Genomic DNA, 55,263 nt, shown 5'->3' on the forward strand with positions numbered 1-55,263 from the left:
AAATTGTTTTGCTGGCATCATGTTTGATGTCCAAAATTTTGTTTCGTTCACCAACTCAAGGTTAGCTACTAAAAACTTTATTGATTACGTTTTGCATGTTCAGTTTTCAAGGTTCATTTTTCACCGTCGTTCGACGACAGGATTTAATCATATCAAAACATCAATATGTTTGTCAACAACTATTTCAAAACATTTTATTCGTTCGCTGTCGAAGTGACAGGAACTAAAATATACCACAATAACTTTTTATCTGTCAACACTTTCAATCAAATAAGTTTTTTCAATATAGTTGATTAAGCGACAGCTAAATAATACAATCGGATTAAACTCTAATGACATTTCAAATTCCCGACTCAATCGAGGGCTGCCAACACGATATTATCGCTCCTATAAGAGTCATAAGAAAATCATTTTTACATTTCCTTATTAAGCTAATGGGGGCTTTAGGTTTTAAAAATAATCAAACTTTTATATAAATAACTTAATCTATCACATTAAATAAGAGCATGTTTCGATGAATTTTTTCAAAACATGCTCTTTAGATATGTTCCCATATCAAGGTTATATCGTTAGTTTAATCAAACTTAATTACAAAGCTACAACGGGCTACTCGTTTTCTGTGGAAAGCTTTGCTCTGCGACAGGAGCACTAAGTTGTCCTCCGCTACAATGAACTAAAAATGGGGATACAAAAGCAAAATATCAATAAAAAAATCCTTTTACCGGTCTACATTCCCCAGATCATCACACCTACTATTATTTATTCTTCAATATTGTGCAATAAAAAGCTTGTCGCCATTTGGAACTGTAAATCATTTTGACGGTCCTCTTTGTATTTTTTCAACGTTTCGTTCAAGCTGTTAAAGAAGGTAGTGTCTAGATGAATATTACCTTCTGCCTGATTCAATTTCTTATCCTCTCGATAAAGCTTAACAGCCTCCGCTGTCGATTCATCCAAGTAACCGTCTAAACGAGCAATTTTATAGCCTAGCTTTTTTAAAGCATTTTGCGTATAAGCAATTTCCTCACTCATGTCGCCCTCTTTAAACTTCCCTGATAGTGGATGCATTTGGAAAGCGAATAATTCATTTTGTTCAATAACTAAATTAGCCTCAATACCTTGCCCATGAATCCATTCGCGCTTTGGTGTCAGCCATTTATTTGTGGACAGTTTAAGCTCTCCACCATTTTTCAGAGACCAAGACTCCTGTACTGTTCCCTTGCCAAAACTCTTGACACCAACAAGGGAAGCACGTCCCCAGCTTTTTAAAGCGCCACTAAGTACTTCACTAGCAGATGCACTGCCCGCATTCTGTAACACAACAATCGGTATTTTGTACATTGTCTGCAAATATTTTTCATCAAAGCTTTTTGATTCCGTTTTTAATGGTTCCATAGCACCTTCAGCATTTTGCATATAGGCAAAAACTTCGCCTTTCTCCAATACCGTGCTTAGTAGCGCTGCGACGCTATGTAAATAACCACCTGGATTATCCCGCACATCAATTACTAACCCTTTTATATCTTTTCGAAGCAATTTACTCGTTTCGGCAACCCATTCATTGGCCGTTTTCTCACCAAATAGTGAGATTTCCACATAACCTATCGGAGTATTTTCTACGTTCACTACTTCGCTCGTTATTGTTTTATTGGAGATTGCCGCTCGTTCCATCGTCATTTTAATATGCTTATCTTCACTTGGACGATAGACGACAATAGTTACTTTCGTCCCCTTCTCTCCTTGAATTAATTGCATTAGTTCACTCATCTTTTTACCATCTACTCGAACGCCATCAACTTGTACAATTTCATCGAGAGAGCGCATTCCTGCTTTATCTGCTGGGGACGAACGGACTGGAGACACTACAATGAATTTTCCGTTATTTTCAGATAGCTCAATCCCAATACCCACTCTTTCCTCGGCTAACATTTGTCGGTGTTGTTCCGCCTCTTCCTTCGAATAATAGGTGCTGTAAGGGTCCTTAATAGCATCTGCCATACCACGAAGTGCCCCCTCCACTAATGCATCTTTTTTCGTACTGTATACAGATTTTTCCTCAATTAAATTCAACGCTTCATTAATCGAATCAACCTCTGCTACGACCGGCTCCTTTTTATCCCCTAAATTAAACCAGTCAAAATAAAATCCACTACCTAGCAATAGACTACTAGCAAGTACGCCGACACCAGCCATTATTTTGCGCAAACCTTCCCTCCTCCGTCTCTTTTACTGTATGAATTTAATTTTTCAAACATACAAGATTAATCTTCAAAATAATTTGTTGAATTCTATGATTTTTGTTTCGCTAGTATTCTATTTTGTATCGCGGGTATTTATCTTCTTAGCTCGGGTATTCTATTGCGGACAACTGGTATTTGCCTTTCTTGCTCGGGTATTCTATCGCGTATCGCGGGTATTTTCCTTTCTTCCGCGGGTATTCACTCCACATTCGCGGGTATTTTCCTTTCTTCCGCGGGTATTCACTCCACATTCGCGGGTATTTTCCTTCCTTCCGCAGGTATTTGATAAACAAGGGAATATTCACATAAAAAAATCTGCTTCGTTTCTTCCGGAAAACGAGCAGATTCTTTGAAATTTATTATTTGCTTAGTCCATTGCATCTACATAGCTTTTTAACATTTCCACATTCATCGGCCCTGTAATAGCACGTCGAATATATCCATTTGAATCAATAAAATAGGTTGTAGGAATCGTTATTACTTGGTAGGCAAAGCCGGCTGAGTTTTTCTGGTCGAGTAAAATGGGAAATGTTAATTTGAAACTTTCTTTAAATGTCATGACAGAATCTATTTTTGCGTCCTCTGTAACATCTCGTTCAGCCTTTGTTAAATTGACAGCTATTATTTCTACATTATCTTTTTTAGCATTTTGTTCGTAATAATTTTGCATATGTGGCATTTCTGCCTTACATGGTGGACACCATGTTGCCCAAAAGTTTAACACGACTTTTTTTCCACGAAGCTCACTCAATGTCACATCTTTACCATCCAAACTTGTTAAAGTAAAATCCGGTGGCGTATCTCCATTGTTTAAACCAATCTTTCGTTCATCCATTTCTTTCCCTAGAGAAGCTGTTTCAATTTCACGATCCTTATCAATCTGCTGTTTAACATATGTACCAATCATCGCGGCTACTAATAACACGACGATAAGCAGCCCAATATTTTTTTTCATTCCGTACCTCCCAATAATTCCGTACTCTTTTTGAACAGTATCATTTAGATGCGTCCGCAAAACGCTGAATCGCTATACCTAATATCAATATTATGACGCTCACCCCTACAGCCGGTTGCCATAAACCATGTGGCTGAAATAGTGCAACAATCATAAGACCAATCGTATATAAAAATAATGCACGATTGATAGCTGTTATTTTCCATAATATGAGGATTGTTAGTGTACTTAGCACAAGTAAAGTAATCAATTCGCTATATGTTTCATTATCATTTAGTAACACTACAAGCCATTGATAGAGTGATTGCGTTAAAATGATTGCCCAACCGCAAGCAACGATTCCAGTTGCGTCAAAGTGAATTTTTTGTCGCTTCCACCAAAACTGTAGCGATGCTGCCATCACCCCTAAAAAGACACCCATTGTTCCACCATTAAAATAAAGGAGCGCAAATGGTTGAGCGATAACAGCTTTAAAATCAGTGACAATTATGCTAAATTTCCAAACGACAATAAAGGTAAAGACTGCGTCTCCATACACCTCCGCCCATTTCTTCGGAAATTGTACCCGTAAAACTAGCCATACAATGATAAATGCCACAAGAAGAGCGACAGCTGTTGCTGGTAATGTTAGTGTCCGAATAGAGAACCATTCTGTATTATTCACCTAAGAAATCCTCCACAAGAAAAGATAGCTTCAGCATAGCATATAATCTTTATATGAACTGTCATTTCACACCATGTTCAAAAAATCTTCCTGAAACATGCAAAGAATAGGCTATTGATGAACAAAAAAAGCCATACACTAGAAGAATCCTAATGTATAGCTTTCAATATTTTTATACCGGAATATACTTCAATGGATTTACACTACCGACTGCTTGTCCACGCCAAGCGCCAATATGCACTTCAAAGTGTAAGTGCGGTCCTGTTACACGTCCAGTCATACCCATTGTTGCTATTTGCTGACCTTGGGATACCTCTGAACCAACACTAACATTGAAAGAATTTAAGTGTGCATACACAGTCGTATAAATTTGACCGTCGATGGAATGTGTAATGATGACAACATTACCATACGTGCTAAGTGGTGCAGCATAGGCAACAACACCGTCAGCAGCTGCCCAAATTGGAGTACCTGTACTATTTGCAAGATCGACTCCATAGTGGAATTCTGGACCTGCACCAATATTACGCCAGCCATAAGGTGATGTTAAACGACCATTTGTTGGCTTAATCCATGTACCATTCGATTGTGGGGCATCGACTGTCGAAGACCCAGATCCAGACCCACCACCACTATTGCTTGAATTTGATGCCTTGGCTGCGGCAGCGGCTGCAGCTGCCTTACGTTTTGCTTCTTGTTGACGAGCAATTTCAGCTAATCGATTTTGCTCATCAATGATTTTTTGTTGTAATTCCGCACTAACCTCAAGGGCCTCAGAATATTCTTTCTCAAGCAATACTTTTTCTGATTTCAGCTTTTCTTGCTCTTTTTCTAATTGATCAATTAATTTGTTTTTCTCAGCTTTCTGTCCATCCAATGATGATTTTAAACGATCAAGCTCAGCTTTTTTATCTTCGAGCTTTTGACGTTTACTTTCTAAGACTTGCTTTTGTTCCTCTAATTTTTGCTTGTCCTCTTTTTGATCCTGGATAATTTGTCGATCTGCTTCAAGTAATGCATTGACAGCAGAGAATCGATCGATAAAATCTACGAAGCTATTAGAACTAAGTAGTACGTCTAAATAGCTAACAGAACCACCCGCCTGAATGGCACGAGCACGATCCTCTAACAATATATCACGCTCTTCAATTTTTTTCAGAAGCTCTGCTATGCCATCTTCTAAAGACTTTATTTCTGCATTTGTAGATTTAATGTCTGCCTTTACATTTTTGATATTGCTATTCGTTTTATCAATTTCAGCATTTAATGTTTGAATTTGATCTAATAATTTTTGTTGCTTGTTTTCATTTGTAGAAATAGCATTTGTTTTATTATTGATGGATGAATTTAAGCCATTTTTCTTTGATTCAATTTGTTTTTTTTCATCTTTTAAATCCGATAAACTAGTTGCATACGCTGATGGAGTTTGGATAAAAAGAAATAGTGCAGATGCTGCAGCAAGTGTTTTTAATGAGTTTTTCGCCATACTTTTCACCGGTTGAACTCCTTTTCGACTATTATTTTGGTTGATTGTCATTCCGGCTAACACAACTAAGCGTGAAGCCAAACAAAAACTAGATTTTTAAAAACTTACGTACTGACATGAAACTTCCCCAAATACCAATTAGTACACCGATGAGTAATAGTAGACCGCTTACTTGGTACACAAGAGGTGTGAAATCAAGTACTTGAACAAGTTCGCCTTTTAATCGAGGCGCAATAATTTTATATACATTGTGGTAAAGAGTTGCGATGACCGCAATCGGAATAATAGAACCTAAAATTCCGAGCCACATTCCTTCTAATAAAAATGGGATACGCACGAATGAATTCGTTGCTCCGACAAGTTTCATAATTTCTATTTCATCACCGCGTGCAATAATGGTAATTCGAATCGTATTAGAAATTAAGAAAATTGCTGTAAATAATAATCCTAAAATAAGCACTATCCCTACGTTGCGGCTAATATTTAAGAAGTTAAATAGTTTTTCTACTTTGCCTTCACCATACATAACGTCATATGTATACTCAAATTTATCAATTTTTTTAGCAACAGTAGCTGTTTGCTGAGGATCGGAAGCCTTCACATAAATAACATTACGTAATGGATTACTTTGCTCAAATAGTTTAAAATCGTCCCCAAAATCTTTTACTAATTTGGTTAATTCATTTTCCTTTGTCGAATAGGTCATCTCTGCGATATCTGGTAATTTCTTTATTTTTTCCATGAGCGCTTTTTCAGCAGCTTTATCTGCTGTTTCATCGATTAACACTTTAATTTCAACATCGTTCTCTAAATCAGATGCTACTTTATTTAAATTCATCATAATAAGCGCGAATACGCCTACTAATATTAATGTAACTGTTACTGCACTCACTGAGGCAATAGTCATCCAGCTATTACGGCCAAGAGACTTAAAACTTTCTCGGAAGTGACGTTTTACCGTATTAAATTTCATAGCCGTAGTCACCTCCATGCTCATCACGGACAATCATTCCGCCTTCAATTGCAATTACTCGACGACGAATCGTATTTACGATTTCACGGTTATGGGTTGCCATTACAATAGTTGTACCTCTTGCATTAATTTCTTCGAATAAATTCATAATGTCCCAAGATGTCTCAGGATCTAGATTCCCAGTAGGTTCATCCGCAATAACGACCTTCGGCACATTCACAATAGATCGTGCAATCGAAACACGCTGCTGTTCGCCACCTGAAAGTTCATTAGGGAACATTCTTGCCTTTTGCTTCAGTCCCACGAGCTCTAAAACCTCCATTACACGACGGCGAATTTCTATAGGGTCTTCCTCGATTACCTCAAGTGCAAACGCTACATTTTCATAAACGCTCAAACGAGGTAGCAGTTTGAAGTCTTGGAAAACAACACCGATTTGACGACGTAAAAAAGGTACCTTTTTATTTTTCAATTCTGCTAGATTTATGCCATTAACAGTGATTTCACCAGAAGTAGCTCTTTCCTCGCGGTACATTAATTTAATGAATGTAGATTTACCTGCACCACTTGGACCTACAACATAGACAAATTCACCTTGCTTTATGTTAACGGAAAGCCCATTTGTCGCAACAACGCCATTTGGGTACTTCTTTGTCACATTTTTCATTTCTATCATATTTAAACCACCTAAATCTCTTACCATGTAAGAGGTATTTCGTTACCTATTATAGCACTCTATTTCTCCCTTTTTTATTACAGTTTCATTTCATTACGTGGTAGTTCTTGTTATTTCGTTATTTGATTGCCATAAAAATAGCATAAACTCGACATATAAGAAAACAGAAATCGAGCCCAATATAGGAAAGTCGATTTCTGTTTTTCTTATGTTTTTAAGCAGTAAAAAAGCATTCAAGCTATGCTGTTTTGCATAGCCTGAATGCTTTTTGTTATATCAATTATGCCTCGGCATAATTGCGTCCGGAATCGGCTTTGTGCCTGCACAAAGAACTCCTTTCCGATTCCGTGACATCCGCCGGAGGCTTTAGGCCAACACGATGTTGGTCACTCAGTCGTTGCCACAGGACGTGGCGTTCTTAGAATGAGTTCCTCTATTTCAGCAGTGTTTGCACACCCGCTGAAAAGTAGCTTAAACCCGCATTCATCTCACCACCTATAGAGGTGGGAGAATTTTGTACCTGACGCTTCGCTTTCGCTACAGAAAATAATTGCTGAAAGAAGTTAAATTTGCTGCTCGTCAGTTGTTGTATAGCGTACTAAAACTGCACCTGTTTTAGACTCACCTTCGATAAATAGACGATTAGCATTCTCTACTTCTTTATCAAAACGTACTACTTTTGATAAAAATTGATCCTGTGATTCAATTTTTGAAGCATCTTGAATACCAACATCTACTTTACCAAAATTCGTAACAATTTTACCGCTTAACGATATTGTACGCGGCACATACAATTCAACGGCTCCTGCGACTGTTTGTGCTTTGATTTTCGATGAATTAGTAGAGCAAGTTGTGACAACAACATGTCCATTAACCGATTTTGCTTCAACTTCATCCAATGCGCCATCTAAATAGACACGGCCATTCAATGTTTCAGCCTCTAAATCTTTACCACGAACATTTGTAAATTCAATCGAACCATTAGAAGAATCCACTTCTGCCTTTCCAAAGTTAAACTTAGAGCCTTTAATCGCACCGTTTAATGTCTTTACTTTTAATTGCTCGAAATCCGTATCTTGTAATGTAACGCTACCGTTCATTAATCGTACTGATAATTTTTCTAATTTATCCTTTGGAACAAGTACTTTAACATTTACTTGAACAAGCTTTAGTTGACTTAAAATTCGTAGTGAATCTCCATCTTCTTTAACAACGAATTGCTCTAGGAAATTAGCACGTGTTTCTTCTTCACTATCATTAACAAGAGGTGCCTTTACTTTGCAAATGACTTGGAAGCTATCTCCTTCAGCAGTTTCTAATGAAAAATTGCCATTCGGTAATTCAGCAATTATTTTTTCTACATGTTCTGCTGCAACTTCTTCTGTATGTGTAAACTCGAATTTATCACCAAATGGAGAAGTGACATCAAATTCTTTGACCTTTTTTACTGCCGTATTCATCATGTCCATAAAGAGTGAACCGATTTGTGTTAAATCTTTACGGAAATCTCGCATTTCTTCTTGGAAATATTTAGAGAATTCTTCATCTTTTTGCGGTTGTTCATCTTTGTGACTTTCATTTTTAAAGACTGACTCTTTTTCTGTTGGGGAATGCTGGTCCTCATTTGACACATCATTCATAACATTTTGAGTGGACTTGCTAGGTTGCTCTAATGCTTCTAATAATGTAATCGCCTCTTGCGCTGAAATTGTTCCTTTTTCCACAAGTTCTAAAATTCGTTGACGTTCATTTTGCATAATTAAAATAGCCTCCCTCAGTTCGTTATATTATTTATACGAAACATATTGTGAAAAGTTTCACCCAAAAATGAAAAATTGGGAATATATCTTTTTTTAGGCTCATTACCATAACGTGGGGTTGATTTCCGTTCCGGCTGGGCGCTTTTCCTGAGGGCGTCCGATGAGCCGCTGATCCCCAAGGAGTCGAATGTCACCCAACTTTTGATTTTTATCGACATCCACCTGCGTAGTATGCCCCTATCGTAAAAAAGTTCGCAAATCCCCTTAGGAAATTTGCGAACTTTTTTAGAGTCCATGGACTTTATTGAGAGGCCTTGGCTAAAACAGCCTCCATACGCATACGATCTCTTGTCAATATTGGCTTTAAATATTTTCCTGTATAAGAGCCACTTACTTCAGCTACTTCTTCTGGTGTACCTGTTGCAATAATAGTACCACCTTTGTCTCCACCTTCAGGTCCTAAATCGATAATGTAGTCTGCTGTCTTGATGACATCTAAATTATGTTCAATTACTAGCACTGAATCGCCATTTTCTACAAGACGCTGTAAAACAACGAGTAAACGTGCAATATCATGCGCATGTAAGCCCGTTGTCGGCTCGTCTAAAATATAGAATGATTTACCTGTTGAACGACGGTGTAATTCAGAGGCTAATTTTACACGCTGTGCCTCACCACCAGATAACGTTGTGGCAGGTTGTCCTAATTTCATATAGCCTAACCCTACATCCACGATTGTTTGTAGCTTACGCTGGATTTTCGGAATATTTTCGAAGAATACTACTGCGTTTTCAATCGTCATATCTAAAATATCCGCAATGCTCTTATCTTTATATTTCACTTCAAGTGTTTCACGGTTATAACGCTTCCCATGACAAACTTCACATGGCACGTAAACATCTGGTAGGAAATGCATTTCAATTTTTATAATACCGTCACCACGACAAGCCTCACAACGGCCTCCCTTAACGTTGAAGCTAAAGCGACCTTTTTTATAGCCACGTACCTTTGCCTCATTTGTTGTTGCAAAGACATCTCGAATATCATCAAAAACGCCTGTATACGTAGCAGGATTAGAGCGAGGTGTACGACCGATTGGTGATTGGTCAATATCAATAACCTTTTCGAGCTCATCCATCCCCGTTACTTCTTTATGTTCGCCCGGCTTTACCTTTGAACGATTCAGCTTTTGAGCTAATGACTTATATAAAATTTCATTAATAAGCGTTGATTTACCTGACCCTGAAACACCTGTTACGGCAACGAATAAGCCAAGTGGTACATCAACTTTCACATTTTGAAGATTATTTTCCTTGGCACCTTTAATCGATAATTTGCGCCCATTCGGTTTGCGTCGCTCTATTGGCAGTGGAATAAACTTCTTGCCACTTAAGTATTGCCCCGTCAATGACTTTTCATTTTCCATTACTTCCTGCGGTGTTCCTGCCGCTACAATTTGACCACCATGCACACCTGCACCAGGACCAACATCAATAAGATAATCCGCCGCCAGCATCGTATCTTCATCGTGCTCGACAACAATAAGCGTATTGCCGATATCACGCATATTTTGCAGCGTACTAATAAGACGGTCATTATCACGTTGATGCAAGCCGATTGATGGCTCGTCTAAAATATAGAGGACACCCGTTAATCGCGAGCCGATTTGCGTCGCAAGGCGAATTCGTTGAGCTTCTCCCCCAGAAAGTGTCCCTGCTGCTCGGCTTAACGTTAAGTAATCTAACCCTACATTGACAAGGAAGCCCAGTCGCTCTTCAATTTCGCGTAATACAAGTCGAGCAATTTTCATATCCTTTTCTGATAAATCCAGCTCTTTGAAAAATGTATCAGCTTCCTGAATCGAATACTGTGTAACTTCACCAATATGCTTATCTGCTAGTTTTACAGCTAATGTTTCAGGCTTTAAGCGATAACCTTTACAAGAAGGACATGCTTGCTGCGCCATATATTTTTCCATTTGTTCACGTACGTAATCAGACGTTGTCTCCTTAAAACGTCGCTCCACATTATGGACAACACCTTCGAATTCAATCATTTGATCTCGCACATTGCCAAACTCATTTTCATAATGGAAGTGGATTTTATCTTTACCAGAACCATATAAAATTTTATCCATCTGTTCTTTCGGAAGATCCTTTACTGGGACGTCCATCGGAATATTATAATGATCGCATACAGCCTTTAATAACTGTGGATAATATTGAGAGCTTGTTGGTTCCCACGGTGCTATAGCATGCTCTAATAAACTACGATCCCAATCAGGCACTACTAAATCAAGATCTACCTCTTGTGTCGAGCCTAAGCCATCACAGCTTGGACAAGCTCCAAATGGACTATTAAATGAAAACATGCGAGGCTCTAGCTCACCGATTGAAAATCCACATAATGGACAAGCATGATGCTCACTAAATAATAATTCCTCATGCTCCATCACATCGACAAGTACTCGCCCATCTGCCAAACGTAATGCTGTCTCTAAGGAATCACTAAGACGTGCCGCGACACCTTCCTTCATAACAACACGATCGATGACTACTTCTATTGAATGCTTTTTGTTTTTATCAAGTTCAATCGCATCATCTAAATCACGTAGCTCGCCGTCGATACGTACTCGAACAAAACCTTGCTTTTTTAAATCTTCCAGTAGCTTTACGTGCGTTCCCTTACGCCCTGATACCATTGGAGCAAGTAACTGCATTTTCGTTCTTTCTGGATAAGTTAATAAACGATCGACCATTTGCTCAATGGTTTGGGAGGTAATCTTAATACCATGATTTGGACAAATAGGCTTACCGATGCGCGCAAATAGCAAACGTAAATAATCATAGATTTCCGTTACTGTCCCAACTGTAGAACGTGGGTTACGGCTCGTTGTTTTTTGATCGATTGAAATAGCAGGAGATAATCCCTCAATCGCATCGACATCTGGTTTATCCATTTGACCAAGGAATTGACGAGCATAGGCTGAAAGGGATTCTACATAGCGACGTTGTCCCTCTGCATAAATCGTATCAAACGCTAATGACGATTTCCCTGAGCCCGATAAACCTGTTAGTACTACTAATTGATCACGTGGAATTGTGACATTAATATTTTTTAAATTATGTGCTCGTGCACCCTGCACGACTATTTCAGTATTTTTCACAAGCCATTCACCCTTCTGCCTTCAATTCAAATATTGTATCGCGCAGCTCAGCAGCACGTTCGAAATCGAGTGCTTTTGCTGCTTCTTTCATTTCTACTTCTAGAGAAGCAAGTAACTGCTCTCTTTCCGCCTTCGTCAGCTTCTTACCTTTTGTTGCCTTCGTTACATAAGACTCTTCTTCCTCAGCCACCTGTGTCGCACGAATAACATCAGGAATTTTCTTAACAATCGTTTTCGGTGTAATGCCATGCTCTTCGTTATACGCCATTTGCATTGTTCGACGACGCTTCGTTTCTTCAATCGCCTTTTTCATCGAATCTGTCATATTATCTGCGTACATAATGACATGACCATTGGCATTACGTGCAGCACGTCCAATTGTTTGAATTAATGAACGCTCTGAACGTAAAAACCCTTCCTTGTCAGCATCTAAAATCGCCACAAGGGAAACCTCAGGAATATCTAGCCCTTCTCGCAATAAGTTAATGCCGATTAGAACATCATAAGTACCTTTACGCAGCTCGCGAATAATTTCAATTCGCTCTAGCGTCTTAATCTCCGAATGCAAGTACTCCACCTTTAAGCCCATTTCTTTCAAATAAGCTGATAAATCCTCTGACATTTTTTTCGTCAATGTTGTAACGAGCACCCGCTCATTACGAGCAATACGATCTTGAATCTGATCGATTAAATCATCAATTTGTCCTTCAATAGGACGTACTTCAATTTGTGGATCAAGCAGCCCTGTTGGACGAATAATTTGCTGCACCATTTCCGGAGTATGCTCAAGCTCATAAGGGCCAGGTGTTGCTGATACATAAATAGCTTGATGTATATGTTTCTCATATTCTTCAAAACGTAAAGGGCGGTTATCTAGTGCTGATGGCAAACGGAATCCATGCTCAACTAGCACACCTTTACGTGCTTGGTCACCGTTATACATCCCTCGAACTTGTGGCAAAGTAACGTGACTTTCATCGACAACAAGTAAAAAATCATCAGGGAAATAGTCAAGTAGCGTATATGGCGTTGCTCCCGCTTCACGCAAGGTTAAATGACGCGAGTAGTTTTCGATACCTGAGCAAAAGCCCATTTCACCCATCATTTCCAAATCATAACGAGTGCGTTGCTCTAAACGCTGTGCCTCCAATAATCTATCCTCTGCACGTAAAAGAGCTAGACGCTCCTCCAACTCTTTTTCAATATTTTCAATGGCTTTTCGCATTTTTTCTTCTCGTGTAACGAAGTGGGATGCTGGGAAAATAGCTACATGATCACGATCCGCTAGTATTTCACCAGTTAACGCATCCACCTCGCGAATTCGATCGATCTCGTCCCCAAAAAATTCCACGCGGATACATTGTTCGTCACGGGATGCAGGAAAAATTTCTACTACATCACCACGTACCCGAAACGTACCTCGTGTAAAACTCACATCATTACGCTCATACTGTACATCGACCAATTTTCGAAGCAACTGATTACGTTCAATTTCCATTCCAGTCCGTACCGATACGACCATTTCACGATATTCTTCTGGAGAACCTAGACCATATATACAGGACACGGATGCAATAATAATGACATCATCACGCTCGAATAATGAAGATGTTGCAGAGTGACGCAACTTATCAATTTCATCATTAATGCTTGAATCCTTCTCGATATAAGTATCCGTCTGCGGTACATAGGCCTCTGGCTGAAAGTAATCATAGTAGCTAACAAAGTATTCAACTGCATTATTAGGGAAGAACTCTTTAAATTCACTATATAATTGACCCGCTAGTGTTTTATTATGTGCCATAATAAGTGTCGGTTTTTTTACCTGTTTAATGACATTAGAAATCGTAAACGTTTTTCCTGTTCCTGTTGCACCGAGTAATGTTTGATGTCGTTTACCTGCACGTACACCCTCCACTAATTCCGCAATTGCCTGTGGCTGATCTCCATTAGGCGTATATGGCGCTTGTAAATCGAATGTTTGCACACATGTCCCCGTCCTTTCCTACCAATTTGATACATATATTTTAGCATAGCATTATTAAAATTTCGAACATTTAACGAACGAATGTTTGTGAAAAATTTTCCGTTTGCTATATTTAAGAGGATTTCGATAGAACGTATGTACTAAAACATTTAACTTCTTTCAGCAAACATCCGCTGAAAGAAGTTAAAGCCTCAGGCGGATGTCACGGAATCGGAAAGGAGTTCTTTGTGCAAACACAAAGCCGATTCCGGACGCAATTATGCCGAGGCATAATTGATTAACAGCCTATCTATAAATAGATTACCCTTTCCAAATGTTAGTTAATCGAGATAGGAAGATGTAATGCATGACCTTAGAGGGGAGAAACGCTCAGGTGGAGTGAAGAATTTGATCGGGTTGGACATAGAAATGCTCAGGTTGCTTGAAAAACTGATCCGGTTGTTCATAGAACTGCTCAGCTTAAATGTAAAACTAACCCTATGAACGATAGAACTACTCAGTCAGGCTCAAAACTGTTCAGATCCCACTAAGTTTCGATTCCCGCCTCACTACATATCCAATCAGAACCTAAACAAATTCAAGATATTCAATCACCAATCTTGCACATAAAATAGCAAAAAAATCCCGCCAACCAATAACGGTGAGCGGGCTCATCATATTATTCACTTGCTACTTGGTGTAAAGCTTCTAGTTCGGCTGCGTAAAGATGAAATGCCTTTTCATCTTTTTCATCGAGTGCTCTATCTATCAGAACCATGAGCTGCTCTTCACGATGCTTACGCTGGATATGATTTAAAAATAAATCTAAATAAATCTCGTTTAATAATTTCTCTGCCTCATCAACTTTCTTTGACTGACCAACGGCTTTTAGAAAATCTGTATACGAATAATATTTATCCAACGAATCTCACCTCGATCCTTTTCTAAATTATATGAAAATTGAATTTAAAATGCAATGCTTAAGAACTGAAAATCACTTCGATTTACTATTAATCTCTTGCTGTTTCAAGCAATTCCTCTAAGCAATTGCTTGAAACAGCAATGGTTTTCTTCTTTTATCTATATTTTCTGAATTCGAATTTGTGTTTTACACTTCAATAATAAATAGAAAAAGGAGGCTTACAAAGATGTCAACAAACTACGTCAATGCATATTTAATGTCTTTCAACACCTATTTACTTCAGCCAATTCAGTACGACTCTAAAATTTTCACACGGGTAATTGATAAGCATAATGAACTGATCGTCACACGAAAGCCAATGCATATATTACGAAAATCTTGTATTTCACTTGGAACAACCTATGAAGCAGCAAAACATTCCGCCAAACGCTTCTTCGGCAATCAGCATAAGCTTCCAATCGTTGTTGCTTATGATTACGGTTATCCATGTATTTTTTTCCCAACATATTCGCCAAACTCTGTCCACAATATTTGGATTGGACTTCACGCCATTGCGAATATTGTACCGAGTAAAATGGGCTGTATCGTCACACTGAAAAATAATAAACAGATTGAACTGTCTATTCAATATGCTTCGATTAGTAAGCAATTTGTCAATGCGTCGATGCTCTATAAGCATTACATGGATGAGCGTAAGCAGATTAGCCAAGACACTCCGTATCATCCACCTTTTTAAAAAAAGGTATCACCAGAACTAAAAAAACCCTCAAAAGCACAATTTTACTGTGCCTCTGAGGGGCTTTCATTACCCGATTTTTGAACGTAAGTATGCATTAATGAATGGATCTACATCGCCATCCATCACCGCTCCTACATTACCTGTTTCTTCATTTGTACGATGATCCTTCACCATTGAATATGGATGGAATACATATGAACGAATTTGTGAGCCCCAGCCGATTTCCTTCTGTTCACCACGGATTTCATCTAGCTGTGCCTGCTGCTTTTCGATCTCTAATTGATAGAGTTTCCCTTTTAACATCGTCATGGCTTTTTCACGGTTTTTAATTTGTGAACGTTCTGCCTGACATTGTACGACAGTACCAGTTGGAGTGTGCGTAATACGAACAGCTGAATCTGTCGTATTAATATGTTGACCACCTGCACCTGTTGCACGATACGTATCAATTTTTAAATCCTCTGTACGAATATCAATTTCAATATTGTCATCGAATTCAGGCATAACATCACAAGAAACGAAAGATGTATGACGACGACCAGAAGAGTCAAATGGTGAAATACGCACTAAACGATGGACACCTTTTTCTGCTTGCAAATAGCCGTAAGCATTATGACCCTTAATGGACAATGTTACAGATTTAATACCTGCTTCATCGCCTGGAAGATAATCAACGGTTTCGACTTTAAAGCCACGTTTTTCCGCCCAGCGTGTGTACATACGAAGCAGCATTGAGCCCCAATCCTGAGATTCCGTACCACCTGCTCCTGGGTGCAGCTCTAAAATCGCATTATTTTGATCGTATGGACCGCTTAATAGTAATTGCAGCTCAAAATCGCCCATTTTTTGCTGAAATTCTACTAATTCATTGCCTAGCTCTTCATGCAATTCTTCATCAGGCTCTTCTCGCAATAGCTCTAGCGTCATATCTAGGTTCTCATGTGTTTCCAATAAATCTTTATATTCATTAACAATTGCCTTTAAGCCATTGCTTTCATTAATGATTACCTGTGCGCCTTGCTGATCATCCCAGAAGCCTGGCTCAAGCATCATTTCATCTAATTCCTGAATGCGTGCCTCTTTGTTTTCTAAGTCAAAGAGACCCCCTAAAATCCGCCAATTTTCCGGCTGAAGTGTCTAACGCGTTACGTACATCTGCTAATTCAATCATTGTTAAATCCTCCGAACATTATTAATGGGGCCATCTTATCAATTTCGCCTTGGCGTAATTGTTGCTGTCGCTTCGCTTTCGCACAGATAAACAATGCGTCCAGATTTTGAATTGTGCCTTGGCTGCACGATGCAGGTCAGTTAGCCGTTTTCGCAGGATGCGAAGGTTTTAGGCTAACATCCTTTATTTATTCCTCTCAAAATCCGTGACATCCGCCGGAGGCTTTCTTCATTCAGTAGTGTTTGGACAAGGAATCACACCCGCATTCATCTCACCACCTGCAGAGGTGGGAGTCTTCTGCTGAATGAAGATAAAACTTCTATGATAACCACCCAAGCTTTTAGAAAAATCAGTACAAAAAGTGATTTTAAAATACTCATACTTCATTTTTCAAGCCTCGTATCTCTTCATTATAACGTTTTTACGGCGGAAAACATACTTTTTTACAATACAGTATGATTTACAATAGTGTATCAATCTTTTTCAGCTTCATCGTCAAAGATAACGTTGTTCGCAATTCGTTGGAATACTCTACCTTGATCATATTGAACTAGTAAATGCTTCATTCGTTTCTCCAGTTTATATTTTAGTAAAAACGCTCTTTGAATTCTGGATTCGAATGCTCTGACACTTAGATCCACATTAAATTCATAGCCGTTCATAAAAATTACTTTTGTACGCTTATTATCCACAGCTTGATAGTCCTCGATATGATGGACAGCAAACCATGTACATTCAGGTCGTAAATAAGACTTACTTGGAAACCATACAATATTACTTCGTTCATGAACAACTATGGGATTTTTATTCAGCTTTCCAAGTATCATTTTCGAGCCATCGAAAGCCCCTCTTAAGCTTGAACCAAAATAACGTAGATTATAATCCATTAATTTTGTCGGTGCTAATTTTGAAATGTATTCGTTATCCCTTTCTATTACGCGTGTGCACAAGTTTCCATGGGCATCATACTCCGGTATATACAGCATCGTTTCACTACTCATAATGTCATCACAATGCATGTAAATCCTCCTTAAAATAATATTTATTTTTTCTAGTAAAGAGGAGTATACTAATAAATATATTGGTATACTCCAATGTATTTCCTCGAGAAGGTCTTCCTAGGACTCCTATTCTCGAGGATTTTATATCCACACATGAATCACTCCCTTATCCAAAGAAAAGAAGTTCGAATTTCCAAAACTTCCATACTATTCGTATATACTCATAATAAATCAGAAAAAAGTTATAAACATTACCCTTTTTATTGAACTATTTACCTATTGTTGTAGTATTATATATCTTTTTCTGAATTTTCTAATATTTTCGCAGATTTAAGCTCTCTATCAAAACATAGCTTTCCTTTTCCTCTCTCGGGAATGTTATAAAATTGAAAAGTGCAATGTATCGCTTATGCAAATGTTCCGGTAAATGGCCCATACCTTCTACCAACTGACGATTGTTAGCTAACCAATTCCAGCAAGAGTTATCAGTCCTTTTAAAATGTGAAGATTACCTAAAACATAAAAAAAAGACCATTTTAACATTCAGTTAAAATGATCTTTTTCATAATCGTTAACTTATTGAGCTGCACCATGGCAGTTTTTAAATTTCTTACCGCTTCCGCACGGACATAAATCATTACGTCCGACATTTTCTGCCTTACGGACAGGTTGCTTTTTCGGAGCTGAACCGCCATCCTCTTTCGGATTAACAGCTTGACCTTTTGCAACTTCCTCACGCTCTAAATTATTATGGATTTCTGCCTTCATCGCATATTTTGCTACATCTTCGCGAATGGAAGCGACCATATCCTCAAACATAGCAAAGCCCTCTTGTTGATACTCACGAAGTGGGTCATTTTGACCATATGCACGAAGATGGATACCTTGACGTAGCTGATCCATAGCATCAATATGGTCAATCCATTTCGTATCAATTGAACGTAATAAGATAACCTTTTCAAATTCACGCATACGCTCGGGTGTAAGCTGTTCTTCTTTTTCATCATAACGTGCTTGGACAGCGTTTGAAATTAGCTGGTTAATCTCTTCTGCAGATTTACCTTGGAAATCTTCCACCTTCAGAACGCCTTCATCTAATAGGTTTGCTGCGACATAGTCATCAATTGCTTTTATGTGCCAATCCTTTTGCTCACCTTGTGTATACAATGCGACAATGTTGTCGATCGTTTCTTGAATCATAGACTCAACAAGCACACGCATATTTTCTGTTTCTAATACGTCATAACGCTCTTTATAAATAATCTCACGTTGCTGACGTAGCACATCATCATATTGTAATAAACGTTTACGAGCATCGAAGTTATTACCTTCAACACGTTTTTGAGCTGATTCTACTGCTCTTGAAACAACTTTAGATTGTAGTGGCTGTGTATCATCCATCCCTAATTTCATCATCATGGATTTCATATTATCAGAGCCAAAACGACGCATTAATTCATCTTCTAGTGACAGATAGAATTGAGTAATCCCTGGGTTCCCTTGACGACCAGAACGACCACGTAGCTGATTATCGATACGACGAGATTCATGACGCTCCGTACCAATTACCGCTAAACCGCCAAGCTCCATTACACCTTCTCCAGGTTTAATGTCCGTACCACGACCAGCCATGTTCGTAGCAATTGTTACTGCACCCTGCATACCAGCATTCGCAATAATTTCTGCTTCACGCTCATGGTTTTTCGCGTTTAATACGTTATGTGGGATTTTATGTTTATCCAATAAATTCGAAATAATTTCAGATGTTTCAATAGCAACAGTACCGACAAGAACTGGTTGTCCAGCTCTATGGCGCTCTGCAATATCTGCCGCCACCGCTTTATATTTCCCTTCCATCGAAGCAAAAATTAAGTCTGGACGGTCATCACGAGCTATCGGCTTATTCGTTGGGATCGCCACAACACTCATATTATAAATATTACGGAATTCTTCTTCCTCTGTTTTCGCTGTACCTGTCATACCTGAAAGTTTTTGATACATACGGAAGTAGTTTTGGAATGTAATTGTCGCCATCGTCATCGATTCATTTTGAATCTCTACGCCCTCTTTGGCCTCAATTGCCTGATGCAGTCCATCCGAGTAACGACGACCTTTCATTAAACGACCTGTAAAGCCGTCAACAATAATGATTTCGCCTTCTTGTACAACATAATCAACATCATTATGCATACTTACATGTGCCTTTAACGATTGATTAATCGCATGGTTTAAACGTACATGCGTTAAATCAAATAGGTTATCAACGCCAAATGCTTTCTCTGCTTTTTCAACACCAGCATCTGTTAACGTAACACCTTTTGTCGACTCTTCATATGTGTAATCCGTTTCCGCACTTAACATACGAACAAACGCATTAGACTGTTTATAAAGCTGCGCTGATTTCCCAGCCTGACCCGAAATAATTAATGGCGTACGCGCCTCATCAATTAAAATCGAGTCAACCTCATCGATGACCGCAAAATGTAGCGGACGTTGTACACGTTCCTCTTTATAAAGCACCATATTATCACGTAAATAGTCAAAGCCTAGCTCATTGTTTGTAGTATACGTAATATCAGCTTCATAGGCTGCACGTTTTTCTTCTTTTGACAGGCTGTTCAAATTTAAACCAACCGTTAAGCCTAAGAAATTATACAGATGTCCCATTTCCTCAGCATCACGACTAGCTAAATATTCATTGACTGTCACAACATGTACGCCTTTACCAGTAATGGCATTCAGGTAAACAGCCATCGTAGCCGTTAACGTTTTACCTTCACCGGTTTTCATTTCCGAAATATTACCTTCATCTAATGCCGCAGCACCCATAATTTGTACACGGAATGGGTACATCTCTAGTACACGCTTTGACCCTTCTCGACAAACGGCAAAAGCTTCCGCACGGATCGAGTCTAAATGCTCTCCGTCGGCATAACGTTTTTTAAATTCTTCTGTTTTCGCTTGTAATTGATCATCTGAAAGCTGTTCCATTTGAGAAGCGAATGCCTCAACCTGGTCAGCGATTTTTTCTAATTTTTTTAGTTCACGTTTATTGAAATCAAATAATTTATTTAATAGGTTTGCCATGAATTTTTTCACTTCCTATATAGTCTCAGCTTTCATTTTACCATTGTATAACAGATTCATGCAAACAGAGTCCCTAGCATGAAAAGAAATCATATCAATTTGGTGAAAAGATATACCTGCATTCATCCCACCACTTATATAGGTAGTAATTTCCTCTGAATGAAGATAAAAAAGGCTCCCGCTTTTCGCGAGAGCCCTTGTACATAATAAAGTTTAAGTTGTTTCAATTAAGCCGTATTTACCGTCTTTGCGTTTGTAGACAATATTTGTGCCGTTTGATTCTGCATCTGTGAAGATATAGAAATCATGCCCTAGCATATTCATTTGTAAAACAGCTTCTTCTTGATCCATCGGTTTTAGATCAAATTGCTTTGTGCGAACAATAGAGTATTCGTCTTCCTCTGTTGATACATCAGCTGCTGCTTGAGAAGTAGCAAAATAAAGGCCTGTACCTTCGCGCTCACGGAATTTACGGTTTACCTTTGTTTTATGCTTACGGATTTGACGTTCTAATTTATCAACGATTAAGTCAACCGCAGCATACATATCATTATGACGCTCTTCTGCACGAAGAGTTAAGTTCTTCATTGGAATTGTAACTTCCACTTTAGTTTGCTTGTCATTATAAACCTTTAAATTTACGTTAGCGTTGGCGTTAACATCTTCGTTAAAATAACGTTCAACTTTTTCGATTTTGTTTTCAACATACTCTCGAATAGCTGGAGTTACCTCAATATTTTCACCACGAATGTTAAAGTTTAACATGTAAACTCCTCCTTTATAACTGCTATACTATATATTTCTACACAAGTGTGTGAAATTCCTCTAAAATAATTCTTTTTTTCACAAAAAAATTTTTTCCTGCAATAATGGGCAGTATAGGCGAAAGCAAAAGAAGTTAGGTGAGGGATGAACAAAATCCGTCCCCCACTGATGAATGCTTCACTTTATAAATGAATGTTATTTAATTTTGCCTCATCCGCTTCTTTTCTTCGGCGCAGCTTCAACTCTTCGACAATCAAATCTTCAACCAATTCTTGATTATTGAAATTCACGCCATACTGCTTGCCATTTCCAAAAGGACGGCTCCAAATTATTTCACCATAAGCTCGTACCTCTCTTGTATCAAGAACAAAGCGTAAATCCAAAGGATGAGGATTGACACCCAAATCCACCTCAGTAAACATCTTTAAACCGCGTGGACTAATATCAAGCAAGTCAGCCATTGCCATTTGCGCTTGATTGACTCTACCATCCTCATATACTGCAAAAGTCATTTTAACAGGCTCATCGAACTTAAATCGAAAACCTTCTTGGCGTTTAAATATCATCTACCCACCCCAATACTATTCTAAACATCTATTTAGCTTGATTATGACACGATGCATGTTTTTCATCTAGAGGGAATAAGTAACATATTTTGCCGGATAAAGACCTATTTTTTATTAATATGTACTTAATATTCAAAACAGGGATATGGAAACTTCATCAACAATATTGTAAATTTTTACCAAAATATGGCGGTGTTGTAATTTATATACGTACAAAACTTCTCTAATTTAAATTCTGGTGTTATATGTTTTAGAAGCAAACACAAAACCAGGAACTCATTTATAAAGAGTCCTGGTTTTGATGAATATAAGATCCTTAAAAGTATAAGTATCTTTTAACTTATTTTTTCCCGTCGTAATACATACCATCCATTACACGGACAGAGCTATACGGATTTAAATATTGCTGCTCAGTTTTTTTAGATTGTTGAAGAGTTTTCATATCTGTTTTAATCGCTGCCATAACCTTTTGTAATCGTTCCTGTATCCCTCGATCAAGTTCCTGTAAATGCTTATATAATTGATGCCCATCTAAAGATTTTCCAGATTGCTTCAATTCCTCGATTATTGCACCGCGCTCGTCAAGCAAGTCATTTATTTTTTCGATAAATTCTTCTCGATCGTCTCCTTGAGGAATGGTCGACAAATGCTCGTAAAGTCTAGCTGAAATAGAGAGCAATCGTTCAACTGGTCCCATCATATTCTGTCTCCATTGCCGTATTGTTGCTGACGATTAATACGAATAACTTCCTTCCAAGTATCACGGAATTCCAAAACAAGTCCTTCAACCTCTTCAATTATAGAAATGTCATTTCGAATATTTGCTTCTACTAATCGATGATTCATATATTCATAGAGTGCCATCATATTTTTAGATACTTCAATATCCATATTCAGTGTCGCCATAAGCTCACTTATGATTGCCTGTGCTTTTTGAAGGTTAGTATTTTTTTCTTGAATCTTTTTATCTTGAATCGCCAATTTTGCCTTATACAGAAATTTTAAGCATCCATTATACAACATTAGTGTTAAATCTCCTGGAGAGGCAGTTGTAACACTATTTTGTTTATATGCATTATGAGCAGATGTTTGTGCTGTCAATCAAAGACAACTCCTTTATATTACCTTTTAACTAAATTATACTAAAACTTTTATCCCTGTCCACCAAATTGCGCAAACATACCTGATTGTGAGTTTGCTTTGTTAATAGCTTTCTCCATTGCACTGAATTGCTTCCAATAACGGGCCTCGATGTTTTCTAATTTTGTTTTCCACGTATCAATCCGTTTATCCATATCAACTAAATTTTTACCGATTGAGTACTCTTGCTCTGTCGATGTAGCACGACCAGCCTTTTTCTCAATATCTTGTGTGAAAGAGTTCATAGACCCTTGTAGCTTTTGGAGGAAACCACGAGTATCCACAGTTTTTTCGACACCGTCGACAACAACTGTACCTTTTTCATTACCTCTATTTGTAAATAGCGCTGTCACTGCATCAGGGTCATCTTCTAATGCCTTACGTAATTTTTCTTCATCAATTTCCAATGTACCGCCGTCATTATATGATTTCGAAGTCGTAATCCCGATTTTAAATAACGTATTATATTCTGAATTTTCTACAGCAGGATTAGATTCGTAAATCAACCCACGCATACTAGACAATCCACTTCTTAAAATCGAGTCACTTCGCAATAAACCACTCTTTGCTTTTTCTTCCCATAGTTTAATTTCGTTTTCAGACATCTCTTTTTTTTGCTCGTCTGTTAAAGGTAAATAATCTCGATATTTTGTTTCTTTTGTTTGATCGTTCATTTCCTTAACAAGACCGTTATATGTAGTGACGAACTCTTTAATTTTGTTCATCATCTCATCTACATCTGTTGAAGATGTCATTGTTACTGGAGGAATATTTGGTGCCGTTGATGGCTTACTGGATTCAGCATCTGCAGCAGCTTGAGCTGCATCTAAAGTTGCTTGTGCCTGTGTTAAACGATTTTCACCAGCTTTGAAATTGTTTTCTGCTTGCACTTTTAAAGCTAATTTTTCATCATAAGGAATTTGAACTGTCGCAACTTCTTGATAATTTTTCAAGTCTTCTTCACTTAAATTTTTTAACGATTGCTTCTGTGTATCACTTAACTTTAATAATTTTGTTTTTAATGCTTCGTCTTGTAAGTTATTAATTGATTCATTTAATGTTTCATTACTTGTAAAATCTAACCCTGTGATACTAGTAATATCTGTAGCGGATAAGCCACTTAGGAATTGTTTATCTAAAGATTTATAAATATTCAGTGAAGTTTCTTTCTGAGCCGCATCTTTAAAATTAGTTAACTGGGTCTCATCTAGAGTTTCCACTAACAATAAATCATCTTTACTTAGACTCATTAGCTTTGATTTCAAATCTGGCGAAAAAGATGAACTAGCATTAATAGCATCTTTGATAGTTTGTTCATCCGCATTTTCATCAACTACTAAACTTTGCAATTCAAACATCTCTGCATCAGTAAGTGAACTGAAGAAAGAGTTTTTGTTGATTTTGTTGTATGCTTCTTGCTCAGTAGCATTCAAACTATTTTTAAAAACTGGGTCATACCTATTTGTATATGCCGAATTAGCAGTATCAAAATTAGCAATAGCAGTATCTAATAATTCCTGTAATTTATCTTTACTTAACTGAGCATTTTTGAGTTCTTCTTTTGCTGCTGTTAAATTATTTTCAATTGTAGTGGCAGCATTGAATGTATCTTTTAATGTTACCGTATATCCTGAAATAGAAAATGTATTAGATGATCTTTCCGTCGGAATTCCATTCACTTGAAATACTGCGTTTTTACCACCACTTGCTAAATCTCCTGAAGTCGCACCTAATAACGAATCAAAACCAAGTTTTCCAAATACATCTGCTCCTGAAATAACTTGTACCTCAGCACCATTTTTATTGTCTCCTGTATTTTTTGCTGTGATTGAAAGAGTTCCATTTTCAAATATAGCGCTTACGCCCGCATTACTATTATTTATTTTTTCAACTAACTCAGATACAGTTGTTTTATTTGGATCAAATTCAATTTTAGTCCCTGTTGCAGCCATACTACCATCCGCTTTGATTGAGCTTAACTCAATTACTCCATCAGAAATACCAAGATCGCTTAATTTTGTATTCCCTGTCGCATTTATTTGCTTACCAAGACCGCGAGCAGCTGAAGCCAATTGAGAAACACCCTCAATTGATAATGTTCCAGAAGCATTTGCGCCTGCCTTTGCTGTAACATAATTTGAGTTTGAAGATGTAACTGTTTTAGTCATGAAACTTTTATTTAAAAGATTATCCTGAATATATCTATCAAATGTTTTTAATTTTGTATTGACACCCCTATATGCATCACGCATCCATTCAGTGGTTTGTTTCTTTTGCTGCAATTTGATAAGAGGAGACTTTTCTGCTGCCATTAACTTTGCTACTAATGCATCGATATCCATTCCCGACGCTAATCCACCAATTCTGTTTACCATAGTAATACCCTCCTAAAAATCTTATATTTTTTCATCTACAATCATACCTAAAAGTTTTTGCATCTCGTAGAAAGCATCCAATAACTTTCTCGGTGGAATTTCTTTCACGACTTCTTCTGTTTGTGCGTCTACGACTTGTACAAAATAACGCTCTAAACCATCGTGAAGTACGAATTTCGAAGAACTATGATTGATTTGTAAAAATTCGTTCACTGTTTCTACAGCTTGTTGTAGTTTTTCTTTTGTTATTTCTTCTTCATCTATTACAATATTTTGCTTTTCTACTATTGGCTGTAGAGCTGCTTGAGTAGATACAGTAGGCTTTGTTGCCTCTTCAGTACCTGTAGTATTACTTGAAACAGCCAATGCTTCTACTGATTGTCCTTTCGGTACAATACGCATCTCACCTGACCTCCTATGCTTTTCTATTACTTGTGTTTAATATCGGATATATTTTGAAATATTTCACTTTAAAGTAAAGCTAATTAAAATAATTAGGAATGATTATGCCTACTAGAAGTTTATAATTTAACTAATAAACATAAAAAAAGATGAATTTCCTTATTCTACAAAACGAAAATTCACCTTAAAATATTTTTATTAATTCGAAACAATGGTTGTAGAAGTACAAGTAGAATTATTAGCTGATGACCATAACATTACTAAAACTAATACTAAATATCCCTTATTTCTCCGAGACCATTATTGTCTTTTGGCTTTATCTATTACAGCTAACAAGGACAAATTAAACATATTCCCCTAATTAGTGCATTTCTACATCATTAAAAATATCAATAATCGTCTGTGCTCGTTCTTCAAAAGTATGTCCACCTTTAATAGCCTGCCACGCTGCTTCAGACATTTTTTCACGTTGCTCATCATCTTTTAAAATCGCCTTAACAGACTCCACCATTGCGCCTAAATCATTAAAGTTATAGAACATTAATTCTTTTTCTGTAAAAAGCTCTCTCAAATAAGGTGTTTCATTTGTCACTACCACTGAGCGTGCCGCCATCCCAGCAAAAACTCTCTCATGAGTACCATCACGAAGCAATGCTTGAAAACTCATAATAACCTTTGCTTGTCGCATCAACTCTTGAGTTTCCCAATAATTTACTGATTCATGAATAATCACATTAGAATAATCCACAAGAGGTGAATCCTTCCATCCTTTACCATAAATACTAATCGGCAAGCCTGCATCCGCAAGTGCTTTTACAACACTTAAACGATTCACAGAATATATATATCTACCAATATCACGTACTAACTTTATAATCTCCGGATTCTCATTTAGACGTAAATCTATTGATACACCTCGTTTCGCGAAAGCTTGTAAAAATTCATCTATGTAGTACTTTCTTGAATCTTCAAGACAATTATCTATAACTTCTTTACAAATTGCAAAAATAGCAGGTGACTGGCTCTCAATGTACTTTGTATACATTGTCATATCTGAATAAGATCCACTCACTAAAATATCAATAGTTTTTTCCACTTTTTCCACTGACAATTCAATTGCAGCATGGGGTAACATATATGTATTGGAAATATTCAGGCCAAAATGCTCTAAATTATTTACATCATTTCGATCCATCACAGTCAAAATATCTTGTGGTCGTAAATTTTCAAGGCGACCTAAATGATCTATCGGATGATCGATAAGTAAATAAATATAAGGAGCTCTAATAACTTTCTCTATAATCTCTTTATTTTCTAAAAACAAACCGTTAAATGAAATTACAGCATCTACATCTAAGCCTAATAATGCAATCACTTGATCATTAACTGAATATTTCCCATCTAAAACAATTGTTTCTATCCCCTTCTTCTCAAGTCCCCTTGCTAAAGCATCCATCCAATAACGTAATACATTATAATTAGATTGCCCTTTTATCAAAACTACTTTTTTCATACAATTCACTCCAACTTTATTTATATTCAAAATAATACTCTAATACATTTTAAGCAACCTACTCATCAAAAGATAAGTAGGTTCAGCATAATAACAAAAACTATATTCTAAAATTAAAATTTTTTATTATTCTTTAATTCAGAAAAACTCTACACAAATTGAGATAAAGATAATGTAGAGAAATCCTTTAGCTTTATGTTAGTTAGTAGAATCAAAAATTAGTTAGAAAAAGGATGAAATATAAAGTAAGACTTTTAATAATGGCGATTTAACTTAAATAATTCTGGGTATAATAGCATGTTAACACTAATTATTTGCTTCTTCGTTTTTTTTCGGCACAAAAGTCGGTTGGACTTCTAAATTTTATTTTTATTAATTATTTTTTAATACCAAATGTATTTCAGAAGAAAATTCAGATTTATCAAAAATCAATTGTAAATCATCTATTATATCTAAATATTTTTCATTAAAAAACTCCTGTATTCTAACACTAGCTTTTTTATTAGTAAGACTCATTAAAGTAAATCGATACCAATCCATAGCATCGCTCCAAATTGCCATTTACCTATTTTTGAAAAATTAAATTCATTACAAAAATATTCAATAGACTCTTTAGTATATAAGTGTGTATGCCCACCCGATAAATGTCGATTAAATTCACTTTCATTCATTAACTCCCAGAACACAGAAAATGAAAACAACGGGATTGATATGTAAAAATATTCAATATTTTTATTATTGGAAATAGCATCTAGTATTTCGCGAGGATTTGTTAAATGCTCTAAAACACCTATCATTGAAATAATTTCTGCATCTGTATTATTTATGATTGTCACTAAATCGTTTATATTTGATTGTTTAACAAATTCTCCAGCTAACATTTTATTCGCCTATTTTACTTGATTAGATGAGACGTCATGACCTATTACATTAAAAAAACCATTTTGCTGTAGTGCTTTCAAAAAATACCCTGAACCAGCCCCTAAATCTAAAACTTTTAGAGTTTTAGGATTTACCTTATCACCGATTACCTCTTTTAAGAATTTTGCTTTAGGATAATATATTTTTTGAACTCTACCTTCCACCTCTGTATAGAATCCTCAGTATAGGTTTGAGAATATGAAGTAATTTCATCTACATACAGCTTGAGCGAAATCTACAGTATCTTCATATATACCATTTAAATGGAAACATTTGTCACACAGTTTGTATCCTATTCCTTGTTTAAGAAATCGATTTCTCCCATTAATGCATTCTCGCAATTCTTACATAGCTTTCGAAATAGGCTGTTGCTGTGCTACTTCTGATAATTTTCTTATTATATTTTAATAATTTATCCTTTTCTTGGATAAAATTCTGTTTAAATTCATTGATATCACTTAATGTTTTACCATATTTTTTTGCATCTTTATCAACCTTCTCTATTTATTTTTCCATAATAAATAGAATCTACCCATTTACCTTGTGTCCAATGAGTTTGCTTAAAATATCCTTCTTTTTCAAAATTCATTTTCTCAAAAAAAACTATCTTTTTTTCATCAATAGAGTAAATCTCTGCCCATAATCTATGGAGATTCAACTCTTGAAACCCATATTTCTCCATTACTTGTGCTGCATCGGTTGCATACGATTTATCAATATATAAATTATCTTTCCCAATGTAGATACTAAAGTCTGCATTTCGGTTTATCCAATCGATATAACATAATCCACATGCTCCAATTAATTTATTAGTAGTTAATTCTACAATTGCAAACATACGAGTATTTGGGTCATTCATTACATATTTGTCAAACCAACTCAATTGATTCTCATAATTTAATTCACGGAATTCACGAAAAAAAAGACGAAATTCCGGTTGGTTTCGCCATTGTAATAATTGAGATAAATCACTTTTTTCAATTGCGCGCAATCCGGTTACTTGCCCTTTTAGCATGTCAAATCACCTCTAAAAATAGGTTCTCCCGCTTTTTTATTCTGTCTAATAATTTTTCCAATGATTTCGCTAGCTTCATATGGATTAAAAATATTAGCTGGTGCTGGTCTCAAAAATTCTAAGTCAGCAACATCGATGGTCTCACCAGCTTTTTTATTGACACGTAAATAGATACCTCGACGTTGCACAACAGAAGTTTCTTGTTCATTTTTCTCAATAATTTTCATCCCATTACCTAAAGAATTTTCAAGTTCCCTCGACCTCTCCACCATTTCTTTCCAAGTGATAGGATTCATAGAAAATTGATGATCAGGACCAATTCTATTATTGTCATCTGTGAAATGCTTTTCTATTACGCGTGCTCCAAGTGTAATAGCACCAAGTACTGTTGCATGACCTGGTGTATGGTCAGACAAACCTAAAATCATATTTGGATATATAGTTTTATATGTGTTTAAAACATTTAGATTAATATATTTAAAATTTTCTAAGCTACCAGTATAATTTGTATTACACTGCATCAATACAATTTTATCATTATAAAATAGTACATTCTCTACAGCACGTATTACATCGTTAATTTCCGAAGCTCCCGTTGCAATAAGGATTGGTTTATTTTTCTTTGCTGTATGTTGGATAAAATCTGTCCAAGTAATGTCGCCTGATCCTATTTTATAAGCATTAACTAAGTAGTCAATTTCTTCAACAGCCTCTACGTCATATGGAGTCGTAAAAAATTCTATATCAGCAATTTCTGCTTCTTTTTTCAAAATTTCATTCCAACTTCTATTTAATTCATAATCTTTAAAAACTTCAAAAACACTTTTCCCCCATGAAGCTTGATGACTATTTTTCCCTAATTTTTTAAAACCATAATCACTAACGATTTTTTCAGCCTTAAAATGTTGAAACTTTACAGCATCGGCACCTGCTTCTTTGCATAACCAAATAAGTTCTTTTGCACGAGACAATTCACCATTATGATTTGATGCGATATCTGCAATGAAGTATGTTGGATTATTAATAGATATTTTATGTTTATTAATTTTTATCTCACTTTTATAATTCATTCATCACATCTCCTTATATCTATTCATTAAATTTCTAATAACTTGTTCAGCGCTAGGAACATACTCCTTACCAATTAAATGGGTTAACTTCTCTATACATAACCCTAATGAATCAGCTCTTTCCACTTCTTCGGAAAAACCCTTTAAGCTACCAGGTTTAACTAAATATTCTTTATTTAATTTACGAGCGATTTGAATAATAAATTCATATTTAGATATAACTTCACTTGATGCAATATTAATAGTACCTGTTACATTTTTTAATATTAGTTGTATCAAAATAACAGTAAAACTTTCTACATCAATACTTGAAGTATAAAAATCCGTAAAACCGATAATTTCTTTTTCCTCTGTTAGTGTTTCAATAACCCATTCAATAAAAGTAGGTTTCTCTTTTATTCCCTTAAACCCGACAATATTAGTCCTAATAACTAAACTATTACTATATTGTCTTGTTAATATTTCTCCAAAGTACTTAGTTTTAGCATATTCATTTACTAAAAATGTATCATCTTTTTCTTTATGCGGTAGATTTAAATCTCCTGTATAATAATGATCTGTAGAAATTTGAATATAATATGCACCTTTCCGTTGGCATACTTTACTTAGTAAGCCCGGTATTCGAGTATTTAATAAATAGGCTTGGTCTGGGTTTTGTTCACAATCAGCTAAATTAATCATCGCTGCAGTATTAATTACTATTTCGTAAGAATTAAAAGTAATAATATCAACTAATTTATCAAAATCTTTTACTATATCCATTGTAATATCACACTTACTTTGCGCAATTGTAGTAATATCCCAATTTATCTTCTGAAATTGTTGTACCATCTCTCGGCCTAGCATTCCGGTAGCACCAATTAGTAATACTTTCATACATTATTCACCTAACTTTTTTTGCACAATATGTTTATTTATTTTAACAAGTTCAGGATTATTTTTAAGTTCTTCTAAGATCATCGATAAATTAAAATTTTCATCAATTGGATATAATTTCGAGATTAATTTTGAGATTAAATCGAAGTCTTCTGAAGTATCTACCGTTAATCTTAATTGACTATCATCCGCATCACTTTGTATATATTGTTTTATATTAAATTGACTAGGATTTAAATATAAATAGGGTGTAACATGCTCTCTCTCATATTCCAAATTCGCATTTAAGTATGCATTCTCCAAACTCTTAATTGAAAATACTTCCGTATCCATACCTCTAGGAAAAGTTCTCACCTGTGTATTAGAAGCATAATCACATTGTCGATCTATATAATATTGGATAACATTATCGATAATTTTAGGGTCAATTAATGGACAGTCAGAAGTCATTCTCACGATTACATCTGCTTCATATTTCTTTGCAGCCTCATAATATCTAGCTAAAACATCCGATTCAGAACCAATATAATAAGAAACATCCAATTTATCACACAAGCGGATTATATCATCATTTCCATTAGGAGTAGTTGCTATAACTAGCTCATCAATCAAAGAACTCTTTCTCATTCTTTCAATTTGGTAGGCTAAAAGAGGTTTTCTATTAACCTCTTTTAAAACCTTTCCTGGCAATCTAGTTGAGCTCATTCTAGCTTGAACAATACCAACTATTTTCATTATTCATCCCACTTTTCATTTACATATATTCTACTAACTTTCTTAATTCGTCCACCGTTAACCACTCATTATTATTATTACTAATATATGAAAATGATTCGTCAAGTAGCTTTCCACCATCCGAATATTCTTTCGACCACCAAGAAAATTCTGGCTGAATCACATAATAATTATCGTACTCTAACGTATGGCGGGCATCATCCTCTGTAATCATTGCCTCATGTAGCTTCTCACCAGGTCGAATACCGACGATTTCAGTTTTACATTCAGGTCCAATTGCAGTTGCCAAATCTATTACCTTCATACTAGGAATTTTCGGTATAAAAATTTCTCCGCCATGCATACGCTCTAAATTATCAAGTACAAATTGCACACCTTGATCTAAGGTAATCCAAAAACGTGTCATACGCTCATCTGTAATCGGTAAAGTACCAGTTTCACGCATTTTTTTAAAAAATGGAACAACACTACCGCGACTACCTACCACATTGCCGTAACGTACAACAGAAAACTTCGTATGTTTTTCGCCTACATATGAATTTCCAGCTACAAATAGCTTATCTGAAGCAAGCTTAGTTGCACCATATAAATTTACAGGACTGCAAGCCTTATCCGTTGAAAGTGCGATGACTTTTTCAACACCACGATCAATAGCAGCTTCAATAATGTTTTGTGCACCGTTAATATTTGTCTTAACAGCTTCAAATGGATTATATTCACACGCCCCTACATGCTTTAACGCAGCGGCATGAATAACAATATCTACCCCATCAAATGCACGGTATAATCGCTCTTTGTCTCGTACATCGCCGATGAAGAAACGAACGCGTGAATCAGTAAATTCTTGAGCCATTTCATATTGCTTTAGCTCATCACGACTAAAAACAATTACTTTTTTCACACCTAATGTTAAAGCCTTACGGATGAATTTTTTTCCAAAAGAACCTGTACCACCTGTAACTAAAACGGTTTTATTTGCTATCGAATTACTTGTCATATTTGTCACCTTTTCTAATTAAATTCCTCAATTTATTATAAATTAGTTAGTAGCGATATCGTAAGGGGGAATACTTTCAAAATAAGGTTTTATTTCATATTCAAAAATATCAGCTACTCGTAAAAAATCTTGAATTTCAAGCCCTTTGTTAATTTCCTCCAGAAAATCATGTATTTTGTTAACATACAGAGGGTTTTCATAACTTAATGTAGACAGTTTTTCATTTACTTGAACTAGCCAATCAACACCCTCTGTAAATTGAGTAATTAGTTGTAATGCATCTAATGGGGTTTCGGATTTTGTACTTATAATTATACTTTCACATCCTTGAGGAATCTTTTCTAAATACTCATTATAGCTATTAATAATTTCTAAAATCATTTCATTCATTTATATTGTCTCCTCTATTAACAATTTGATTAAAGTATCAAGATGCTTTTTCGTATCTACTGTTTCTTCTAACATTTTTGCATATAACATTTTATTCTGTTCATAGATACGTTTATATATATCTTTTGTTGATTCGTTTTTTTGTGGTTTGAAATATTTTATTATATTTAAATTTATCACATTAAATGCCATGTGTAGCATGGTGTTTTCACTTAACTTTCTAATTTTTTCGTCATTTTCATCTAATTTAATTAGTATTTCTTTTGAAAATGATTTTGTTGATTTATTTGACTTTAATAAATTAAGAGATTTTTTCAACAGTTTGATTAACTCTATAAAACTTTTATCTTCTTTTTTTAATTCTAAGATCACTTTTTCTTTATTTTCAGATGCTATAAAGTTTACTTTTTCAACTTCCTTATTTTTTTTGATCGAAGTAGCATATTCTTGAGCAAATTCATTAAATGGCATATTTACAATTCCATCAATCATTGCTCCTCCTTCTGTACAATTAAAAATTAACCTTTCTTTACCTAAAGATTTATGAAGATTTTCAAAAGACTCTTTCATCGTCAAATATATATAATCACTTAAAACCTTTTCACCGTAATAACCGTCAACTTCAACAAAGTTATTCTTACTTTTCTTAATATCTTCCAATGTTTTCACGTTTTTATTGTAGTCAGCATGTGTCTTATTATCAGTAAAAGCTAAATCTTGACCAATAATCGCTATAGGCCCAGTAGTCATAAAAGTTGCTAAGGAATATGCATAGTTTGCTACAGAAGTTCCCCCTGGTACGTATACTACAGATTCATCTGTGAATTTTTGCATATGATGAATCATCTCTTGATCAACTGCAAAAAAATATCCGCTCGTTTCAAAAACATTACGTATTAAATAATGATTATACAATGCATAAATCAGCTTGCTCTTGCATCCTTTAATATCTTTAAAGTGATTGTAATTCGCTTCAGATCCGTCTACGGATACAATATAGTCAGGTTCTATATTGTTATTTAATAAAGTATTAACTGTTGAGCCTGCTGCTATAAGAATAATATTATTTCTAATTTGTTTTAACGTACTAATCTGCTTTGTTAAAGACGGTCCTCCAGAAGCGATAACAATTGGTTCAGTGTATTTAGAACTTAAGTGAATGACAGATTGATCTTTTAATATGTATTGTAAATTCAATAAATAATTTTGTGGCCATAGTTTATTAAAATGTTTATGGGTAGATTCTGCTACAAAATCCGAATTTAATTTTTTATTAATAGCACTCAGGACTTGGATATAAACTTTATTATCTATTTTGTCATAATTAGGAGATGTAATTATATTTACATTATCCACAACCGAAATCTGTTCTTCCAACGCTAACCGTATCTCATTTTCCGAACTAGCATTAATAACTGTTACATCGCATAATTCGCATGACACCTCGAGAAACGGTTCAATTACAATTATCTTTTCACCATGTATCGCCTTTTTATGCAATGCCTCTATAAAATGACCAGCTCCAAAACCATAAACGAGATTTAGCCTTTCTGCTTTAAAATGTTTTTCTGCAAATTCTCTTGCTTCTTTTGATGGATTATATTCACTATGTAAAAAATAATTATTAATTTTAATTATCTGCTCACCATTTTTTGCTGTCAAAAATTCTAAATCATGATTAACTCTCATATTATTCACCTCTTTTATTAATATCGACATTTCTATTAAAATATAAAGAAAAACCACTCTCATATTTCAGAGAGTGATTTTTTAAAATTAAACTTTGTCAAAATTATTGTAATAATTGAAGAACACCTTGTGGTTGTTGGTTCGCTTGAGCTAACATTGATTGTGCAGCTTGAGTAAGGATGTTGTTCTTAGTGAACGCCATCATTTCAGCAGCCATATCAGTATCGCGGATACGTGATTCAGCAGCTGTTAAGTTTTCTGAAGCAGCGCCTAAGTTGTTAATAGTATGTTCTAAACGGTTTTGAACAGCACCTAATGCAGAACGTTGTGTAGATACTTTCTTAATTGCATTGTCAATTAGTTTAATTGATGCACTTGCAGCATTACCTGTACCAATTGAAGCAGCATTCAATCCACCATCTAATGCTGAAACTGTCATAGTACCAATACCTAAGTTCATTGTTTGTCCTTGGTTAGCACCAATTTGGAATGTTAACGAACCATTTTTACCTGGAGTTGTACCACCTGTTGATGGTGTAACAGCTGCTCCTTTTAGGTCACCGTTTAACAATTTCTTTTCATTGAACTCAGTAGTATTAGCAATACGGTTAATTTCTTCTTTTAGTTGTTTAACTTCGTCTTGTAAGAACGTACGGTCAGTATTTTCGTTAGTATCGTTACGAGACTGTACTGCTAATTCACGCATACGTTGTAGGATAGCGTGTGTTTCGTTAAGAGCACCCTCAGCAGTTTGAATTAAAGAGATAGAATCTTGAGAGTTTTTAGTCGCCATATCAAGACCTTTGATTTGAGCGCGCATTTTCTCAGAGATAGCTAAACCAGCAGCGTCATCGCCAGCACGGTTAATTTTGTAACCTGAAGATAATTTCTCAAGGTTTTTTGCAGATTGTGTGTTGTTGAAGCCTAAGTTACGGTGTGTGTTTAAAGCTGAAATGTTGTGTTGAATTCTCATTTGGAATTCCTCCTTGAATGTTTGTATTGTAATTCCACGTCCGTGTGGAATTTCGGATTAGGTAGTTATGCACTTCCTGCCCCTTACAATCTATATATCGTAATTACTTGGAAATGTTTAATAGTTTTTTAAAATTTTTTTTATTTTTTATGTAATAAATTCTAAGTTTGCATTTTGGATAAAACAGATAGTAGATTTTACTTTTTCTTTAGTTGTTCCAAGAAATTTGATGATGCCGATAGAGCTTCTTTATTCTGTGCTTGAATGGCTTCAAAAACTTCTGAACGGTGCACTTTGACTGTTCTAGGTGCAACTATACCTAACTTAATTTGTTCACCTTCTACTGCTAATATTTTTATTTCGATATGGTCGCCAATCATAATAGATTCATCTTTCTTACGTGATAAGACTAGCATTACTTCGCACTTCCTTCCAATATTTGCATTGGATAGCGTAATGGAAAGGCTTTGTTATCTTGAAGAACAATTTGTTTACCACATTTTTTATCCATGTTAATAACTAATGGTGCAAGTAAATTAATAGTAGAGTCCTGTAGTGTTTCCTTCATTGTAACAACCGAGTACGTTAGAACATCTTCTTCATTTTCAATTTGAAGTTGTTCCAAATCCTCTTCACTTAAATCAAAGCTATAGTCTTTTTTGAAGGCGAATGGATAAGCAACTACAAATCCTATTTCAACTTGCTCAACTGATTGTAATAATACTAATGGATGTTCTTCAGAAATAGGTAATAATACGAATTTTTTATGATCTTCTAATCCAAGCAGCCCTTGTTCAAACGTAAGTATGTCTTTTTCAACGATTTCGACTTCACCTAAAAATTTTGTTGCTATTTTCATTCTTCTTGCACTCCTTTAAATGATGACATTGATGTCAACATCTGGTCTTTGTATCATTGTACCAGTTACTTTTCCTGGTGTGTATTCATGGATTGGTTTGTTCACTTTTGCGTCAATTATTGGCTCTCTTCGCTGAATATTGACATCTGTTGTACCTGGTGTGTATTCAATTTTCACAGATCCTACTGAAGGTACAAATTTAATATTAAACTGTACGCGATGCGGGCCATGATTTTGTTTCGCAATATTTTGAATTGTTGAACGCCCTTGTCCTTTACCTGCATTCTCCATTAATTGACGTCCTTCTCTTGCTCTACGTGCCATTCCCTTAAGTACCTCTTGTTTACCTTTTTCAGCGTAGTTTGCACTTGATTCTAAAGGGCCAATCATTCCTATATCTCGTCTTGCCTGTGAAGAGTCAATTTTTAAAACACCTCTAGTGGTGCGAATATCCAGAATCGCAGCTGGCTGTTCAATATGCTGAGTGGCTTTAGGTTGTTTAATATACTGTTGTGGCTTAGATATATTAAGATCTAATTTCGCATCTGTTGTATGAATTTGGATTTGTGGGAGTCTCATATATACCTCTCCTTTCAATAAAAGCGTCTGAACATATTGTTCAAACGCTCTGTTATTCATTATAAAGCTTGCTCCTGTCGCTTCGCTTTCGGGGCAGAACCTTAGTAGATTTTATCGGATAAAATCTACTAAGGTTTGCTGAATGATTTTTGCGCCTACGGAAAGAGCGGCTTGGTGAATGGATTCCTGTGTAACCATATCTGTAATCGTCTTCGCATAGTCTGTGTCTTCATTGGTAGATAGTTGTTTTGTTACATTGACTTCTTGAAGACTTAGTCGATTTCCCATCATCTCTACACGATTTTGACGAGCTCCGACATCTGCTCTTAAAGTCAATGTATTTTCATAAATACCATCTAAACCAGGAATTTTATTAACACCATTTGTGACTTCTAAACCGAGTGCACTGCCAATCTCCGGACCTGTTGCACCACTTTCTAAAAGTGTTGTTACGTGCGTCATAAACCCATCAATATCGTTAAATAAATCAGCACCCGGAGTATTAATATTCATTGAGATACCATCAAAAACGTTGATTTCAATCGGCTTTTGTCCTCCAGTAGTAATATCTGGATTTTGTGGCCCTGTTTTATCAATATAAAGTGGTTGGTTTGTATGCGTGCCTGAAAAGATATAGTTTTCGCCCACTTTTGTATTGGCGATATCACGCAATTGTTCCTTAATTTGTTGCATTTCTGCATTGATCTTTTGACGATCATCAGCAGTATTTGTATCGTTAGCAGCTTGTACAATAAGCTCCTTTACACGTTTTAATGCTCCGCCTACTTGATCAAGCGCTTCGTCCGTTGTATCTAGCCATGTATTTGCTTCACGTAGATTACGTTGGTATTGTTGGTTTTTATCAAGATCTATACGATAGCCCATTCCTTTTACCGCTACAACCGGATCGTCTGATGGTCTTGTAATTACTTTACCTGAGTCCAACATATCTTGATATTTAGACATTTTGCTATAGCTTGTATTTAAATTGCGTAGCATATTACTCGATAGCATTGATTGTGTAACGCGCATAATTTATCTCCTCTCAGTCATGTGGCTTATAGCCCTACTCTTCCCATACCATTGATGATTTTATCTAATGTTTCATCTACCACTGTAATCATACGTGCATTGGCATTGTATGCTTGCTGGAATGTAATCATATTAGTCATCTCTTCATCTAAGGAAACTGAATTCATTGAATCACGACGCTTTGAAATTTCCAAATGCATAGTTTCAGAGTTGAATGCACTACGCTCAGCTTCCTGTCCCTTAACCGCTAAGTCCCCTACTAATGATTTATAATAGTTTTGGAATGTACCTTTCTTTAAGTTATCTTGAGCCTGCGATTGTAGCTCAGCTAACTTACGCATGTTTCCGTTATTACCTTCCTCACCCGTCGTATCAGATACCGCTACCTGCTTCGCATCAGTAATTACTACCTTAAAATCACGTGCAGTTGTTCCAGCGAAAAAGTCAAGACCTGTACTATTATCTAAACCAAAACCTTTACGATGAATTTCATTAAATTTTGTTATAAATTCATTTGCTAGTTTATCTAAATTAGCAAGCATTTCTGGATAAGTACCTTCCCCGCCGCTATGTCCATACGCATCAATTAATGCACGTAATTTACCTTTACCAGGGTCCATTTGACTGTAATCAATTGCAATTCCATTCGCTGGATCTCCTGGTGGCTCACCAACAGCAGAAATTTTAATTTCCTTAAAGTTAGCATAGCTCCCTGTCGCTTGATCATCTACATCACCATCGATGCGCTGATCGTTTGTGTCCATCGTTGCAAGTTTAGCATATTCTCTACCATCAACTAATTTAATAGGAGTACCGTCCGCTGATACATATGTAATCGTCATTGAACCTTCAGCTACATCTTTTGCTAAACCACCTGATTTTTGCAATGAAACAGATACAGGAATATATTCATTTAACTGATCTACTAATACATCACGCGCATCATATAAATCATTTGGCACATAACCACTCGGCTCAACTTCTTGAATTTGCTTATTAAGAGCTGCAATTTGTTTAAGAATTGAGTTCACTTTATCCGTCGATACATTAATTTCATTCCCGATATTACCTTGGATAAGTTTTAGCTGTCTATCCATATAATTAAAGGACTCAGCAATTGCCTTTCCTTTAGAAATTAATACCTGACGTGCAGCAGTATCTTTTGGATTGTCAATAATATCCTCCATAGACTTCCAAAAATCTGTGAATGATTGGTTAATACCAAACTCTGAAGGCTCTGACATGACATCTTCCATCTGCGAAATCGATTTTGCTGCTGAATCCCAATAACCCAACTTATTCGTTTCTTGACGATATTGTCGATCGGTAAATTGATCGCGGATGCGTTGAATCGAGCTTGCTTCTACCCCTGTACCAAGATGCCCTGGATAGATAGGCTGATTTAAGCCTGCAGTTGGAAAACCAGGAGTCGCTTGCATATTTACTCGTTGGCGAGTGAAACCTAATGTATTTGCATTGGAAATATTATGTCCTGTTGTGTATAAAGCTGTTTGTTGTGTAAATAAACCGCGTTTACTTGCTTCTAAGCCCATAAATGTTGAGCGCATTTTTTTTCCTCCTTTTTATTTACGTTTATAATTCCAAGCAAAATTTCTTGCATGAGAGCAAGAAACTATGCTTGAGAATCAAAAAATGATTTTTTGGCAACTTTATTTGTTCCGCGTATCTCACTACCAGAGTAGTTCATTTGCTCAGTTCGAGGTCGTAAAGTATCCATTGTGAGATTGACAAATTGTAACGATTGGAACACTAATTTTTGATTTAAATCGTTTTGTTCTTTTAAGTCGTTGATGATTTGCAATAATCGATTGCGCACTGCTGAAAGCATATCTTTTTCAGTCTGTTGCTCAGCAGCTTCGATGACATCAGCGACAGTTGTTTTGTCAGTTGAAGCAAGTCCTTTTGCTTCAAGGTAGTCCGTTACCTGTTTCTGACGCTGTTGCTCGAGCTTATCGATGGCCGCTACATGCGCCTGCTCATCCTTGAGCATTTGGTCCAGTGCTCCGATATTCCCAACTGTAATGATTTCAGTTTTTTTAATGGCTAGTTCAAGTAAGCTTTTATGCATTCTTTCTAGCTTTGTTAATGTAGAACAGATCGCTTCTGTAGACATTTTGCTAAGCACCCTTTCTGATATTCCTTAGAAACGATAATATTTCAGCATATCTTCTGCAACTTTGCGAGCGTCCACTTTGTATTCACCAGAATTGATATCTTTTTTTAGTTGTTGTACGCGTTCTGCACGCTCTGTGCTGTATGTTGAAACTCCTTGCAACTCCTGTGCAGTTTTTGAAATTTCGATTTTATCTGCAAAAGATGCCTTGTTAGCGCCTGATTTTACATTGCGCACCTGATTTTTATAGGCGTTCACTGCATTAATCCCATAAGATGTAATTTTCATTTAATAACCCCCTATCTAAAAAGCTTATCTTCCTATTATTTCGGATTGTCTCACATAATGTTAAGTTTTCAAATATAAAAAAGTGTGCTAATTTTGTTTAAAATTAACACACTTTAAGCCTTTAACGTTTTCGTTCTGCGTGATATGTTACACGATCACGTTCTGCCACACTGTCACGGAACTCCTTTGCCGCTTCAAATGTACGTAGCTCCGACTTCAATTCATCCTGACATTTTGTACAAAGCTTACCTTGTGTCGTTAGATGACCACAGTTATCACATGGATAGCCAAGATTCGGGAACATCGCAGTTTGTAAGCGCCCCTTACGTACCCATTTATACAATAGATCCTCTTCAGCACCAGTTGCTTCAACAATACGTTCTACTGTCGCTGCACGGTTTTCACGTTTACGTAGAAAGCGATAAACGATTTGATATAAGTCCTCTTCAGATTGAGCACATTTATGACATACTTCTCTGACCCCTGTATAATTAAAAAACTCATTACATTTCGGACAATTACGAACCTCTGCCATCTATTCTTCCTCCTCTTACATATAACAGCGAAATACGAACCTTATATACTCGTAATCTATTATACACAATGCATTAGCATTTTCATCCATTAATTAGTGTGAAGCTTTTGACATTTTTGGCGCCTGCGTTGAATAAAACCTCAGTAGCATGCCTTAAAGTCGTTCCTGTAGTTTTTATATCGTCAAAAAGAAGATATTCTTTATGCTCTACATGTGCTCCAGCTATCAGACGGAAAAGGGAAGCTGCTTGGATGCGCTGCTCTCTATTTTTGGAGCTTTGCGTTGCTGTCGTCGTCTTTTCTAAAAGTTGTATAAAAGGAATATTAGCAGCTTTTAATAGCTCCTCCATATGTAAAAAGGTACGTTCCCTTTGCTTGAGGGGATGCATAGGAATCGGAATGATGGTTGCTTTTTCATGTTTAAATCGTGCATGTAGCTCCTGCCGAAATACTTTAGCAAGTGCGACATCCTGAAGAAATTTATATTGATGCAAAAAATCTTTCATAGCATCGTTATATTGGTAAAGTGCTGTTGCTGTTGAGGAATATTCAAATCGAGCCGAGCACCTATAACAGATCGTTGGTTGAAATTGTTTTGTTAAAAGTATTTTCCATGAAATTGCTGATTGCAAAGGCTGTGAGCATAATAAGCAAAGTGTTTCAATTTTATTCATTATGAAAATCCTTTCTTATTATAATAAAGAATTTTGGTACGCGCATCATCCATTTCAGTCGTAATACCATGATGAAAAAATACGACGTCTCCATCTGCAAAATTAGCATTTCGTCCAACTCGCCCAGCGATTTGTATTAGTGCACTGGAAGTGAAAATTGTTGATTCTGCCCCAATCACTGCGACCTGTACGTTTTTTATCGTAATTCCTCTTTCTAAAATGGTCGTTGTCAGTAAGCCTAGAACTTCTTCATAACGTAGTTTAAGCACCTTTTCTTTACGCTGAGGATCTTCAGCATGCACCGCCATAATGCTTCCATCTAATAACTGAAAAAGAGGCGTAGCTATTTTCATTAACTCTACTTTCGGGAAAAATAATAGAAAAGGCTCTTTGCGTGCAAGGCGCTCCTCTGTCCATTGCTTTAGCTTTCGTGGGATCTTTCCTCGTTTTAAGCTTTTTTCATAGCTCCATAGGGAATGAAATCGAGGGACAGGTAATGGACGGTTATGATAGCGCTTCGGGATAAATGAATAGCTTTTATTTTGATACTGAGTCAGTAATTTTTGCGAAGGAGTTGCTGTGACCAACATTATTGGTGCGTTTTCTGTTTTCGCCTTTTGCACAGCGCTTTGTAAAGTTTCGTCAAATGTATATGGAAATGCATCAGCTTCATCAACAATCATGACGTCAAACGCTCGTTCAAAACGATAAAGTTGATGAGTTGTAGCCAACACAAGCTGTGCAAAGCCCTCATGCTTTGGTGATCCACCATATAGTGCATGGATCATCGTTTGCGGGAAAACTGTTTGAAAGCGTGGATATAACTCTAGCACTACATCTGTACGTGGCGTAGCGATACATACCTGTAAGCCCTGCTCTAACGCATAGTGAACAGTCGGGAAAAGCAACTCTGTTTTTCCTGCCCCACATACGGCATGGATAAGATGAGAACGCTTTGCTTTAACACTTTCTAGCATTTCATTTGCTGCCTGTTGTTGAAGCACTGTAAATTCCCCTGCCCATTTGAGTGAGTGCTTTCTTGTTCTCATTGCGCGAGGGCCTGTCCAGATCATCAATTGCGTACAGCTACTCACTCTACCCATGTTCAGACAATGTCTACAATATATACATTGCTGCTGGCATTTTGAACAAGCAAACGTTGTAAATTGCTGAGGATTATCATTATGGCAACGATTGCATTTTAGATGTGGCTCTTTTCGAATCCCTTCTATTATATGAAAGTATTTGTGGTTGATTGATTTCTCGATATCTCCTTTTGAAAATGGGGCATGCTCCTTTAACCAAATACGTCCTTCATGAAAATCTCGTAATGCAGGTGGCAACAACCAACCTTTGTATTTCATTACTTTGCTCCTTTCGTGTGGGTTATTTTTATCAGCGATTGTTGTAAGTTAATCGGCGATTTCTAAACTTTTATCAGCGATTTTCATTGGTTTATCAGCGATTCTTTTACTTTTATCAGCGATATTCACGGGTCTATCAGCGATTGGGTACTTCTAGCGGCGATATCCACTGGTTTACCGGCGATACGGTATTCCTCAAAATTAAAAACAGCCTCTACAAATTTGCTGTAGAGACTGTCTCACTTAAGATTATTTTTTTGTCCAGCCTAGACCCATTGAGCCTTCACCTAAGTGTGTGCCAATGACAGGACCGAAATAGCTCAATTTAAAGTTAACGTTCGGGTAGGTTGCTGCTAGTTGTGCTAGCCATTCTTCGGCTTCAGCCTGGCAATTGCCGTGAATCACAACCGCGTCCAGTGCTTCATACTTTTGAACATCCTCAGCTAGTAGCTCCTCCGCACGCTTTAATGCTTTTTTACGCGTACGAATTTTTTCAAAAGGTACAATGACCTTGTCCACAAAATGAAGTACTGGCTTTACTTGTAATAAGCCGCCAATTAATGCAGCTGCTGAAGACAGACGCCCCCCACGTTGTAAGTGCCCTAAGTCGTCTACAATGAAGTAAGCACGAATTGTCTGCTGCATGTCCGCCAATGTAGCGAGAATTTCTTTTGCTGAAAAGCCCTGAGCCGCCATTTCAGCTGCTCGTAGAACGTAAAAACCCTGTACCGCACAGGATATTTCACTATCAAAAGCGTACATATCAATGCCTTCCACCATCTCGCCTGCTTGAATTGCACCTTGATATGTTCCACTGATTCCACTTGATAAATGAATAGATATTACCTCATCATACTCTTTTGCCAGTTCTTCAAAGAGAGCGGCAAATTCTCCAATTGGGGGCTGCGTTGTTTTTGGAAATTCTTTTGCCCCGCGTACTTTATCATAAAATTCAGATGCCGTGATATCTACTTCTTCTGCAAATAATTGCCCTGAGATATTTACACTTAACGGAATCATATGAATGTTTAAGCGAGCTCGTTCCTCAGCCGGAATATATGCAGTACTATCTGTTACGATTGCTGTCCTCATCCATGTCCACTCTCCTATTCTACATAGTTTACATTCAATTGCGCCTCGGCGCAATTGTTGTCCGGATTTTGAATTGTGCTCGCACAATTCATTCCTTTAAAAATCCGTAACATCCGCCGGAGGCTTTATCTTCATGCAGTAGGTATCTACTGCATGAGATAAAAAGAAATGAATGTGAAATGAATTACGACATTGCGTAATCTCGTCCGAATGTTGAATAGGAGTAGTACGCTTCACTCTTTCATCATTCTAGACATCTGCTAAATTGTTAAATTTAGCATCCATTTCACATTCATTTTCTATGTATAGTTCTCTAGCAAAACTAAATTCACCAGAGGTTGATCTTCATTCAATTAATCCCTCTTTTAGTAAATAAAGGCTCATCACCATAACGTGGGGTTGATTTCCGTTCCAGCTAGGCAAGTCCAATGCACTGTTGTTTTAGCCTTAGCTCGTTCTAGTGTCTTATCTTTGACGCTAATCCCAGAAAACGCCTAACCTCAACTCTTAGTGATGAGCCTGAATGAAGATATCCTCATTTTATTTGCCAGTGCTTGATTTTGTGTCATCTCCAGTATAGAAGACGCTAGTGACCTTCCAGTGTCCATCTTCTTTGACGAATACTGTAACTTGTTGCCCTGCACTTTCATGCTTCACATTCGTTGTAGTTTGTACTAAATGCAATGTTAAATTTGAATAGACCTGTGCTTCATTTTCGCTATATTTTATAATCGTAGTATCTTTAGCATCTCGTTTAACGTCTGACTGTTTAAATACATCTGTCAAGTATTTTTTTTCTTCTTCATAATTGAAACCTTTTGGATTCTTCGATAATGTTTGCATATAACGATCAATTTCTTTTGAATTGAAAGCTGCATTATATTCATTAAAGGCTGCTAATATCGCTTTTTCTTCTTCAGCAGGGATATTTTCTGCCTTTGTTATTTTTCCACCATTCATTTCATACCCGACGGTTCCATCATCAATGATTTTTTGTCTTTCTTCTGCACTCATTTCATCTTTTTTATTACCACAGGCAGTTAACATTAATGCAGTTAACATTAATAAGGTAAAAACTGCTAGAAAACTTTTCTTTAACATCAAAAAACCTCCCGCGCATATTGTAGCATATAAATCCCGTTGTAGGAATTTTGTTGTGCATTTTCAACATTTAGGTGTTACATCTTCCTTATGACGCCCATGCTTTTAAAATGTTGCACTATTTAAGTGCTCTCTATGTATAAATTATTTCACTTTATGAAGATTCGTCACACACTAGAATGGGAAGGTGTGAATAGGTATTACACTATAAGGGGGAGTCTCCTGAGGGATGACGCTACGATTCTGCCACAAATGCGGCGGTTTATTTTTACTAAAAAAACTGCTTTAAAAACTACTAAATAATATAGTAGCCTTTAAAAACAGCTTTAAATTCAATATATGCTATTAGCGTACTTCAACCCAGCCATTTTTGATGGCTGTAACAACAGCTTGTGTACGGTCGTTTACATTCATTTTTTGTAAAATGCTTGAAACGTGGTTTTTAACTGTTTTTTCAGAAATGAACAGTGTCTCACCAATTGTACGGTTAGATTGTCCATCTGTTAATAATTGTAATACTTCACATTCACGTTTTGTTAGTAAATGGAATGGGCGACGAATTTCTGTTTGATGGAAGTTACCTTTATTTTCATGCTCAGAAAGACGACGGAATTCCGCTACTAAATTTTTAGTTACTTTTGGATGTAGGTATGATCCACCATTCGCAACTACTTTAATCGCTTCAACAATTTCGTCAGCATCCATCTCTTTTAGCATATAGCCAAGTGATCCAGATTTTAGCGCGTGTGTTACATATGTTTCATCATCATGAATAGATAGCATAATCACCTTCGCATCTGGGAATTCACTAATCAACTCTGCTGTTGCCTCTACTCCATTTTTCCCTGGCATATTAATGTCCATTAGTACAACATCTGGTTGATTTTCAGCATATAAAGTAACCACATCTGTTCCATCATCACCTTCTGCTACTACATCAAACGTATCTTCAAAGTCTAAAATACGTTTTACTCCTTCGCGGAATAGCTGGTGATCGTCTACAATAATAATCTTCGTCATTTGTCTTTACCCCCTAAAATTCTCCAACAATCGTTTTACTATACTTCTAACGGAATTTTAAATAAAACCGTCGTACCTCGATTTATCTCACTTGTAATTGAGATTGTCCCATCCAAAATTTCGATCCGTTCTTTCATACCTAATATCCCAAAGGAATGGTCTTTAACTACCTGCGGATCGAAACCTATGCCATCGTCCTTTACAACGATATTTACGGCATTTTTCAACCACTCAAGTTTTACCCAAATATCCTTACATTTCCCGTGCTTCATGGCATTTGTTACACATTCTTGCACTAAGCGGAAAATAGATACTTCATAGTTTGATGGAATACGCTTTTCGGTGCTTCTCGATTGGAAATGAACTTCAACACCAGGATTATATTCAGTCACTGTCGATAAGTATTTTTTTAATGTCGGAACAATTCCCAAATCATCAAGTGCCATTGGTCTTAAATCATAGATAATACGTCGCACCTCTGATAATGCATTACGCACCGTTTTCTTTAAATCAGCAATTTCAGCCAAAGCATATTCAATGCCCTTTTCACGATACGTTCTGTCTATTAAATCAGTGCGCATGAGTACATTTGCCAGCATCTGAGCAGGTCCATCATGAATTTCCCTAGATAGACGTTTGCGCTCCTCTTCTTGTGCTGCAATAATACGTATACCAAAATCTTGTTTCATTTTTGCTTGTTCAAGTGCTAAACCAACATTTTTTAAATCTGAAGTTAAGTAATTCAAAACGACATTTACTTGATTGACAATATGATCTGCACGTTCAATCGTATCGAGTAATGCTCTTAATCTTCTCTCTAAATCATCTCTTTTATCACGTAGCTGCTTTTCTTGTGTTCTAATAACAGAGAGCTTCACTTGAAAATCATGAGCGGTTTCATATGCTTCTCTAACTTGTTCTTCGGTATAATTATCAAAAGCTTTACTCACTAACACAAGTCTTTGCTTAGCAAGCTGTGTACTTTTTTCTAAACCATCGCCTTCATCAATAACAATTGAAACTTGTTTTCGAACAATTTCTAGCTCTATTTTCATATCTTCGAAGCTTCTTCGGCTTTGTTCACTTATAATAAAGATATCATCTTTTGAGCTCATGATTGTTTCTAACATTCGATTAAATATGTCATCAAGCGACTTTAAATCGAAGGTATCATTTGAAAACATAGTATACTCCCCAGTCTAATGTCTTATGATTACTTACTATTTCAATAGACCAATTACATAGTCTACACCTATTATAGCATCACCATGTTAAAATTTAATGCTTTTTCTTTATGAAAATTATAGAATAGAACTCTACTTTAAAGGAGATTGATACTGATGAGAGAAAACTATTTAACTGTAAAAGGATATGGAGAAAGCGAAATTGTTATTTCAAAATCTCGCTTCCTTACTTATATAGAACGTATAGAAACGGAAGAGGATGCAATTTCTTTTATTGAACGCATAAAAAAAATGCATCATAATGCGACTCATAATTGTTCAGCTTATATTATTGGAGAGCATGATCATATTCAAAAAGCAAATGATGACGGGGAACCGAGTGGCACAGCTGGCGTCCCTATGTTAGAGGTTCTAAAAAAACAAGGGTTAAAGGATACAGTCGTTGTCGTCACACGCTACTTTGGTGGCATTAAGCTTGGCGGTGGAGGTCTTATTCGTGCGTACGGAAAAGCGACAACAGAAGGTTTACTTGCTGCCCAAGTAGTCGAACGCAAGCTTCATCATTTGATGAAAATTGCCATTGATTATACATGGCTTGGCAAAGTAGAAAATGAAATTCGAGGTTCTTCATATACATTAGAAGAAATTCGCTACTTGGAAGGCGTTGAAATCATTGTCTCTGTGTTAAAAGAGGAAGAAGAACAGTTCCGAAACTGGGTAACGGAAATGACAAACGGACAAGCAAACATTACTTTTGAGAATGCTCAATTTATCGAATTTGTTGTGAAATAAATAGTTTTAATTGTCGAAAACTAAATATCCATAGTATAATTTTAATATTGAGCTATTTTATCATTTACACATATTTTAAAAGTACTTGAATAAAGTTTAGTTTAATCGCATTATTATTCCCAAAATTCAGAGGAGAATATATCAAATATGAAAAATAGAACTAAAAATAAAAGCAAAAAGAGGTCTTCTAAAGCTTCACTAATTATAAAAGTTGCCCTTCTTTTAGTTGCTAGTTTACTAATTTGCGCGACTGCTTATGGTGTTTATATTGCGAAGCAAGCAAAGCATGCAGCAGACTCAGCACATGAAGAATTAAAAGGTCGAGACATTTCTTCACTTCGTGCTGAAAAAGTAGAACCAGTACGCGATAATGTTTCAATCCTATTTGTCGGTGTTGATGATAGTGAAGATCGCGGGCAAGGCTCTGAAAACTCACGTTCTGACGCATTAATCCTAGCAACATTAAACAATAAAACAAAAACGATTAAAATGCTAAGTATCCCTCGAGATTCTTATGTTTATATTCCTTCTGTAAATCGGAAGGATAAAATTACTCATGCACATGCCTTTGGTGGAACAATTTCAACAATTGATACTGTAGAACAACTATTAGATGTGCCGATTGACTATTATGTGCGTATGAACTTTAATGCGTTTATTGACGTAGTTGATGCATTAGGTGGAATCGAAGCTGAAGTGCCGTATAAGTTACACGAAAAAGACGAATTTGACCGCAATTCCATCAACTTAAAGCCTGGTTTACAGCATTTAAACGGAAGTCAGGCACTTGCACTTGCAAGAACACGTAAACAAGACAATGATATTGAACGCGGCAAGCGACAACAAGAGATTTTAACGGCGATCATGAATAAAGTTTCTTCTGTAAACTCCATTACAAAATACGATGATGTCATTAGAGCACTTGGTGATAACATGAAGACAAATATGACATTTAGTGAAATGAAGTCATTCTTATCTTATTTAACACAAGGGATGCCACGTATTGATTCTTTAACATTAGATGGTACAGATGATATGTCTACTGGTGTTTACTACTATAAATTAAATCAAGAATCAGTTGATGAAATATCTGAAACGCTGAAAAACCATCTTGACTACAATAAAGCATCTAGTAACTTAACGAATAAAAATACTGATAAAGCTAACGCTGTTGGCGATGATGCAACAGAAAACAATAGCGCTCAGTAACTATAAAAGCCTTTCCACTTTTAAATAAATTTGTGGAAAGGCTTTTTGTATGGCATGATTTTGTGATGTTTCCTTAGCGAGGAGATCATAGGCTGAGGGCACAAATAGACCTGAACTTTTCTCCATGCTACTCGAGCAGTTCTAGGGTCTACCTGAGCGGATTTTCTCTTTACCCGAGCAGTTCTGAGGTCCACCTGAGCAGTTTTCCGGTCTACCCGAGCACCTTTTCCACCTTGCCCGAGCGATTCTCCACTCTACCCGAGTTTTTTCCGCGTAGACCCGAACTTCTTTCTTTCATGTTACCTGAACACGTCCACTGCTCTCTAGATTTCCAAAGTAAATTACATGGAGCGAGACACAAAAAAAGCAATCATTCAAAAAAATGGATGATTGCTTAAATGTTTTATTTATTAAATATCCGCACAAAATTCAATAGTGGTTTATAGTTTTTACCCGCAAGTCCGATGACTTCAACCAAAATTTCAATTGCAGTTAAAATGACGGCAACGAGTAAAATCGCACCCCATACTTTTGCCATTGAGAAAATGATGGCTGCTAAACCAAACATGACGGCAATCCCATAAATAATGAGTACTGTTTGACGATGTGTGAAGCCCATATCCAGTAAACGGTGATGCAAGTGTGATTTATCTGGATCAGACCATTTTTGCTTCATGCGAACACGACGAACAATCGCAAAAAATGTATCAGAAATTGGCACACCTAGTATAATAACTGGGATAATTAATGTTACGACCGTTACATTTTTAAATCCAAGCAATGCGAGCACTGATATCATAAAGCCAAGGAATAATGCTCCTGTATCTCCCATGAAGATTTTCGCTGGGTGGAAATTGTAAAATAAAAATCCAAATGTCGCTGCTGCTAAAATGGCTGCGATTGCTAAAACGAACATATTGCTCATAATAAATGCCATGACGGCTAAAGTAATAAGGGCAATCGTTGAAACACCTGCCGCTAGACCATCTAAGCCATCGATTAAATTAATAGCATTTGTAATACCTACAATCCAAAGAATTGTTAAAGGGATACTTAGTAATCCAAAATTTAGTTCACCTATAAATGGTAAATTAACCATGTCGATTTGAATGCCACCTACAAAAATAACGATAAGTGCTGCAATAAGCTGGCCAATTAATTTTGCTTTTGCGGAAATTTCACGCATATCGTCTATGACACCTGTTGCTACGATAATACAAGCTCCAATTATAATTGCCAGTAAAAAATCGCTACCATTTTCATTGTATATCAAAATCGGCTGGAATATAGCCACAGCTATTAAAAACGCAAGGAAAATCGCCAATCCGCCAAGTCTTGGCATAATTCGTGCATGTACTTTTCGATAGTTTGGTGCATCGACTGCACCTATTCTGAATGCTAATCGTTTAACTAGTGGAGTTAACAATATTGAAGCAACAAATGCTGCTATTAAAGACACGTAGAGCATGTCTCTCCTCCTCAAAAAAATAATCTACATTTAAATTCTAATTGATTATAGCACGAACAGACGCCGAAATATACTTTTTCTATTTATTTTCCACCATTTCACAAATATTATTCCTCTTTTTCAAATTGGAAGAATGCTGCATGTCAAATGTAGTCATCATTCGTAAAATTTGATAAAATAATGTAGTGTCTAGCATTTAGACAACTTAAAAGGAGCGTAAATTTCATGTTCTCAATTTTTAAACGCAACGATGAGCAAACTAGTGCTCGTCAATTGAAACGCTACTATAAAATAGTAGATCAGATTAATAGTCTCGAGGAAAAATATGTCAATAAGTCAGATGAAGAATTAAAAGAAATGACTTTTATTTTCAAGGATCGTTTAGAACAAGGTGAACCAATTATATCTATCATCCCAGACGCATTTGCTGTTGTACGCGAAGCCTCAAAACGTGTATTAGGTATGCGTCATTTTGATGTACAGCTTATCGGTGGTCTTGTTTTAACTGAAGGCAATATTGCAGAGATGCCTACAGGTGAAGGTAAAACGCTTGTCGCTTCCCTTCCTTCCTATGTACGCGCATTAGAAGGTAAAGGTGTTCACGTCATTACAGTTAATGACTACCTAGCTAAGCGAGACTACGAGCTTGTCGGTCAAATCCATCGTTTCCTTGGCTTAACAGTTGGTTTAAATATACCGATGATGGAGCCGGATGCAAAAAAAGAAGCCTACAACGCAGATATTACATATGGTGTAGGTACTGAGTTCGGATTTGACTACTTACGCGACAACATGGCTCATAGCTTAGCTGATAAAGTACAGCGTCCTTATCACTTCGCCATTATTGATGAAGTCGATAGTGTCCTTATTGATGAGGCAAAAACACCGCTTATTATCGCTGGGAAAATGCCTGCGAATGATGAGCTACATCGCATTGCCTCTATGCTAGCTAAACGTTTTAAAGAAGAAGAAGATTACGATTTTGATGATGAAACAAAAGCTACTTCTTTAACAGATGTAGGCATTGAAAAGGTTGAGGCTGCCTTCAATGTTGATAATCTATATGATCTTGAACACCAAACACTTTACCATTACGTTATCCAAGCAGTTCGTGCACATGTGATGTTCAAGCGCGACGTTGATTACATCGTAAAAGAAGACAAAATCGAGCTTGTTGATATGTTCACAGGTCGTGTTTTAGAAGGTCGTTCGCTATCTGATGGCTTACATCAAGCGATTGAAGCAAAAGAAGGCGTAACGATTACTGAAGAAAATAAAGCACAGGCACAGATCACAATTCAGAACTATTTCCGTATGTATCCGAGGCTTTCTGGGATGACAGGTACGGCGAAAACACAGGAAAAAGAAATTCGCGAAGTGTACGGCATGGAAGTTATTCAAATTCCAACAAACCGCCCACGTCAACGTGTCGATCAGCCTGATCTTATTTTCAACAAACAGGAAGATAAATATAAGTATGTAGCAGCTGAAGCTAAACGTCGTCATGAAAAGGGACAACCTGTCTTAATTGGGACAACGTCAATACTACAATCTGAAACAGTTGCCGACCACTTAAAGAAAGAAGGCTTAAAATTCCAATTGCTGAACGCTAAAACAGTTGAGCAAGAGGTTGAGCTAATTTCACAAGCTGGTCAGAAAGGTCGTATTACTGTAGCAACAAATATGGCTGGCCGCGGTACAGATATTGTGCTTGATGAAGCAGTTCACGAGCTTGGAGGCTTATATGTCCTCGGTACCGAAAAGCACGAAAGCCGCCGTGTAGATAATCAGCTGCGTGGTCGTTCAGGTCGCCAAGGTGACATAGGTGAAAGCTGCTTCATTCTCTCTATTGAAGATGATATGTTCCGCCGTTATGCAAAAGAAGAGGTTGAAAAATTCTCAGAAAAAATGGTTGTCGATGAAAAAGGCATTATCCAAACTAAAGAAGTTCAAGAACTTATTAACCGTACACAACGTATTGTTGAAGGTTCTCAATACGGTATGCGTGAATATAACCTAAAATTAGATGATGTTATCAATGACCAACGTACAGTTATTTACGGTCTACGTGATAAAATTTTAACTGGTGAAGATTTAATGGGTGAGCTGAAAAAAATGCTAAGTGAAACAGTTGATTTTGCTGTTCGCGAAGCTGCTCCAGATGAACTTCCTTCAGTGGAATGGGATTACGACCAAATGGAGAGCTCGCTCAATTCACTATTCATTACTCCTGTCACAATTGACCGTGAAGTGGGCAAAGTAAAACAAATTTTAGCTGATATTCAGCCTGCTGAACAAGAGTTGCTTGATCGCATGGAAAAGTTCTCTAGTAATGATGAAGTAATGAAAATTATTCCACAAGTAATGCTAAGCTATCTAGACAGTGGCTGGGTAAAACATTTAGAAAACATGGCACACTTAAAAGAAGGAATCGGATTACGTCATTACCAACAAGAAGACCCGATGCGAATTTACCAACGTGAAGGACTCGAATTATTCGGAAAGAATTTCCAAGAATTACGTCGTTCGATCATTATAGAAATTACTGGCTTCATGAAAATGATTGAAGCACAATTGGAGGTACAATAATGGGCTTATTCTCATTCTTTAAAAAATCAGACAAAGTTGTTCAAGAAAACACAATTGACTCTAAAGACTTATTAGGAAGTGCTACTACGGAGAATAGCGATAATCGCGATGTCGTGACTAAGCTATCATTCCATCCAGATTGGGATGTTCCACAGGAGCAAAAGTACATTTTTAATTTCCTTGCTAATGAGCTAGAACCATTGAAGCCAAATCAATTATCACTTTCTTCTATTAGTATTGAAGAAGATCTGCGTTCTAAAAAATGGCAAGTGCGTGCATTTTTCCGCTCATCATTACCTCAAGCCATTGAGCTAGGTGAAATTGAGCTGTTCATTATGGATAAAAATGACGAGCTTGTAGCATCTAAAAAATTCGACTTTGCAGCACTTGGTACAATTCCAGCAGAAAGTGCTCGTCCATGGGTATTTGACTTTGAAAAATCAACAATAAAAGTCGATGAAGTACCAGAAGATGGCTGGAAAATTGCATTCAACCTTGTTTCCCTTCGTGGTCACCAATTAGAATTAGACCCATCATGGGAAAAACAACTGCCTGCAGCACAAAAAGAAGAGCTTGCGAAAATCGTAAAAACTTTACCTAAGTTAGGCGAAACAGAAGTAAACTTCACTGGCCTACAAGCGAAACTTGCTGATAACGGTAATTTTAATGTGTCAATCTTCATTCGTAACGGACATAATAAAGCTATTAACCTAGAACAATTACCACTAGAAATTATTGATGCAACAGGCAAACAAATTGCTAAAGGCTCATTTAAAATGGATCCAATATTAACTGTACAACCAAACTCAACAAAGCCATGGACATTTATCTTCCCTGCAGAGCTTGTTGACGCAAAAGATGCCGATCTTTCTCGTTGGACAGCACGTGTAACACAATAAAGTGTTTAAAAACCCTTCTTTTTATAGAAAGAAGGGTTTTTTCATTTGTTCATTTTCTTATGGAGCGATGGTCAACCTTTTATCAGCGATATTCGGTGTTTTATCAGCGATTCTGGGACTTTTATCAGCGATGTTCTTTGGTTTATCAGCGATTCTAACACTTTTATCAGCGATGTTCGTTGTTTTATCAGCGATTCTAACACTTTTATCAG

At 36.5% G+C, this 55,263-nt stretch carries 52 protein-coding genes; 5 read left to right on the top strand and 47 right to left on the bottom strand.

Translation table 11 applies throughout. The features are described 5' to 3' along the window. Positions 1-759 precede the first annotated feature (759 nt). The 10 genes from ABH968_RS24025 to ABH968_RS24070 form a co-directional block, all read right to left on the bottom strand. On the bottom strand, positions 760-2,205 hold the full coding sequence (locus ABH968_RS24025; protein WP_370048074.1) for a S41 family peptidase: 1,446 nt from the start codon (positions 2,203-2,205) through the stop codon (positions 760-762). Between the two features lie 402 nt (positions 2,206-2,607). Beyond that, positions 2,608-3,195 carry a peroxiredoxin family protein gene (locus ABH968_RS24030; RefSeq protein WP_370048076.1) on the bottom strand — a complete coding sequence of 196 codons (588 nt, stop codon included), beginning with the start codon at positions 3,193-3,195 and terminating at the stop codon, positions 2,608-2,610. A gap of 40 nt (positions 3,196-3,235) precedes the next feature. Beyond that, the gene (locus ABH968_RS24035; RefSeq protein ID WP_370048078.1) at positions 3,236-3,859 is read right to left on the bottom strand and encodes a hypothetical protein; all 624 of its coding nucleotides are present in this window, start codon (positions 3,857-3,859) and stop codon (positions 3,236-3,238) included. A 172-nt stretch (positions 3,860-4,031) separates the two neighbouring features. Beyond that, the gene (locus tag ABH968_RS24040; RefSeq protein ID WP_370048079.1) at positions 4,032-5,354 is read right to left on the bottom strand and encodes a murein hydrolase activator EnvC family protein; all 1,323 of its coding nucleotides are present in this window, start codon (positions 5,352-5,354) and stop codon (positions 4,032-4,034) included. Positions 5,355-5,433: 79 nt separating this feature from the next. After that, positions 5,434-6,318, bottom strand: coding sequence for a permease-like cell division protein FtsX (gene ftsX, locus ABH968_RS24045; protein ID WP_370048081.1), 885 nt, complete (start codon positions 6,316-6,318; stop codon positions 5,434-5,436). Then, a complete protein-coding gene (ftsE, locus tag ABH968_RS24050; RefSeq protein WP_370048083.1) occupies positions 6,308-6,994 on the bottom strand; it encodes a cell division ATP-binding protein FtsE in 687 nt (228 codons plus the stop codon). The genes ftsX and ftsE overlap by 11 nt, the downstream gene beginning before the upstream one ends. A 563-nt stretch (positions 6,995-7,557) precedes the next feature. Further along, entirely contained in the window at positions 7,558-8,751 is a 1,194-nt protein-coding gene (locus tag ABH968_RS24055) for a DUF4097 family beta strand repeat-containing protein (RefSeq protein WP_370048084.1), read from the bottom strand. A 304-nt stretch (positions 8,752-9,055) separates the two neighbouring features. After that, on the bottom strand, positions 9,056-11,920 hold the full coding sequence (gene uvrA, locus ABH968_RS24060) for an excinuclease ABC subunit UvrA (RefSeq protein ID WP_370048086.1): 2,865 nt from the start codon (positions 11,918-11,920) through the stop codon (positions 9,056-9,058). 7 nt (positions 11,921-11,927) lie between these two features. Beyond that, positions 11,928-13,907, bottom strand: coding sequence for an excinuclease ABC subunit UvrB (uvrB, locus tag ABH968_RS24065; protein ID WP_370048088.1), 1,980 nt, complete (start codon positions 13,905-13,907; stop codon positions 11,928-11,930). 658 nt (positions 13,908-14,565) lie between these two features. After that, a complete protein-coding gene (locus ABH968_RS24070) occupies positions 14,566-14,808 on the bottom strand; it encodes an IDEAL domain-containing protein (protein ID WP_370048090.1) in 243 nt (80 codons plus the stop codon). 226 nt (positions 14,809-15,034) lie between these two features. Between ABH968_RS24070 and ABH968_RS24075 the strand changes: the two genes are divergently transcribed. Next, positions 15,035-15,544 (top strand): competence protein ComK, encoded by a 510-nt coding sequence (locus ABH968_RS24075; RefSeq protein ID WP_370048092.1) that lies wholly within the window; start codon positions 15,035-15,037, stop codon positions 15,542-15,544. 69 nt (positions 15,545-15,613) lie between these two features. Here the strand turns inward: ABH968_RS24075 and prfB are convergent. The 36 genes from prfB to ABH968_RS24255 form a co-directional block, all read right to left on the bottom strand. After that, positions 15,614-16,718, bottom strand: a protein-coding gene (gene prfB / locus ABH968_RS24080; protein ID WP_370048093.1) for a peptide chain release factor 2 whose coding sequence is annotated in 2 segments (ribosomal slippage) — positions 15,614-16,642 and positions 16,644-16,718 — 1,104 coding nt in all. Because the reading frame shifts where the segments join, the coding sequence is not laid out codon by codon here. A gap of 228 nt (positions 16,719-16,946) precedes the next feature. Next, positions 16,947-17,105 (bottom strand): hypothetical protein, encoded by a 159-nt coding sequence (locus tag ABH968_RS24085; RefSeq protein ID WP_370048095.1) that lies wholly within the window; start codon positions 17,103-17,105, stop codon positions 16,947-16,949. 86 nt (positions 17,106-17,191) lie between these two features. Continuing rightward, a complete protein-coding gene (locus tag ABH968_RS24090; RefSeq protein ID WP_370048096.1) occupies positions 17,192-17,737 on the bottom strand; it encodes a competence protein ComK in 546 nt (181 codons plus the stop codon). Between the two features lie 558 nt (positions 17,738-18,295). Continuing rightward, complete coding sequence (gene secA / locus ABH968_RS24095; RefSeq protein WP_370048098.1) at positions 18,296-20,806, bottom strand: preprotein translocase subunit SecA; 2,511 nt, start codon at positions 20,804-20,806, stop codon at positions 18,296-18,298. Positions 20,807-21,019: 213 nt separating this feature from the next. Beyond that, a complete protein-coding gene (gene hpf / locus ABH968_RS24100) occupies positions 21,020-21,571 on the bottom strand; it encodes a ribosome hibernation-promoting factor, HPF/YfiA family (protein WP_370048100.1) in 552 nt (183 codons plus the stop codon). A 182-nt stretch (positions 21,572-21,753) separates the two neighbouring features. Beyond that, positions 21,754-22,137 (bottom strand): PilZ domain-containing protein, encoded by a 384-nt coding sequence (locus tag ABH968_RS24105; RefSeq protein ID WP_370048102.1) that lies wholly within the window; start codon positions 22,135-22,137, stop codon positions 21,754-21,756. A 340-nt stretch (positions 22,138-22,477) separates the two neighbouring features. Beyond that, positions 22,478-22,837: a flagellar protein FliT gene (locus ABH968_RS24110; RefSeq protein ID WP_370048103.1), complete on the bottom strand. Its 360-nt coding sequence runs from the start codon at positions 22,835-22,837 to the stop codon at positions 22,478-22,480. Continuing rightward, positions 22,834-23,238, bottom strand: coding sequence for a flagellar export chaperone FliS (fliS, locus tag ABH968_RS24115; protein WP_370048105.1), 405 nt, complete (start codon positions 23,236-23,238; stop codon positions 22,834-22,836). Before fliS ends, ABH968_RS24110 begins: the two co-directional genes overlap by 4 nt. 50 nt (positions 23,239-23,288) lie before the next feature. Beyond that, on the bottom strand, positions 23,289-25,652 hold the full coding sequence (gene fliD / locus ABH968_RS24120; RefSeq protein ID WP_370048107.1) for a flagellar filament capping protein FliD: 2,364 nt from the start codon (positions 25,650-25,652) through the stop codon (positions 23,289-23,291). A 21-nt stretch (positions 25,653-25,673) separates the two neighbouring features. Next, positions 25,674-26,054, bottom strand: a complete 381-nt coding sequence (locus ABH968_RS24125) for a flagellar protein FlaG (protein WP_370048109.1) — start codon at positions 26,052-26,054, stop codon at positions 25,674-25,676. Between the two features lie 361 nt (positions 26,055-26,415). Continuing rightward, positions 26,416-27,567 carry a glycosyltransferase family protein gene (locus tag ABH968_RS24130; RefSeq protein ID WP_370048110.1) on the bottom strand — a complete coding sequence of 384 codons (1,152 nt, stop codon included), beginning with the start codon at positions 27,565-27,567 and terminating at the stop codon, positions 26,416-26,418. Positions 27,568-27,939: 372 nt separating this feature from the next. Next, entirely contained in the window at positions 27,940-28,107 is a 168-nt protein-coding gene (locus ABH968_RS24135) for a hypothetical protein (RefSeq protein ID WP_370048111.1), read from the bottom strand. Further along, the gene (locus ABH968_RS24140; RefSeq protein ID WP_370048112.1) at positions 28,083-28,448 is read right to left on the bottom strand and encodes a class I SAM-dependent methyltransferase; all 366 of its coding nucleotides are present in this window, start codon (positions 28,446-28,448) and stop codon (positions 28,083-28,085) included. The genes ABH968_RS24135 and ABH968_RS24140 overlap by 25 nt, the downstream gene beginning before the upstream one ends. Positions 28,449-28,457: 9 nt before the next feature. Further along, the gene (locus ABH968_RS24145) at positions 28,458-28,652 is read right to left on the bottom strand and encodes a methyltransferase domain-containing protein (RefSeq protein WP_370048114.1); all 195 of its coding nucleotides are present in this window, start codon (positions 28,650-28,652) and stop codon (positions 28,458-28,460) included. 326 nt (positions 28,653-28,978) lie between these two features. Next, positions 28,979-29,503, bottom strand: coding sequence for a GNAT family N-acetyltransferase (locus ABH968_RS24150; protein ID WP_370048115.1), 525 nt, complete (start codon positions 29,501-29,503; stop codon positions 28,979-28,981). Then, on the bottom strand, positions 29,497-30,573 hold the full coding sequence (locus tag ABH968_RS24155; protein WP_370048117.1) for an N-acetylneuraminate synthase family protein: 1,077 nt from the start codon (positions 30,571-30,573) through the stop codon (positions 29,497-29,499). The genes ABH968_RS24150 and ABH968_RS24155 overlap by 7 nt, the downstream gene beginning before the upstream one ends. 3 nt (positions 30,574-30,576) lie before the next feature. Next, positions 30,577-31,449, bottom strand: a complete 873-nt coding sequence (locus ABH968_RS24160; RefSeq protein WP_370048119.1) for an SDR family oxidoreductase — start codon at positions 31,447-31,449, stop codon at positions 30,577-30,579. 3 nt (positions 31,450-31,452) lie between these two features. Beyond that, positions 31,453-32,184, bottom strand: coding sequence for a cytidylyltransferase domain-containing protein (locus ABH968_RS24165; RefSeq protein WP_370048120.1), 732 nt, complete (start codon positions 32,182-32,184; stop codon positions 31,453-31,455). 19 nt (positions 32,185-32,203) lie between these two features. Then, complete coding sequence (pseB, locus tag ABH968_RS24170; RefSeq protein WP_370048122.1) at positions 32,204-33,181, bottom strand: UDP-N-acetylglucosamine 4,6-dehydratase (inverting); 978 nt, start codon at positions 33,179-33,181, stop codon at positions 32,204-32,206. A 42-nt stretch (positions 33,182-33,223) separates the two neighbouring features. Next, positions 33,224-33,571, bottom strand: coding sequence for a DUF8042 domain-containing protein (locus tag ABH968_RS24175; RefSeq protein ID WP_370048123.1), 348 nt, complete (start codon positions 33,569-33,571; stop codon positions 33,224-33,226). Continuing rightward, the gene (locus tag ABH968_RS24180) at positions 33,572-35,260 is read right to left on the bottom strand and encodes a motility associated factor glycosyltransferase family protein (RefSeq protein ID WP_370048124.1); all 1,689 of its coding nucleotides are present in this window, start codon (positions 35,258-35,260) and stop codon (positions 33,572-33,574) included. Between the two features lie 103 nt (positions 35,261-35,363). Then, complete coding sequence (gene hag / locus ABH968_RS24185) at positions 35,364-36,233, bottom strand: flagellin Hag (protein WP_370048126.1); 870 nt, start codon at positions 36,231-36,233, stop codon at positions 35,364-35,366. A 197-nt stretch (positions 36,234-36,430) separates the two neighbouring features. Then, positions 36,431-36,649 carry a carbon storage regulator CsrA gene (gene csrA / locus ABH968_RS24190; protein ID WP_370048128.1) on the bottom strand — a complete coding sequence of 73 codons (219 nt, stop codon included), beginning with the start codon at positions 36,647-36,649 and terminating at the stop codon, positions 36,431-36,433. Then, positions 36,649-37,092, bottom strand: a complete 444-nt coding sequence (fliW, locus tag ABH968_RS24195) for a flagellar assembly protein FliW (protein WP_370048129.1) — start codon at positions 37,090-37,092, stop codon at positions 36,649-36,651. The genes csrA and fliW overlap by 1 nt, the downstream gene beginning before the upstream one ends. Positions 37,093-37,107: 15 nt before the next feature. Next, a complete protein-coding gene (locus ABH968_RS24200; protein WP_370048131.1) occupies positions 37,108-37,671 on the bottom strand; it encodes a DUF6470 family protein in 564 nt (187 codons plus the stop codon). 111 nt (positions 37,672-37,782) lie between these two features. After that, complete coding sequence (gene flgL / locus ABH968_RS24205) at positions 37,783-38,703, bottom strand: flagellar hook-associated protein FlgL (RefSeq protein ID WP_370048132.1); 921 nt, start codon at positions 38,701-38,703, stop codon at positions 37,783-37,785. 26 nt (positions 38,704-38,729) lie between these two features. Next, positions 38,730-40,271: a flagellar hook-associated protein FlgK gene (gene flgK / locus ABH968_RS24210; RefSeq protein ID WP_370048133.1), complete on the bottom strand. Its 1,542-nt coding sequence runs from the start codon at positions 40,269-40,271 to the stop codon at positions 38,730-38,732. Positions 40,272-40,336: 65 nt separating this feature from the next. Then, positions 40,337-40,837: a flagellar protein FlgN gene (locus tag ABH968_RS24215; RefSeq protein WP_370048135.1), complete on the bottom strand. Its 501-nt coding sequence runs from the start codon at positions 40,835-40,837 to the stop codon at positions 40,337-40,339. A 27-nt stretch (positions 40,838-40,864) separates the two neighbouring features. After that, the gene (gene flgM, locus ABH968_RS24220) at positions 40,865-41,125 is read right to left on the bottom strand and encodes a flagellar biosynthesis anti-sigma factor FlgM (RefSeq protein ID WP_370048136.1); all 261 of its coding nucleotides are present in this window, start codon (positions 41,123-41,125) and stop codon (positions 40,865-40,867) included. Between the two features lie 121 nt (positions 41,126-41,246). Then, positions 41,247-41,660 (bottom strand): TIGR03826 family flagellar region protein, encoded by a 414-nt coding sequence (locus ABH968_RS24225; RefSeq protein WP_370048138.1) that lies wholly within the window; start codon positions 41,658-41,660, stop codon positions 41,247-41,249. Between the two features lie 82 nt (positions 41,661-41,742). After that, the gene (locus tag ABH968_RS24230; RefSeq protein ID WP_370048139.1) at positions 41,743-42,333 is read right to left on the bottom strand and encodes a ComF family protein; all 591 of its coding nucleotides are present in this window, start codon (positions 42,331-42,333) and stop codon (positions 41,743-41,745) included. Further along, positions 42,333-43,697 (bottom strand): ATP-dependent helicase ComFA, encoded by a 1,365-nt coding sequence (locus tag ABH968_RS24235; protein ID WP_370048141.1) that lies wholly within the window; start codon positions 43,695-43,697, stop codon positions 42,333-42,335. The genes ABH968_RS24230 and ABH968_RS24235 overlap by 1 nt, the downstream gene beginning before the upstream one ends. Positions 43,698-43,946: 249 nt before the next feature. Beyond that, positions 43,947-44,789 carry a DegV family protein gene (locus ABH968_RS24240; RefSeq protein ID WP_370048143.1) on the bottom strand — a complete coding sequence of 281 codons (843 nt, stop codon included), beginning with the start codon at positions 44,787-44,789 and terminating at the stop codon, positions 43,947-43,949. 540 nt (positions 44,790-45,329) lie between these two features. Continuing rightward, complete coding sequence (locus ABH968_RS24245; protein ID WP_370048145.1) at positions 45,330-45,890, bottom strand: Cif family virulence factor; 561 nt, start codon at positions 45,888-45,890, stop codon at positions 45,330-45,332. Positions 45,891-46,235: 345 nt separating this feature from the next. Next, complete coding sequence (locus ABH968_RS24250; RefSeq protein ID WP_053596394.1) at positions 46,236-46,910, bottom strand: response regulator transcription factor; 675 nt, start codon at positions 46,908-46,910, stop codon at positions 46,236-46,238. Between the two features lie 38 nt (positions 46,911-46,948). Then, positions 46,949-48,094 carry a sensor histidine kinase gene (locus tag ABH968_RS24255; protein ID WP_370048146.1) on the bottom strand — a complete coding sequence of 382 codons (1,146 nt, stop codon included), beginning with the start codon at positions 48,092-48,094 and terminating at the stop codon, positions 46,949-46,951. 156 nt (positions 48,095-48,250) lie between these two features. On the opposite strand from ABH968_RS24255, the gene ABH968_RS24260 reads away from it, so the two are divergent. Then, on the top strand, positions 48,251-48,886 hold the full coding sequence (locus ABH968_RS24260) for a YigZ family protein (protein WP_370048148.1): 636 nt from the start codon (positions 48,251-48,253) through the stop codon (positions 48,884-48,886). Positions 48,887-49,033: 147 nt separating this feature from the next. Next, complete coding sequence (locus ABH968_RS24265; RefSeq protein ID WP_370048150.1) at positions 49,034-50,095, top strand: LCP family protein; 1,062 nt, start codon at positions 49,034-49,036, stop codon at positions 50,093-50,095. 403 nt (positions 50,096-50,498) lie between these two features. Here ABH968_RS24265 and ABH968_RS24270 read toward each other — a convergent pair whose 3' ends face one another. Next, positions 50,499-51,563 (bottom strand): glycosyltransferase family 4 protein, encoded by a 1,065-nt coding sequence (locus tag ABH968_RS24270; RefSeq protein WP_370048151.1) that lies wholly within the window; start codon positions 51,561-51,563, stop codon positions 50,499-50,501. Between the two features lie 225 nt (positions 51,564-51,788). On the opposite strand from ABH968_RS24270, the gene secA2 reads away from it, so the two are divergent. Both secA2 and ABH968_RS24280 read left to right on the top strand, forming a co-directional pair. Continuing rightward, positions 51,789-54,152 carry an accessory Sec system translocase SecA2 gene (secA2, locus tag ABH968_RS24275; RefSeq protein WP_370048153.1) on the top strand — a complete coding sequence of 788 codons (2,364 nt, stop codon included), beginning with the start codon at positions 51,789-51,791 and terminating at the stop codon, positions 54,150-54,152. Next, on the top strand, positions 54,152-55,051 hold the full coding sequence (locus tag ABH968_RS24280; RefSeq protein WP_370048155.1) for an accessory Sec system S-layer assembly protein: 900 nt from the start codon (positions 54,152-54,154) through the stop codon (positions 55,049-55,051). Before secA2 ends, ABH968_RS24280 begins: the two co-directional genes overlap by 1 nt. Positions 55,052-55,263: the final 212 nt, after the last annotated feature.

Origin of the sequence: Lysinibacillus sp. RC79 (genome assembly GCF_041262405.1) — a bacterium.
In the GTDB taxonomy this organism is placed as follows: domain Bacteria; phylum Bacillota; class Bacilli; order Bacillales_A; family Planococcaceae; genus Lysinibacillus.

Bases quoted from the DNA above. Each gene is read 5' to 3' on its own strand.
- ABH968_RS24030 (WP_370048076.1), bottom strand. From the start codon at position 3,195: ATGAAAAAAAATATTGGGCTGCTTATCGTCGTGTTATTAGTAGCCGCG.
- ftsX (WP_370048081.1), bottom strand. From the start codon at position 6,318: ATGAAATTTAATACGGTAAAACGTCACTTCCGAGAAAGTTTTAAGTCT.
- ftsE (WP_370048083.1), bottom strand. From the start codon at position 6,994: ATGATAGAAATGAAAAATGTGACAAAGAAGTACCCAAATGGCGTTGTT.
- ABH968_RS24055 (WP_370048084.1), bottom strand. From the start codon at position 8,751: ATGCAAAATGAACGTCAACGAATTTTAGAACTTGTGGAAAAAGGAACA.
- ABH968_RS24075 (WP_370048092.1), top strand. From the start codon at position 15,035: ATGTCAACAAACTACGTCAATGCATATTTAATGTCTTTCAACACCTAT.
- ABH968_RS24085 (WP_370048095.1), bottom strand. From the start codon at position 17,105: ATGAAGTATGAGTATTTTAAAATCACTTTTTGTACTGATTTTTCTAAA.
- ABH968_RS24090 (WP_370048096.1), bottom strand. From the start codon at position 17,737: ATGCATTGTGATGACATTATGAGTAGTGAAACGATGCTGTATATACCG.
- secA (WP_370048098.1), bottom strand. From the start codon at position 20,806: ATGGCAAACCTATTAAATAAATTATTTGATTTCAATAAACGTGAACTA.
- hpf (WP_370048100.1), bottom strand. From the start codon at position 21,571: ATGTTAAACTTTAACATTCGTGGTGAAAATATTGAGGTAACTCCAGCT.
- ABH968_RS24105 (WP_370048102.1), bottom strand. From the start codon at position 22,137: ATGATATTTAAACGCCAAGAAGGTTTTCGATTTAAGTTCGATGAGCCT.
- ABH968_RS24110 (WP_370048103.1), bottom strand. From the start codon at position 22,837: ATGATGGGACCAGTTGAACGATTGCTCTCTATTTCAGCTAGACTTTAC.
- fliD (WP_370048107.1), bottom strand. From the start codon at position 25,652: ATGGTAAACAGAATTGGTGGATTAGCGTCGGGAATGGATATCGATGCA.
- ABH968_RS24125 (WP_370048109.1), bottom strand. From the start codon at position 26,054: ATGCGTATTGTACCGAAAGGACAATCAGTAGAAGCATTGGCTGTTTCA.
- ABH968_RS24130 (WP_370048110.1), bottom strand. From the start codon at position 27,567: ATGAAAAAAGTAGTTTTGATAAAAGGGCAATCTAATTATAATGTATTA.
- ABH968_RS24135 (WP_370048111.1), bottom strand. From the start codon at position 28,107: ATGGATTGGTATCGATTTACTTTAATGAGTCTTACTAATAAAAAAGCT.
- ABH968_RS24140 (WP_370048112.1), bottom strand. From the start codon at position 28,448: ATGTTAGCTGGAGAATTTGTTAAACAATCAAATATAAACGATTTAGTG.
- ABH968_RS24150 (WP_370048115.1), bottom strand. From the start codon at position 29,503: ATGCTAAAAGGGCAAGTAACCGGATTGCGCGCAATTGAAAAAAGTGAT.
- ABH968_RS24155 (WP_370048117.1), bottom strand. From the start codon at position 30,573: ATGAATTATAAAAGTGAGATAAAAATTAATAAACATAAAATATCTATT.
- ABH968_RS24160 (WP_370048119.1), bottom strand. From the start codon at position 31,449: ATGAAAGTATTACTAATTGGTGCTACCGGAATGCTAGGCCGAGAGATG.
- ABH968_RS24165 (WP_370048120.1), bottom strand. From the start codon at position 32,184: ATGAAAATAGTTGGTATTGTTCAAGCTAGAATGAGCTCAACTAGATTG.
- pseB (WP_370048122.1), bottom strand. From the start codon at position 33,181: ATGACAAGTAATTCGATAGCAAATAAAACCGTTTTAGTTACAGGTGGT.
- ABH968_RS24175 (WP_370048123.1), bottom strand. From the start codon at position 33,571: ATGAATGAAATGATTTTAGAAATTATTAATAGCTATAATGAGTATTTA.
- ABH968_RS24180 (WP_370048124.1), bottom strand. From the start codon at position 35,260: ATGAGAGTTAATCATGATTTAGAATTTTTGACAGCAAAAAATGGTGAG.
- hag (WP_370048126.1), bottom strand. From the start codon at position 36,233: ATGAGAATTCAACACAACATTTCAGCTTTAAACACACACCGTAACTTA.
- csrA (WP_370048128.1), bottom strand. From the start codon at position 36,649: ATGCTAGTCTTATCACGTAAGAAAGATGAATCTATTATGATTGGCGAC.
- fliW (WP_370048129.1), bottom strand. From the start codon at position 37,092: ATGAAAATAGCAACAAAATTTTTAGGTGAAGTCGAAATCGTTGAAAAA.
- ABH968_RS24200 (WP_370048131.1), bottom strand. From the start codon at position 37,671: ATGAGACTCCCACAAATCCAAATTCATACAACAGATGCGAAATTAGAT.
- flgL (WP_370048132.1), bottom strand. From the start codon at position 38,703: ATGCGCGTTACACAATCAATGCTATCGAGTAATATGCTACGCAATTTA.
- flgK (WP_370048133.1), bottom strand. From the start codon at position 40,271: ATGCGCTCAACATTTATGGGCTTAGAAGCAAGTAAACGCGGTTTATTT.
- ABH968_RS24215 (WP_370048135.1), bottom strand. From the start codon at position 40,837: ATGTCTACAGAAGCGATCTGTTCTACATTAACAAAGCTAGAAAGAATG.
- flgM (WP_370048136.1), bottom strand. From the start codon at position 41,125: ATGAAAATTACATCTTATGGGATTAATGCAGTGAACGCCTATAAAAAT.
- ABH968_RS24225 (WP_370048138.1), bottom strand. From the start codon at position 41,660: ATGGCAGAGGTTCGTAATTGTCCGAAATGTAATGAGTTTTTTAATTAT.
- ABH968_RS24230 (WP_370048139.1), bottom strand. From the start codon at position 42,333: ATGAATAAAATTGAAACACTTTGCTTATTATGCTCACAGCCTTTGCAA.
- ABH968_RS24235 (WP_370048141.1), bottom strand. From the start codon at position 43,697: ATGAAATACAAAGGTTGGTTGTTGCCACCTGCATTACGAGATTTTCAT.
- ABH968_RS24240 (WP_370048143.1), bottom strand. From the start codon at position 44,789: ATGAGGACAGCAATCGTAACAGATAGTACTGCATATATTCCGGCTGAG.
- ABH968_RS24245 (WP_370048145.1), bottom strand. From the start codon at position 45,890: ATGTTAAAGAAAAGTTTTCTAGCAGTTTTTACCTTATTAATGTTAACT.
- ABH968_RS24250 (WP_053596394.1), bottom strand. From the start codon at position 46,910: ATGACGAAGATTATTATTGTAGACGATCACCAGCTATTCCGCGAAGGA.
- ABH968_RS24255 (WP_370048146.1), bottom strand. From the start codon at position 48,094: ATGTTTTCAAATGATACCTTCGATTTAAAGTCGCTTGATGACATATTT.
- ABH968_RS24260 (WP_370048148.1), top strand. From the start codon at position 48,251: ATGAGAGAAAACTATTTAACTGTAAAAGGATATGGAGAAAGCGAAATT.
- ABH968_RS24265 (WP_370048150.1), top strand. From the start codon at position 49,034: ATGAAAAATAGAACTAAAAATAAAAGCAAAAAGAGGTCTTCTAAAGCT.
- ABH968_RS24270 (WP_370048151.1), bottom strand. From the start codon at position 51,563: ATGCTCTACGTGTCTTTAATAGCAGCATTTGTTGCTTCAATATTGTTA.
- secA2 (WP_370048153.1), top strand. From the start codon at position 51,789: ATGTTCTCAATTTTTAAACGCAACGATGAGCAAACTAGTGCTCGTCAA.
- ABH968_RS24280 (WP_370048155.1), top strand. From the start codon at position 54,152: ATGGGCTTATTCTCATTCTTTAAAAAATCAGACAAAGTTGTTCAAGAA.